At 40.3% G+C, this 57,671-nt stretch carries 55 protein-coding genes and 1 riboswitch (1 of these 56 cut by a window edge); of the genes, 42 read left to right on the top strand and 13 right to left on the bottom strand.

The features are described 5' to 3' along the window. The 13 genes from HMPREF2637_RS08465 to copZ all read left to right on the top strand — a co-directional run. On the top strand, positions 1–1,149 hold the 3' end of the coding sequence (locus tag HMPREF2637_RS08465) for a cation-translocating P-type ATPase (RefSeq protein WP_064524253.1). It extends 1,200 nt beyond the left edge of the window; 1,149 of the gene's 2,349 nt are visible here — the last part of the coding sequence; its start codon lies off the left edge, out of view; it ends in the stop codon at positions 1,147–1,149. 93 nt (positions 1,150–1,242) lie between these two features. Then, the gene (locus HMPREF2637_RS08460; protein ID WP_064524251.1) at positions 1,243–1,593 is read left to right on the top strand and encodes a PBECR3 domain-containing polyvalent protein; all 351 of its coding nucleotides are present in this window, start codon (positions 1,243–1,245) and stop codon (positions 1,591–1,593) included. A 578-nt stretch (positions 1,594–2,171) separates the two neighbouring features. Then, positions 2,172–2,450, top strand: a complete 279-nt coding sequence (locus HMPREF2637_RS08455) for a chorismate mutase (protein WP_064525621.1) — start codon at positions 2,172–2,174, stop codon at positions 2,448–2,450. A 79-nt stretch (positions 2,451–2,529) separates the two neighbouring features. After that, positions 2,530–3,885, top strand: coding sequence for an anthranilate synthase component I (gene trpE / locus HMPREF2637_RS08450; RefSeq protein WP_002884468.1), 1,356 nt, complete (start codon positions 2,530–2,532; stop codon positions 3,883–3,885). Further along, positions 3,882–4,448 carry an aminodeoxychorismate/anthranilate synthase component II gene (locus tag HMPREF2637_RS08445; protein ID WP_064524249.1) on the top strand — a complete coding sequence of 189 codons (567 nt, stop codon included), beginning with the start codon at positions 3,882–3,884 and terminating at the stop codon, positions 4,446–4,448. Before trpE ends, HMPREF2637_RS08445 begins: the two co-directional genes overlap by 4 nt. Before the next feature lie 90 nt (positions 4,449–4,538). Beyond that, positions 4,539–5,543, top strand: a complete 1,005-nt coding sequence (trpD, locus tag HMPREF2637_RS08440) for an anthranilate phosphoribosyltransferase (RefSeq protein WP_064524247.1) — start codon at positions 4,539–4,541, stop codon at positions 5,541–5,543. Then, the gene (gene trpC / locus HMPREF2637_RS08435; RefSeq protein ID WP_064524245.1) at positions 5,540–6,307 is read left to right on the top strand and encodes an indole-3-glycerol phosphate synthase TrpC; all 768 of its coding nucleotides are present in this window, start codon (positions 5,540–5,542) and stop codon (positions 6,305–6,307) included. Before trpD ends, trpC begins: the two co-directional genes overlap by 4 nt. Next, positions 6,294–6,875 (top strand): phosphoribosylanthranilate isomerase, encoded by a 582-nt coding sequence (locus tag HMPREF2637_RS08430; RefSeq protein WP_064524243.1) that lies wholly within the window; start codon positions 6,294–6,296, stop codon positions 6,873–6,875. Before trpC ends, HMPREF2637_RS08430 begins: the two co-directional genes overlap by 14 nt. Then, a complete protein-coding gene (gene trpB, locus HMPREF2637_RS08425; RefSeq protein ID WP_064524242.1) occupies positions 6,872–8,080 on the top strand; it encodes a tryptophan synthase subunit beta in 1,209 nt (402 codons plus the stop codon). The genes HMPREF2637_RS08430 and trpB overlap by 4 nt, the downstream gene beginning before the upstream one ends. Before the next feature lie 3 nt (positions 8,081–8,083). Beyond that, entirely contained in the window at positions 8,084–8,866 is a 783-nt protein-coding gene (trpA, locus tag HMPREF2637_RS08420) for a tryptophan synthase subunit alpha (RefSeq protein WP_064524240.1), read from the top strand. A gap of 728 nt (positions 8,867–9,594) precedes the next feature. Continuing rightward, entirely contained in the window at positions 9,595–10,026 is a 432-nt protein-coding gene (locus tag HMPREF2637_RS08415) for a CopY/TcrY family copper transport repressor (RefSeq protein ID WP_064524238.1), read from the top strand. Positions 10,027–10,029: 3 nt separating this feature from the next. Next, the gene (locus tag HMPREF2637_RS08410) at positions 10,030–12,258 is read left to right on the top strand and encodes a heavy metal translocating P-type ATPase (protein WP_070839939.1); all 2,229 of its coding nucleotides are present in this window, start codon (positions 10,030–10,032) and stop codon (positions 12,256–12,258) included. Positions 12,259–12,331: 73 nt separating this feature from the next. Beyond that, a complete protein-coding gene (gene copZ, locus HMPREF2637_RS08405; RefSeq protein WP_002891592.1) occupies positions 12,332–12,535 on the top strand; it encodes a copper chaperone CopZ in 204 nt (67 codons plus the stop codon). Positions 12,536–12,856: 321 nt separating this feature from the next. Here the strand turns inward: copZ and HMPREF2637_RS08400 are convergent, their stop codons facing one another. Then, complete coding sequence (locus HMPREF2637_RS08400) at positions 12,857–13,426, bottom strand: TetR/AcrR family transcriptional regulator (RefSeq protein WP_037598378.1); 570 nt, start codon at positions 13,424–13,426, stop codon at positions 12,857–12,859. Between the two features lie 228 nt (positions 13,427–13,654). On the opposite strand from HMPREF2637_RS08400, the gene HMPREF2637_RS08395 reads away from it, so the two are divergent. The 7 genes from HMPREF2637_RS08395 (at position 13,655) to HMPREF2637_RS08365 (ending at position 20,287) form a co-directional block, all read left to right on the top strand. Further along, positions 13,655–14,389 carry an ABC transporter ATP-binding protein gene (locus tag HMPREF2637_RS08395; protein WP_045771964.1) on the top strand — a complete coding sequence of 245 codons (735 nt, stop codon included), beginning with the start codon at positions 13,655–13,657 and terminating at the stop codon, positions 14,387–14,389. Between the two features lie 6 nt (positions 14,390–14,395). Beyond that, complete coding sequence (locus HMPREF2637_RS08390) at positions 14,396–15,739, top strand: hypothetical protein (protein WP_064524232.1); 1,344 nt, start codon at positions 14,396–14,398, stop codon at positions 15,737–15,739. Positions 15,740–15,943: 204 nt separating this feature from the next. Beyond that, positions 15,944–16,990 carry a D-alanine--D-alanine ligase gene (locus tag HMPREF2637_RS08385; protein WP_064524230.1) on the top strand — a complete coding sequence of 349 codons (1,047 nt, stop codon included), beginning with the start codon at positions 15,944–15,946 and terminating at the stop codon, positions 16,988–16,990. A 322-nt stretch (positions 16,991–17,312) separates the two neighbouring features. Further along, positions 17,313–17,993, top strand: a complete 681-nt coding sequence (locus HMPREF2637_RS08380) for an amino acid ABC transporter permease (RefSeq protein ID WP_064524228.1) — start codon at positions 17,313–17,315, stop codon at positions 17,991–17,993. After that, positions 17,953–18,630, top strand: coding sequence for an amino acid ABC transporter permease (locus HMPREF2637_RS08375; RefSeq protein WP_002891585.1), 678 nt, complete (start codon positions 17,953–17,955; stop codon positions 18,628–18,630). The genes HMPREF2637_RS08380 and HMPREF2637_RS08375 overlap by 41 nt, the downstream gene beginning before the upstream one ends. Before the next feature lies 1 nt (position 18,631). Next, positions 18,632–19,390: an amino acid ABC transporter ATP-binding protein gene (locus tag HMPREF2637_RS08370; RefSeq protein WP_037599210.1), complete on the top strand. Its 759-nt coding sequence runs from the start codon at positions 18,632–18,634 to the stop codon at positions 19,388–19,390. A gap of 42 nt (positions 19,391–19,432) precedes the next feature. Continuing rightward, positions 19,433–20,287 carry a cysteine ABC transporter substrate-binding protein gene (locus HMPREF2637_RS08365; protein ID WP_002891583.1) on the top strand — a complete coding sequence of 285 codons (855 nt, stop codon included), beginning with the start codon at positions 19,433–19,435 and terminating at the stop codon, positions 20,285–20,287. A gap of 99 nt (positions 20,288–20,386) precedes the next feature. On the opposite strand, the gene HMPREF2637_RS08360 is transcribed toward HMPREF2637_RS08365, so the two are convergent. The 3 genes from HMPREF2637_RS08360 to HMPREF2637_RS08350 are packed head-to-tail and all read right to left on the bottom strand — an operon-like array spanning position 20,387 to position 22,449. Then, positions 20,387–21,088 carry a hypothetical protein gene (locus HMPREF2637_RS08360; RefSeq protein WP_002891582.1) on the bottom strand — a complete coding sequence of 234 codons (702 nt, stop codon included), beginning with the start codon at positions 21,086–21,088 and terminating at the stop codon, positions 20,387–20,389. Further along, the gene (locus tag HMPREF2637_RS08355) at positions 21,057–21,785 is read right to left on the bottom strand and encodes a hypothetical protein (protein ID WP_070839936.1); all 729 of its coding nucleotides are present in this window, start codon (positions 21,783–21,785) and stop codon (positions 21,057–21,059) included. Before HMPREF2637_RS08355 ends, HMPREF2637_RS08360 begins: the two co-directional genes overlap by 32 nt. Then, positions 21,754–22,449, bottom strand: coding sequence for a hypothetical protein (locus HMPREF2637_RS08350; RefSeq protein WP_083320409.1), 696 nt, complete (start codon positions 22,447–22,449; stop codon positions 21,754–21,756). The genes HMPREF2637_RS08355 and HMPREF2637_RS08350 overlap by 32 nt, the downstream gene beginning before the upstream one ends. A 142-nt stretch (positions 22,450–22,591) precedes the next feature. Between HMPREF2637_RS08350 and murF the strand changes: the two genes are divergently transcribed. From murF to HMPREF2637_RS08335, 3 genes are all read left to right on the top strand, one after another. Next, positions 22,592–23,965, top strand: coding sequence for a UDP-N-acetylmuramoyl-tripeptide--D-alanyl-D-alanine ligase (gene murF / locus HMPREF2637_RS08345; RefSeq protein ID WP_070839933.1), 1,374 nt, complete (start codon positions 22,592–22,594; stop codon positions 23,963–23,965). A gap of 89 nt (positions 23,966–24,054) precedes the next feature. Then, a complete protein-coding gene (locus HMPREF2637_RS08340; RefSeq protein ID WP_070839930.1) occupies positions 24,055–24,720 on the top strand; it encodes a YwaF family protein in 666 nt (221 codons plus the stop codon). Positions 24,721–25,070: 350 nt separating this feature from the next. Then, positions 25,071–26,615, top strand: a complete 1,545-nt coding sequence (locus tag HMPREF2637_RS08335) for a peptide chain release factor 3 (RefSeq protein WP_002884210.1) — start codon at positions 25,071–25,073, stop codon at positions 26,613–26,615. 245 nt (positions 26,616–26,860) lie between these two features. Here the strand turns inward: HMPREF2637_RS08335 and HMPREF2637_RS08330 are convergent, their stop codons facing one another. From HMPREF2637_RS08330 to thiT, 3 genes are all read right to left on the bottom strand, one after another. After that, positions 26,861–28,039, bottom strand: a complete 1,179-nt coding sequence (locus HMPREF2637_RS08330) for a ryptide export MFS transporter (protein WP_002891576.1) — start codon at positions 28,037–28,039, stop codon at positions 26,861–26,863. Positions 28,040–28,155: 116 nt separating this feature from the next. Beyond that, positions 28,156–29,019: a helix-turn-helix domain-containing protein gene (locus HMPREF2637_RS08325; RefSeq protein ID WP_002891575.1), complete on the bottom strand. Its 864-nt coding sequence runs from the start codon at positions 29,017–29,019 to the stop codon at positions 28,156–28,158. 167 nt (positions 29,020–29,186) lie between these two features. Continuing rightward, positions 29,187–29,762 (bottom strand): energy-coupled thiamine transporter ThiT, encoded by a 576-nt coding sequence (thiT, locus tag HMPREF2637_RS08320; RefSeq protein ID WP_037599205.1) that lies wholly within the window; start codon positions 29,760–29,762, stop codon positions 29,187–29,189. An 80-nt stretch (positions 29,763–29,842) separates the two neighbouring features. Then, positions 29,843–29,961: riboswitch (TPP riboswitch) on the bottom strand. A 103-nt stretch (positions 29,962–30,064) separates the two neighbouring features. Between thiT and HMPREF2637_RS08315 the strand changes: the two genes are divergently transcribed. From HMPREF2637_RS08315 to HMPREF2637_RS08300, 4 genes are all read left to right on the top strand, one after another. Beyond that, the gene (locus HMPREF2637_RS08315) at positions 30,065–30,445 is read left to right on the top strand and encodes a PH domain-containing protein (RefSeq protein WP_021152428.1); all 381 of its coding nucleotides are present in this window, start codon (positions 30,065–30,067) and stop codon (positions 30,443–30,445) included. Positions 30,446–30,457: 12 nt separating this feature from the next. Continuing rightward, complete coding sequence (locus tag HMPREF2637_RS08310) at positions 30,458–31,363, top strand: magnesium transporter CorA family protein (protein ID WP_037602792.1); 906 nt, start codon at positions 30,458–30,460, stop codon at positions 31,361–31,363. Between the two features lie 194 nt (positions 31,364–31,557). Further along, the gene (locus HMPREF2637_RS08305; RefSeq protein WP_037602793.1) at positions 31,558–33,147 is read left to right on the top strand and encodes a degradosome RNA helicase CshA; all 1,590 of its coding nucleotides are present in this window, start codon (positions 31,558–31,560) and stop codon (positions 33,145–33,147) included. 124 nt (positions 33,148–33,271) lie between these two features. Continuing rightward, entirely contained in the window at positions 33,272–34,849 is a 1,578-nt protein-coding gene (locus HMPREF2637_RS08300) for a hypothetical protein (protein ID WP_141760032.1), read from the top strand. Between the two features lie 12 nt (positions 34,850–34,861). On the opposite strand, the gene HMPREF2637_RS08295 is transcribed toward HMPREF2637_RS08300, so the two are convergent. From HMPREF2637_RS08295 to HMPREF2637_RS08285, 3 genes are read right to left on the bottom strand one after another with little or no spacing between them, the layout of a single operon-like run. Continuing rightward, positions 34,862–35,131, bottom strand: a complete 270-nt coding sequence (locus HMPREF2637_RS08295) for a GIY-YIG nuclease family protein (protein ID WP_037602798.1) — start codon at positions 35,129–35,131, stop codon at positions 34,862–34,864. 3 nt (positions 35,132–35,134) lie between these two features. Continuing rightward, complete coding sequence (locus HMPREF2637_RS08290) at positions 35,135–35,899, bottom strand: tRNA1(Val) (adenine(37)-N6)-methyltransferase (protein ID WP_037602802.1); 765 nt, start codon at positions 35,897–35,899, stop codon at positions 35,135–35,137. 49 nt (positions 35,900–35,948) lie between these two features. Further along, positions 35,949–36,884, bottom strand: a complete 936-nt coding sequence (locus HMPREF2637_RS08285) for a polysaccharide deacetylase family protein (protein ID WP_064525616.1) — start codon at positions 36,882–36,884, stop codon at positions 35,949–35,951. Positions 36,885–37,013: 129 nt separating this feature from the next. Between HMPREF2637_RS08285 and HMPREF2637_RS08280 the strand changes: the two genes are divergently transcribed. The 14 genes from HMPREF2637_RS08280 (at position 37,014) to HMPREF2637_RS08215 (ending at position 53,476) form a co-directional block, all read left to right on the top strand. Further along, the gene (locus tag HMPREF2637_RS08280; protein WP_002891566.1) at positions 37,014–37,769 is read left to right on the top strand and encodes a lysophospholipid acyltransferase family protein; all 756 of its coding nucleotides are present in this window, start codon (positions 37,014–37,016) and stop codon (positions 37,767–37,769) included. Between the two features lie 106 nt (positions 37,770–37,875). Next, positions 37,876–38,571, top strand: a complete 696-nt coding sequence (locus HMPREF2637_RS08275; protein ID WP_064524213.1) for a helix-hairpin-helix domain-containing protein — start codon at positions 37,876–37,878, stop codon at positions 38,569–38,571. Further along, positions 38,561–40,801: a DNA internalization-related competence protein ComEC/Rec2 gene (locus HMPREF2637_RS08270; RefSeq protein ID WP_070839924.1), complete on the top strand. Its 2,241-nt coding sequence runs from the start codon at positions 38,561–38,563 to the stop codon at positions 40,799–40,801. Before HMPREF2637_RS08275 ends, HMPREF2637_RS08270 begins: the two co-directional genes overlap by 11 nt. Before the next feature lie 85 nt (positions 40,802–40,886). Further along, the gene (locus tag HMPREF2637_RS08265; RefSeq protein WP_060971749.1) at positions 40,887–42,149 is read left to right on the top strand and encodes a UDP-N-acetylglucosamine 1-carboxyvinyltransferase; all 1,263 of its coding nucleotides are present in this window, start codon (positions 40,887–40,889) and stop codon (positions 42,147–42,149) included. Between the two features lie 65 nt (positions 42,150–42,214). Next, a complete protein-coding gene (locus HMPREF2637_RS08260) occupies positions 42,215–42,760 on the top strand; it encodes a GNAT family N-acetyltransferase (protein ID WP_070437764.1) in 546 nt (181 codons plus the stop codon). Then, positions 42,753–44,033 (top strand): CBS-HotDog domain-containing transcription factor SpxR, encoded by a 1,281-nt coding sequence (gene spxR, locus HMPREF2637_RS08255; protein ID WP_064524207.1) that lies wholly within the window; start codon positions 42,753–42,755, stop codon positions 44,031–44,033. The genes HMPREF2637_RS08260 and spxR overlap by 8 nt, the downstream gene beginning before the upstream one ends. Positions 44,034–44,072: 39 nt before the next feature. Continuing rightward, positions 44,073–44,933, top strand: coding sequence for a methionyl aminopeptidase (locus HMPREF2637_RS08250; RefSeq protein ID WP_004183173.1), 861 nt, complete (start codon positions 44,073–44,075; stop codon positions 44,931–44,933). Position 44,934: 1 nt separating this feature from the next. Beyond that, positions 44,935–45,894 carry a YihY/virulence factor BrkB family protein gene (locus HMPREF2637_RS08245; RefSeq protein ID WP_037604685.1) on the top strand — a complete coding sequence of 320 codons (960 nt, stop codon included), beginning with the start codon at positions 44,935–44,937 and terminating at the stop codon, positions 45,892–45,894. Between the two features lie 90 nt (positions 45,895–45,984). Further along, complete coding sequence (locus HMPREF2637_RS08240) at positions 45,985–46,494, top strand: QueT transporter family protein (protein ID WP_002891556.1); 510 nt, start codon at positions 45,985–45,987, stop codon at positions 46,492–46,494. Between the two features lie 50 nt (positions 46,495–46,544). Then, the gene (gene ligA, locus HMPREF2637_RS08235) at positions 46,545–48,503 is read left to right on the top strand and encodes an NAD-dependent DNA ligase LigA (protein ID WP_064524204.1); all 1,959 of its coding nucleotides are present in this window, start codon (positions 46,545–46,547) and stop codon (positions 48,501–48,503) included. A gap of 9 nt (positions 48,504–48,512) precedes the next feature. Continuing rightward, positions 48,513–49,526 (top strand): diacylglycerol kinase, encoded by a 1,014-nt coding sequence (locus HMPREF2637_RS08230; RefSeq protein ID WP_037602836.1) that lies wholly within the window; start codon positions 48,513–48,515, stop codon positions 49,524–49,526. 401 nt (positions 49,527–49,927) lie between these two features. Further along, the gene (locus HMPREF2637_RS08225) at positions 49,928–50,671 is read left to right on the top strand and encodes a hypothetical protein (RefSeq protein ID WP_253183505.1); all 744 of its coding nucleotides are present in this window, start codon (positions 49,928–49,930) and stop codon (positions 50,669–50,671) included. An 80-nt stretch (positions 50,672–50,751) separates the two neighbouring features. Then, positions 50,752–51,741, top strand: coding sequence for a helix-turn-helix transcriptional regulator (locus HMPREF2637_RS08220; protein ID WP_064524202.1), 990 nt, complete (start codon positions 50,752–50,754; stop codon positions 51,739–51,741). A 106-nt stretch (positions 51,742–51,847) separates the two neighbouring features. Further along, positions 51,848–53,476, top strand: a complete 1,629-nt coding sequence (locus tag HMPREF2637_RS08215) for a hypothetical protein (RefSeq protein ID WP_064524200.1) — start codon at positions 51,848–51,850, stop codon at positions 53,474–53,476. Between the two features lie 38 nt (positions 53,477–53,514). Here HMPREF2637_RS08215 and HMPREF2637_RS08210 read toward each other — a convergent pair whose 3' ends face one another. Together HMPREF2637_RS08210 and HMPREF2637_RS08205 are read right to left on the bottom strand one after the other, a co-directional pair. Beyond that, positions 53,515–53,994: a QueT transporter family protein gene (locus tag HMPREF2637_RS08210; RefSeq protein WP_037601574.1), complete on the bottom strand. Its 480-nt coding sequence runs from the start codon at positions 53,992–53,994 to the stop codon at positions 53,515–53,517. A gap of 73 nt (positions 53,995–54,067) precedes the next feature. Then, complete coding sequence (locus HMPREF2637_RS08205) at positions 54,068–54,895, bottom strand: exodeoxyribonuclease III (protein WP_037601577.1); 828 nt, start codon at positions 54,893–54,895, stop codon at positions 54,068–54,070. A 735-nt stretch (positions 54,896–55,630) separates the two neighbouring features. Here HMPREF2637_RS08205 and HMPREF2637_RS08195 point away from each other — a divergent pair. Then, a complete protein-coding gene (locus tag HMPREF2637_RS08195) occupies positions 55,631–56,383 on the top strand; it encodes a DUF4767 domain-containing protein (RefSeq protein WP_064524198.1) in 753 nt (250 codons plus the stop codon). 82 nt (positions 56,384–56,465) lie between these two features. On the opposite strand, the gene tehB is transcribed toward HMPREF2637_RS08195, so the two are convergent. Further along, positions 56,466–57,344 carry an SAM-dependent methyltransferase TehB gene (gene tehB / locus HMPREF2637_RS08190; protein ID WP_037598358.1) on the bottom strand — a complete coding sequence of 293 codons (879 nt, stop codon included), beginning with the start codon at positions 57,342–57,344 and terminating at the stop codon, positions 56,466–56,468. Positions 57,345–57,671: the final 327 nt, after the last annotated feature.

The following is a 57,671-nucleotide window of genomic DNA, read 5'->3' as shown; positions in this document are numbered from 1 at the left end:
GATCAGGCTCAGGCACGAGGGTCTCGTGTTTTGATTTTGGCTTGGAGTCAGTCAGGTGTTGATACAGAGACCATGACTTTGCCGAATGACGTCGAGGCTTTGACTTTACTTGAAATTGCCGATCCTATTCGTGAGGATGCTGCAGAAACTCTGGAATACCTGCGTTCAGAAGATGTGACGCTTAAGATTATTTCTGGTGACAATCCAGTGACGGTTTCTCATATTGCTCATCAAGCTGGTTTTGCCGACTATCAAAGCTATATTGACTGTTCTAAGGTCAGCGATGAGGAGTTGGAGGCTTTGGCTGAGGATACTGCGATTTTTGGCCGTGTATCTCCGCACCAGAAAAAGTTGTTAATCCAAACCCTTAATGCCAATGGGCATACGACAGCTATGACTGGTGATGGTGTCAATGATATCTTGGCACTGCGTGAAGCGGATTGTTCGATTGTTATGGCAGAGGGAGATCCTGCAACACGTCAGATTGCCAACTTGGTGCTTATGGATTCTGAGTTTAAGGACATTCCTGAAATTCTATTTGAGGGACGCCGTGTGGTTAATAATATTGCCCACATTGCACCGATTTTCCTCATTAAAACTGTTTATTCCTTCCTTTTGGGGCTTATCTGTATTGCCAGTATTGTTTTTGGTAAGGCAGAGTACCTCTTGGTCTTCCCTTTTATTCAAGTTCAGATGACTTTGGCAGGTCAATTTATCGAAGGTTTTCCACCATTTATTCTAACCTTCGAACGTAATATTCGTCCTGTTGAGAAACATTTCCTCAGACGTTCGCTCCAGTTGTCTATTCCTAATGCCTTGATGCTGGTTATCAGTGTTCTTATTTTCCATCTGTCTCAGGTCTATCTTGGCATGAGCAATACGGATATGCTGACGCTGTCTTACTATATGATGGGATCAACGGGTGTCCTTGCCGTTATTCGTGCTTGTATTCCGTTGAATAAGGGGCGTGTGGCCTTGATTATCTACTCAGTCTTTGGCTTCTTGATTAGCTCTTACTATCTTCGAGATGTGATTGAGATTTCGACACTTAATAGCTATACCTTACCAATCTATCTGGTCGCAATGGCTATCTGTACACCACTTTTCTTCTGGATTAGCTATAAACAAGGTGCTTTCCAAAAAGCATAAAGCAAAACTCGAGCTTGGTAACAGGCTTGAGTTTTTTGATACCTAAACAGTAGGAAAAGCCTTGATGTGTATGAGGTATGGTACAATAGAAGCATGAAAATAGTAGGTCACTTGACGCCAAAAATCATTAAAACTTTTGATTTGGACTACAAGCCTGGTGAAGAAATCACGCTGTCTGCACAACGTAAGAAGCATATGGAAAAACATCGCCAGGAATTCAGTGATTTTGATGCTACCTATGAACGGATTCCAGAGATTATTGCTCATCCGGACTATATTGGGCACCATCCTAATGGTCAGTCCTTGGAGTACATCAAACGTATTGATGGTAATGTTTTGGTAGCGGTCAGATTATGTGATAAACTTAATGTCCGTACCATGTTTGTGATTAAAGATTCTAAGCTGAAAAACTATCTAAATGCTGGTAGAGCTAAGAAAATGTGATATAATATAGTTAAGAAGTAACAACGAGGGCGGAAGAGGCAGCCGCCGCACCTTCGGGTCTGAAAGAGATGCAGGACTGTCACCCTGCCGTTGTTTATCAACCCAAGAAGTCCCTTTCGGGGGCTTTTTTATTTTGTGTAGCTTAGGGACAAGACTATCTCACTTTCTGGATTAGGTATAAACGAATCCTATAGGAGAAGAATTGTCAAAATTAACAGAAAATTCTTGACATCCCTCTAAAAAGGAGTACAATAGTTAGTAAATCAGAAAGTAACTGGTCTTAGATTTTCAGGGAGCCTGCGGTGATTGTGAGTAGGTAATCGAGATGAGCGAACATTGGGCTGATTGGATGATAATGAGAAGGTAATACATATTCTTCTCGGTTGGCACCCCTTACCGTGCAACTCCTTGTTAGAGGAGATAGAGATGATGGTCGTTTTTTTGGAGACCATTAACTGAGGTGGTACCGTGTTAAACTAGATTTAATGCCCTCACAGAGTTTTTCTCTGTGAGGTTTTTTGTTTACTTTTATCTTTAAAGAAGTGTTATTTCATTATTCAATGAAAGGTTGGGTATTTATGGATGCATTAAGCGATATTCGAATGGATATTGATAATATTGACAGACAGTTGCTTCGGCTACTGGCCCAACGTCAAATACTTGTGGAAAAGGCAGGACGTCTTAAACCCAAGGGAGACAAGGTTGCTGTCCAGGCTAGAGATCGTGTTGCCCAAGTGATAGCAAACCGTCGTAAGGAGGCACTAGAGCTTGGCTTATCTCCAGATGTGACTGAAAGTGTTTGGAGAAGCATGATTAAAGCATTTATTGCTTTGGAAGAGAAAGTGAACAAAGAATAATAATGGTGCCGATATATCCTATAAAGGAGTCCTGTATCAGTCTTATTACTCTCGATAAACCAGTTTGAAAGGAAATATTATGAGAAAAATTTTACCAGCCGATACCTTAACACCAATCTTGGCTTATATGCGTGTTCAGGGGGAACACAAGGTTATCCTTGAATCTATTCCTCGTGAGAAGGAAAATGCACGTTTTTCTATTGTTGCCTACAATCCGGTCTTTGAAGTAACCTTCAAGGATGGTGTTCTTTATGAAAATGGTAAGGCGATTGATCAAGATCCTTTCGAATACTTGGACCAAGTAACAGTCAAGGGCATCAAGTCTGACCTACCTTTCGCAGGTGGTGCTATCGGGTTTGCAGGCTATGATATGATTGGTCTGTATGAAAATATCGGTGAGATTCCTGAAGACACGATTGGGACACCTGATATGCATTTCTTCATCTACGAGTCTTATTTGATTTTTGACCACAAGAAGGAAAAGGTCTATGTGGTTGAGGACAATATCTACTCTGGTCGTGACAACGATGCGGTGCGTCAAGCTCTTGGTCAGGTGGTAACCAACCTCCAGACTCAGGCGCCAAACGAGTTTACGCCTCAAGCCTTGCAAGCCTTGCAATTTTCAAATCATATCGAAAAAGAAGTCTTCATGGACATGGTGGCTAAGGCCAAGAAACTCATTCGTGAGGGAGATATGTTCCAATGTGTGCTTAGCCAACGCTTTTCAGCGGACTTTGAGGGAGATCCTTTAGATTACTACCGTAACTTGCGTGTGACCAACCCATCAAACTATCTTTATTTCTACGATTTTGGAGATTATCAGGTGATTGGTGCTAGCCCAGAGAGTTTGGTTTCAGTGAAAAATGGAGAGGTGGTAACCAATCCGATTGCTGGAACTCGCCCTCGTGGTACCAATGAGGCGGAAGACGCTGCTTTGGCAGATGAACTCTCACATGATGTCAAAGAAACTGCGGAACACCGTATGTTGGTTGACTTGGGACGTAATGATATTGGTAAGATTGCTAAAAATGGTACGGTCAAGGTGACCAAGTATATGGAGGTTGAGTATTTCCGCTATGTGATGCACCTTACCAGTGTGGTTAAGGGGCAACTCTTGCCGGAATTGACAGCACTTGATGCGCTTAAATCAACCCTACCAGCTGGAACCGTATCAGGAGCACCTAAGATTCGTGCCATGCGCCGTATCTATGAGCTTGAGCAGGAAAAACGTGGTATTTATGCGGGAGCTATTGGTTATCTGTCTGCGACAGGAGATATGGACTTTGCCATTGCCATCCGTACAATGATTCTCAAAAATCAAAAAGCTTATGTTCAAGCAGGTGCAGGTGTTGTTTACGATAGTGTTCCTGAAAATGAATTTTACGAAACGATTAACAAGGCGAAAGCTATGACAAGAATAGGAGATGCCCAATGATTTTATTAGTTGATAACTATGATTCTTTTACCTATAATTTGGCACAATACCTAGGGACATTTACAGAGGTAAAGGTCTTGCGTAACGATGATGAGACTCTCTATGAAGAGGCAGAAAAAGCTGACGGGCTAGTCTTTTCACCGGGTCCAGGTTGGCCAGCTGATGCGGGTAAAATGGAAGCCTTGATTAAGGATTTCGCTGGTAAAAAACCGATGATGGGAATTTGCTTGGGGCACCAGGCTATTGCGGAAACTTTTGGTGGTAAACTTGGTTTGGCTAAGAATGTCATGCATGGCAAACAAAGCAATATTACTTTTGAAACGCCATCGCCAATTTTCAAGGATATTGACAATGATGTCCCAATCATGCGTTACCATTCCATCGTTGTTGACCAAATGCCAGAGGGCTTTGATGTGACAGCTATCACAACTGATGATCAAGAAATCATGGCCATTCAACATAAGGAGCTACCAATTTATGGTTTGCAATATCACCCAGAAAGCATCGGAAGTCCAGATGGGCTCAAGATGGTTGAAAATTTCGTGAAAATTATTGCAGACTAGTTAGACAGTCTTTTGGCTAAATTGGTCTACGCTCAAAACATCTCCTCGTGCATCAGAAAACTTTGAACCGTTTTTAAAAGGAAAACAGATATGAAAGAAATATTCCTACAAATCTCAAACCGACAAGACTTGTCTCAAGACCAAGTCCAAGCAGTCTTTGACCGCATTCTCAAAAATGAAGTCTCAGAAAGCCAAATCGCTGCCTTCCTTATGGGGCTAAAAACTAAGGGAGAAACAGCAGATGAAATCACAGGTATCGTGCGTGCCCTCAAATCACATGCGACGGTCTTGCCTGAGACCTTCACAGATGCTATGTGTAACTGTGGAACTGGTGGGGACCAGTCTTATAGCTTTAACATTTCAACAACGGTTTGCTTTGTCTTAGCAGCAGGTGGTATTCGTATGGCCAAGGCTGGTAACCGTTCGATTTCCTCTAAATCTGGTTCGGCAGATGTCCTTGAAGCCCTTGGAATCAACGTTTCGGCGTCACCAGAAACCCTATCTAAAGCACTTGATGAGGTTGGTTTGGCCTTTATCTTTGCCCAAACCATGCACCCAGCCATGCGTTTTATCGGTCCAGCTCGCCAAGCTCTTGGGATTCCAACGATTATGAACTTGGTCGGACCACTGGCTAATCCGCTTGACCTTGAGACACAACTTATGGGCCTCTACCGTGTGGAATTGCAAGAGATTGTTGCTAATGCTATCCAACAGTTGGGACGTAAACGTGCGGTTATTATCACAGGTCCTGACAATATGGACGAAGCTGCTCTCTATGGCACTAACACCTACACCCTTTTGGAAGATGGTCACATCAGCCAACACACTTTCACTTATGAAGATTTGGGTATGGAAAAGGTTGAGTTGTCTGATATCACAGGTGGTGATGCTAAGGAAAATGCAGAGATTCTCCTTAGTGTCTTGAAAAATGAAGCCAGTCCTTATCTTGAAACAACAGTGCTTAATGCAGGTCTTGGCTTCTTTGCCAATGGTAAGGTTGAGACCATTAAAGAAGGCGTTGAGCTTGCTCGCCAATTGATTGCGGACGGATCAGCCCTAGAGAAACTTCACCAACTCCAAGAGGTACAAGTATGAGTAAAGCCTTTCTCCCAACAATCTTAGAACAAAAAGAAAAAGAAGTGGCCCAGTTGGTCATGGAAGACTTGCAACCCTTGCGCCAGACCTATCGTCTTTATGAGTTTCTCAAGTCAAATCAAAACAAGCTACAAATTATTTCTGAAGTGAAAAAAGCTAGTCCAAGTATGGGTGATATTAACCTGGATGTGGATATTGTGGCTCAGGCCAAGACCTATGAGGAAAATGGGGCAGCCATGATTTCTGTTTTGACGGACGAGGTTTTCTTCAAGGGTGATATTTCCTATTTGAAAGAAATTTCGTCAGAGGTGGCTATTCCAACCTTGGCTAAGGACTTCATTATTGATGAGAAACAGATTGTGCGTAGCCGTAATGCGGGAGCGACAGTCATTCTCTTGATTGTAGCGGCCTTGCCAGAAGCTCGCCTCAAGGAGCTCTACGATTTTGCGACAAGCCTTGGCTTGGAAGTCTTGGTTGAAACGCATAATCTGCCAGAATTGGAAGTGGCTCATCGTATTGGTGCTGAGATTATCGGTGTTAACAACCGTAATTTGGTTACTTTTGAGACAGATATCAACACCAGTCTAGAGTTATCAACACATTTCAAGGACAAGCCTGTTTATATTTCTGAGTCGGCTATTTTTACAGGTCAGGATGCTGCCTTAGTTGCCCCATATTTTAATGGGATTCTAGTAGGAACTGCCCTTATGACAGCTGAAAATGTGGCTGAAAAGGTCAAGGAGTTGCAAATTGACAAAGGTTAAAATTTGTGGACTATCGACACCAGAAGCAGTAGCAACTGCAGTTGAAGCAGGGGCTGACTACATTGGTTTTGTGTTCGCCAAGAGCAAGCGTCAAGTGAGTCTTGAACAAGCTCACGAGCTGGCTAAAGGGGTGACAGGCCAGACAAAAATCGTCGGTGTCTTTGTTTCACCCAGTCTTGAAGAACTGGAAGAAGCAATCGGTAAGGTTCCCTTAGATATCGTTCAGATTCATGGAACTTTTGATGAAGACCTTATTCCAAAGATTTCAGTACCAGTTATTCGAGCTATTCAGATTTCGGATAGCGATTCTCAAGTCAAGAGCCAGGCGGATTATCTTCTCTTTGATGCTCCCATTGCTGGTAGTGGCCAGACCTTTGACTGGCAGCTTTTGGCTGACAAGCAGATTGAGCAGGACTATTTCATCGCTGGTGGCTTGACTGTGGACAATGTGGCAGAGGCCAAGGAAACTTTCCAGCCCTATGCCTTAGATGTGTCCTCAGGTGTCGAAACAGATGGTCACAAAGATTTAGATAAGATTAAAGCATTTATAGAAAGAGTGAAAGCATGACATATCAACAACCTGATGCAAAAGGATTTTACGGAAAATTCGGTGGTCAGTTCGTTCCAGAAACGCTGATGACAGCCGTTATTGAATTGGACAAGGCCTATCGTGAAGCCAAGGAAGATCCAAGTTTCCAAGCGGAATTGGATGATCTCCTCAAAAACTATGTGGGCCGTGAGACACCTCTTTACCACGCCAAACGTTTGACTGACCATATCGGTGGAGCGCAAATTTATCTTAAACGTGAGGACCTTAACCACACAGGTGCCCACAAGATTAACAATGCCCTTGGTCAAGTTTTGCTTGCCAAACGTATGGGCAAGAAGAAAATCATCGCCGAAACGGGTGCCGGTCAACACGGTGTTGCAACAGCGACAGCCGCAGCCCTTTTCGACATGGATTGTACAATCTATATGGGTGAAGAAGATGTTAAACGTCAAGCGCTTAACGTTTTCCGTATGGAATTGCTTGGTGCCAAGGTATTTAGCGTAACAGATGGTTCGCGCGTGCTTAAGGATGCTGTAAATGCAGCCCTTCGTGCTTGGGTTGCAGGTATCGAGGATACGCACTACATCATGGGATCTGCCCTTGGTCCTGCACCATTCCCAGAAATTGTTCGTGACTTCCAATCTGTCATCGGTCGTGAAGCTAAACACCAATATGCAGAGATTTCAGGTGGTAAATTACCTGATGCTGTAATGGCTTGTATCGGTGGTGGTTCAAATGCTATCGGTATGTTCTACCCATTTGTTAATGATAAATCAGTAGCCATGTATGGTGCTGAGGCTTCTGGTTTGGGTCTTGATACTGAAAAACACGCCGCAACCTTTGCCAAAGGCCGTCCAGGTATCCTTCACGGAGCGCTTATGGATGTCCTCCAAGATGCTCATGGACAAATCATGGAAGCCTTCTCTATCTCAGCTGGTCTGGACTACCCAGGGGTTGGTCCTGAGCACTGTTATTTCAACGAAATTGGACGTGCGACTTACGACTCTATTACAGATGAAGAAGCTCTTGAAGGCTTCAAACTTCTGTCACGTTTAGAAGGTATTATCCCTGCTCTTGAGTCTAGTCATGCCATTGCGCTTGCGCAAAAAGTGGCAGCTAAGATGTCGCCAGACCAAAGCCTCATCGTCTGCCTCTCAGGTCGTGGGGACAAGGACGTTATGCAGGTTAAAGAACGTTTCGAAGCTGAAGCAGAAGGGAAATAAACCATGACAAAAACACTAACAAAACACCTACAAGCTATCAAAGACAGTAAACGCGGCATTTTCGTACCTTATATCATGGCTGGTGACCACGCTAAAGGTTTAGACGGACTCTTTGAGACCATTGCTTTCTTGGAAAATAGTGGTGTCTCAGCTATTGAGGTGGGTATTCCATGGTCAGACCCTGTGGCCGATGGTCCCGTTATTGAATTAGCAGGACAACGTAGTTTGGCTAAAGATGTGACTTTGACAGCTATTATCAAGAAGCTTCAAGAACAAAAAACACAGGTGCCTTTGGTTATCATGACCTACATCAACCCAGTTTATCAATATGGTATCGAAGCCTTTGTTAAGGACTTGGCAGATACATCTGTCAAGGGGCTCATTATTCCTGATTTGCCAGACGAACACGCTGACTTTATCACCCCATATTTGAAAGACAGTGACATTGCTCTCGTGCCTTTGGTAAGCTTGACTACAGGTATTGACCGTCAGAAACAGTTGATTGATGGTGCAGAAGGCTTTATCTACGCCGTTGCCATCAATGGCGTTACTGGTAAGACTGGTAATTACCGTGATGACCTTGATAAACACTTGGCTAACTTGACTGCTCATGCTGACATTCCGGTTCTCACAGGTTTCGGTGTGTCAACAGAGGAAGACATCAAACGTTTTAACGCTGTGTCAGACGGTGTTATCGTAGGATCAAAAATCGTCCGTGACCTCCACGACGGTAAGGAAAAAGAAGTCGCTGAATTTGTTACATTCGGTTCACATTTTGAAAAATAGAAGATGCTACTCTCCAGAAATGGGGAGTATTTTTTATCAAAATCATTCTTTGGGACATTTGATTTTCTTAGTTATCAAGTTTATAATATGGGTGGATTGTAGCGAATTAAATTTATCTCTTGTTTTTATTTTCATCCCACTTATAGAAAGGAGGTAGACAAATGAAAGTATCATTGAGGGTAATACTAGGGGTCTGTTTCTTAATAGGAGCATTACTATTTTTCTATCGTGGAGAGAATCACTATGCACTGATTTTCCTTCTGGTTGGTGCCTTGTATCTTTATAAGGGCTTAAGCTGAGGGTTAAATCTCGTATCGAATGAATAAGCCTGTTTAGTGACATCTATGTCACTATTTTTTTCTTTTCGGAAAATATAGAATGATTTTATAACTAAAAAGAAAGGAAGAGAAGGCATCACAGAACATGATTAATCATATTTTTTCATTCTTTCTATCACACAAGAAAGCTCTAGCAATACTCTTTATGATTATTTGTTTGGCTTTTATTTACCCTGGCATGTTTAAATTTTTGTATGTTGAAGGCAGGGATTTTGGACGTAGCCTCGTCAACTCAATCTTATCTTAGTGAAGTTTAGCGCCTCTTAGGAGGTGTTTGTTTTTAAAAAATAAATCTACAAATGTAGACAAAAACTCTTGACAGACTTTCGCGATAGTGTTAAAATAAATCTACAAACGTAAACGAATAACAACATTCAGAAAGGAGCTATCATGCTGACAATTTCATCTGCGGAATGGGAAGTCATGCGAGTGCTCTGGGCCAAGGGGCAGGCGACTTCTTCAGAGATTATAGCGATTCTATCTAAGAAGCTAGACTGGTCGGCTTCGACAGTAAAGACCTTGATTGGACGTTTGGCGGACAAGGGTTATCTAACCAGTCAGCGTCAAGGACGAGGGTTTATCTATCAAGCTAGCTTGGGGGAAGATGAGGCGAATTTTCAGGCTTTAGAAGCTGTTTTTGACAAGATTTGTTTGACCAAACATAGCGATTTGTTGGGGCAACTCATGGAAAAGACGCCGATGACCCAAGCCGATGTGGATAAGTTACAGGCCTTGCTTTCAGCAAAAGAACCTGTGGATCAGGTGGTTTGTGACTGTGTGCCTGGCCAATGTGCTTGTGGGCATCATATGGAGGTGATATAGGAAATGGCAAAAGAAACCTTTGTGGTTAATGGGATGACCTGTGCATCCTGTGTAGCCAACGTAGAAAATGCTGTTAATAAGTTGGATGGTGTGGACAAGGCTGTGGTTAATCTGACCACGGAAAAAATGTCTGTGGATTATGCTGGGGATAAAGTTAGTCCAGAAGCTATTGAAAAGGCCGTGGCTGATGCCGGTTATGAAGCCGAAGTCTACAATCCAGATACAGCTAAAAGTCAGGAAGAACGTGAAGAAGACAAGATTCACAAGGTGCGTGAGCGCCTCATTTGGTCATCGGTCTTCACCATTCCTCTCTTTTATCTAGCTATGGGGCCAATGGTCGGTCTACCTGTGCCAAACTTCTTGTCTCCTCACCATGCAGCCTTGACTTATGCCTTGGTGCTGCTAGTCTTGACAGTTCCAGTCATGTGGTTGGGCCGTTCCTTCTATAGTAATGGTTTTCGTACTTTGGCCAAGGGTCATCCTAACATGGATGCCTTGGTAGCCTTAGCAACATCGGCAGCTTTTCTTTATAGTCTCTATGGTACTTACCATATTTCATTGGGGCATGCCCATCACGCCCACCAACTTTATTTTGAGTCAGTGGCTGTTATCTTGACCTTGATTACTCTAGGTAAGTACTTTGAAACCCTGTCTAAAGGTCGGACTTCAGAAGCTATCAAGAAACTCATGCACTTGTCAGCCAAGGAAGCAACTGTCCTTCGTGATGGTAAAGAAGTCAAGCTTCCTGTGGGTAAGGTTGTTCTTGGTGACCACATTGTGGTCAAACCTGGGGAAAAGATAGCTGTGGATGGCCAGGTGATTTCTGGTAGCTCTGCTATAGATGAGAGTATGCTTACAGGTGAGTCGCTTCCCATTGAAAAATCAGCTGGTAAACCAGTATTTGCAGGTTCTATTAATGGTCAAGGTAGTCTGATTTATGAGGCGGAAAAGATTGGTAAGGACACCTTGCTTTCCCAAATCATCAAATTGGTTGAGGATGCCCAACAAACTAAGGCACCGATTGCCAAGATTGCCGATCAGGTGTCAGCGGTCTTTGTTCCCGTTGTCATGGCTATCGCCCTTGTTTCAGGCCTCTTCTGGTACTTTGTCATGGGACAAACCTTTACCTTCGCTATGACTGTAGCAGTCAGCGTCTTGGTTATTGCTTGTCCATGTGCATTGGGACTTGCGACACCGACGGCCATCATGGTTGGTACAGGGCTTGGTGCTGAACACGGTATTCTCTACAAGCGTGGGGATGTGCTCGAGTTAGCTCACAAGGCTGATGTCCTCGTTTTTGACAAGACAGGAACCATTACTCAGGGGAAACCTCAGCTCGTTTCTAGCTATACTTATGGAGACAGCGGAGCAGCCTTGCAACTTTTGGCATCCTTGGAAGCCAAGTCTGAACACCCTTTGGGTCAAGCCATCCTTGTGGCAGCAGAAAATGCTAACTTGGACTTGTTGGAGATGGACAATTTCTCAAGTTTGACTGGACGAGGACTAACTGCCAGCTATGCAGGAAAAACTTATCTAGCTGGGAATCAAACCCTAATGACAGAGGAAAAAGTCGACTTGACTTCAGCACAAGCTGATTTCCAAAGCTTGACAGCCGATGGTCAGACTCCTATTTTTCTGGCTGAAGATAGTAAGTTAATCGGACTCTTTGGTGTAGCTGATCAGGTTAAAGCAGATAGTGCTGATATGGTGGCAGCCCTTCATCAAATGGGCAAGGAAGTCATCATGTTGACTGGTGATAATGACCAAACAGCTCAAGCCATCGCTCAAAAGGTTGGTATCAAGCGTGTTATCAGTCAAGTGCTTCCGCAAGAGAAATCTAGGGTGATTAGCGACCTTCAGGCAGAAGGAAAATCAGTCATCATGGTTGGTGATGGTATCAATGATGCCCCAGCCCTTGCGACTGCCGATATCGGTATTGCCATGGGTTCAGGGACAGATATTGCTATGGAAAGTGCCGATATGGTCCTTATGAAACCCAACCTCATGGATGTCGTTAAGGCTCTGAAAATTAGTCAGGCGACGATCACAACGATAAAAGAGAACCTCTTTTGGGCCTTTATCTACAATATCTTGTCTATCCCAGTAGCTATGGGTGTCCTCCACCTCTTTGGAGGTCCCCTTCTTGACCCAATGATAGCAGGACTTGCCATGAGCTTTAGCTCTGTTTCGGTCGTCCTTAATGCTCTGCGCCTCAAACGTCGCAAAGTCTAAGTGTCGATTGCTTGTGACCTCTGCGACTTAAGCTGTGTACTAAAAAATAATTAAAGAAAAGGAAGAAAGAAAAATGACAAAAACATATAACATCACAGGAATGAAATGCCAAGGCTGTGTCAACACCGTTACTGAAAAACTCTCTGCTGTCAAAGGCGTAGACAAGGTTCAAGTTGACCTCGAAAACAAACAAGTCACTATCGAAGGGAAACCTTGGAAATGGTCTCTCAAACGTGCCCTCAAAGGTACTAAGTTCGAGCTTGGTGACGAAATTTAAGACAGGAATGAAACAGCTATTAGGCTGTTTTTTTTGATTTTACAAAATTAACAGAATTTATTTTCATATAAAGATTTTTATTAAGTTAATACTTGTAAATATAGACTTTGTGTCTAGATAGATCTCTTAAAAATAGGTGTAAGTATTAGTCATGAAAGTGTTATTAGTAAATAGGGGTAAAATGATAAAACAAGATAACTCTGGGAAGCAAAAGAATATGAAAAAACAAACATCAAAATCGATGTTTGTTTTCACTCTATCCTGTTTTCACAGAGAGTTTTACATTAACTATTAATTAATAAAAAGAAAAATAATTTGTAATTATGAGTCATGTTTTATTGGACTTATGTGATTATTTAGAGGAGTATTTATTAATTCAATAAACTGTTTTGAAAAGACTTCTGGAGGGGAGGGAAAAGGTTCAGTAATCCAAGTTTCTATAATACTTAATACACAATTCACAATATAATTTGATAAAGCGTCGTTATGTAGAAACGAGTGACTTAAGTTAATAGGTGCATTTAGTAGCCAGCTGGAATATCTTTCTCGTAAATAATTTCGCCAATTAGGAATAGCAGATGTAGAGTAGATACAGCGGAGCCAATCTCTATATTTATATAATTCTGGAATAATAATTTTTGAAAAGAAAACTTCGATTGAAAGATTGTGTTCTTCGAACAGTAAAAAATGTTCATTTATAGTAGTATCTATGGATTTCATGATGAAATCTACTATTTCCTCATAGCTTTTGAAATGTTTTTGATATATTGCTTGTCTCGAAATCTTTGCCTCGTTAGCAATTTCAGTTATACTGAAACTTGAGCGTTCTGGATATCGTTCTGCTAGTTTGAAGAACGAGTTAATAATCTTCTCTTGAGTTCCTTTTACCATATTAAATCCTAAAAATTTACAAACTGTCAAAAAATTTATGTTTAAGTAATATTCTAAATAGAAAAAATATAATTTACAAGTCTAAAATGTTGATAATGTGTCAATTTTTTTGATACGAAGTTCAAGATTAACGATGAGTATTATCATGTATAATAGATAGGAGAGTAAATTAATCAAAATTCTTTCCCATTTTTTAAAAATAGTAAGTAGTGATATAGAAAGGAAAATATGAATACAGTTGCAGTAGAAGTAAAACACTTATCTAAGAAATTTCAAATTGATAAAAATAAAGACATTTCGGTTCTTAGAGACATTTCTTTCGAAGCGAACTATGGTGAGTTTGTTTCTATACTAGGAGTAAGTGGGTCTGGTAAGTCAACCTTGTTAAATTGTATATCGAGTTTATCAGCACCAACAGAGGGGGTTGTAAAGGTTAATAATTGTAATCCTTATCAATTAAAGAATAGTAGATTATCAAAATTTAGAAGAGAAGATATTAGTTTTATTTTTCAGTCTTATAACCTACTTCCAGCTCTTCCAGTTCTGGAGAATGTAGCTTTGCCTCTTAGATTGTCCCATAAAAAAGTATGTAGAGACGATATTCAGACATTGTTAGATAAGATGAATTTTAGAGCTGATTTGATGTCTTCAGTTTCTTCGTTATCTGGTGGAGAAAAACAGAAAGTAGCTATTGCAAGAGCGATTCTTTCAAAAACTCGTATCATATTTGCTGATGAACCAACAGGTGCATTGGATAGTACGTCAAGGAAGATTATTTTTGAGATGTTAGCTGATTTAGCCCAAGAGGGAAGATGTGTCATTATGGTGACCCATGATATTGAGTTAGCAAGTCAAACAGATAGGGCTCTAATCTTGAAAGATGGTAAAATCTATCAGGAATTGTTCAACCCCACAGCTGAAGCTCTTTATAAGGCATTAGAGATAGAAAATAGTGGGGGTTAACTTAAAATGTTCAAATTAATTTATTATCAATTTAAGTATTCAAAAAAACAGTGGCTTGGAATGTTCCCCCTATTTTTCGCTTCGAGTTTATTAGTTGGGATGTGTCTGTCTGTAGCATTTAGTACCATAAAGTATCAGCAAGTATTTCGAGATGTTGGGAGTCCGACCTTATTATTTGTAGGGCCAGTTCTTTTTGGAGGATTTACTTTATTATTTTTGGTTTCTGGTCTGATCCGACTATTTTTGAATTTAGCAAAAGAGGATTATCGCCAATGGTCAATAAATGGAGGAAGTCGAGTTCAGTTGTCGTTATTGATTAGCGGACAACTTACTATTTTTGCATTTTTAGTAAGTATAGTAGGAAGTTTTTTCTCAATTTTTTGTGCAAGATTTTATTACAGTTATGCGCAATATCTGGGTGGAGAAAAATTATTACCAACTATACCGATTGATTTCAGTATGTCAGCGTTCCTCTTGACCATACTTATAATTTGCCTACTTGCTTTCATAGGTAGCTTTCTTTACTTATATAAAATTCTAGGGAATGCAGTTTTGCTTGGTGATAGATTTGACTCTAAAAACCACTTTGTTGTTAAGATAATAAAGGTATTAGGCTTTGCTATTAGTTTAGGATTCTGGTTAAAATTGCTTATTCCATTCTTCACAGTATCTGTAAACAAGCCTAATGAAAACTTATTATTCAGATTGGATGACTCAATCTTACTTATCTTAGTTATGCATTTGTTTTTGTTGGCCTTCATTTCACCACATATTCAAATTTTTCTAACTAAAATTTTATTAGCTTGGCGTTCGTCTTATGGTTTTGTAATGGCAAAATGGATTATTCTGAAGGATAAAGAGTATTTAAAGTCATTAACAGTATCTATTTCGATAATAGCAATCTTAATATCAGAATTAATGATTTATTCTGACATTGCCTACTCAAATCTAGCAAAGAAAACAGCATCAGTTGAAATAAATGCTGTTCTACTATTTTTTGTAGTGGGACCATTAGTAGTTGTGATAGCCAATCTTATTTCTATTACCGTTCTTTCTTCAGTCAAAGAAAAAGAAGAGAATCTGCAATGGGAGAGAATTGGAATATCACATAAGCAGACTGTAACTATTAGATCTGTACAAGCAATAACATATGCAGTTATCATGCTTATTAGCACAGTCTTCTTCAATATTATTTTCTTCGTATTAATGCATAAAGAAGCTCTATTATTAGGGATCAAACAGATGAATTATGGAACTATTATTTATTATCCAATTATTATTTCTATAGTTATGTATTTGTTTGTTTTTATTACCAAAAGTTGGTTTGATGTTAAAAATAAAGCAAATTGATATATTATAGGGCTTTTGTAGTTCTTCTTTTTATGTATTTTATTTACTAGTATAAACAGGGTAAAATGGATGGGTAAAAGTACATTTACTCTGTTTTTTTCTGCCCATAATCTTTTTGAAAATCCCTCTCTTTTGTGATATGATTAAGGTAATTATGTTCTCAAAATTGAGACTAGAAAATCAAGAAAAGAAAACGGTATACCTATGTCTAAACAAACCCTTATCCTTCTCTACGGTGGACGTTCAGCAGAACGTGAAGTGTCTGTGCTCTCAGCTGAGAGTGTTATGCGTGCGGTGGATTACAGCGCATTTGAGGTTAAAACCTACTTTATCACTCAGTCTGGTGATTTTATCAAAACACAAGAATTTACAGAAACACCAGGTGATGACGAGAAGCTCATGACTAATGACACAGTAGTGGCTAGTCAGGCAATCAAACCAAGCGATATTTATGAGGAAGGCGCTGTGGTATTCCCTGTACTTCATGGTCCTATGGGTGAGGATGGTTCTATCCAAGGTTTCCTCGAAACCCTCAAGTTGCCATACGTTGGTACTAATGTATTGTCATCAAGTGTGGCTATGGACAAGATTATGACCAAGCATATTCTTGAAGTTGCAGGTGTCCCTCAGGTTGCCTACACAGTTTTCATCGAGGGTGAAGATTTGGAAGCGGCAGTAGCTGAGACGCTTGAAAAATTGACCTTCCCAGTGTTTGTCAAACCTGCTAACATGGGGTCATCTGTTGGGATTTCTAAAGCTGAAAATGAAACAGAGCTTCGTGCAGCGATTGATTTGGCTCTCAAATATGATAGCCGTATCTTGATTGAGCAAGGTGTGGTTGCCCGTGAAATCGAGGTTGGTATCCTTGGCAATACAAATGTCAAAACGACTGATCCAGGTGAAGTAGTCAAAGATGTGGCTTTCTATGACTATCAAGCCAAGTACATTGACAATAAGATTACCATGGACATCCCAGCTCACGTGCCTGCAGAAGTCATGACGCAAATGCGTGCCTATGCGGCTAAGGCCTTCCGTGCCCTAGGTGGTTGCGGTCTTGCCCGCTGTGATTTCTTCCTGACCGAGGATGGAGCCATCTACCTTAATGAGCTCAACACTATGCCAGGTTTCACCCAATGGTCAATGTACCCACTTCTTTGGGAAAATATGGGACTTTCTTATTCAGACCTTATCAAGGAATTGGTAGCCTTGGGACAAGAAATGTTCGACAAACGTGAAAGCCATTTGATTTAAGCACTATGATTTAGATGACAGACATCTTAGTCTCGGAGAAATCTCTGAGACTGAGGTGTTTTTTTCTTTACAGAAATCTAGATTTTATTTATATCGTTTCTTTATCACGCTGATAAAAAATACATATTATCCAAATAATCTAACAGGTGGTAGAATAAGTCTAACGTTTCAAATGAAATAGAGCAATTCATTCGTGTTTGATGAAGATTTGCGTATCGCAATGATTATCAGAGGCGAGTGAAATCAAAGGGCTAGAAGTAGATGGCAGTGAATGCTCACGGAATTTTACACGCCTTTTGTATCTTAAATGAGGAGGTAAGTTTTGGACTGGTCCATTGTTCAACAGTATTTGCCCTTTTATCAGAAGGCATTCTTTTTAACCTTACATATTGCCGTTCTGGGGATTCTTGGTTCCTTCCTTTTGGGCTTGGTGGTGAGTGTTATTCGTCATTACCGAGTGCCTGTTTTGAGTCAGCTCTCGACGACTTATATTGAGCTATCTCGTAATACGCCGCTCTTGATTCAGCTCTTCTTTCTCTACTTTGGCTTGCCTCGTATAGGTTTGGTTCTATCCTCAGAGGCTTGTGCTGTGGTAGGTTTGATTTTCTTGGGTGGTTCCTATATGGCGGAGTCCTTCCGAAGTGGTCTAGAGGCCGTTAGTCAGACCCAGCATGAAGTGGGCTTGTCTATTGGTTTGACGCCGTTCCAAGTCTTTCGCTATGTGGTCCTTCCTCAGGCAGTGGCTGTGGCGTTGCCGTCATTTAGTGCTAACGTCATCTTCCTTATCAAGGAAACGTCAGTATTCTCAGCTGTAGCCTTGGCGGATTTGATGTATGTGGCCAAGGATTTGATTGGTCTTTACTACGAAACCGATGTGGCTCTAGGTATGTTGGTGGTGGCTTATCTCTTGATGTTGCTGCCGATTTCTCTAGTCTTTAGTTGGATTGAAAGGAGGTTACGCTATGCAGGATTCGGGCTTTCAGGTTCTTCTTCAGGGGAATAATTTCCTACGTATCTTACAAGGTTTAGGCGTAACTATTGGAATTTCCATCGTTTCGGTGCTTCTGTCCCTTTTACTAGGAACCCTTTTTGGAATTGTCATGACTTCGAAATCTAAGATTGTACGTTTTTTGTCACGTATTTATCTGGAATTTATTCGTATCATGCCCCAGTTAGTCTTGCTCTTTATTGTTTATTTTGGTCTGGCTAGGAATTTTAACATCAATATCTCAGGCGAGCTATCGGCTATTATCGTCTTTACCCTTTGGGGAACGGCTGAGATGGGTGATTTGGTGCGTGGGTCAATCACGTCGCTACCTAGACACCAGTTTGAGAGCGGAAGGGCCCTTGGCTTGACCAATGGCCAACTCTATACCTATGTGATTATTCCGCAAGTCTTGCGTCGCTTGTTGCCTCAGGCTATTAACCTGGTGACACGTATGATTAAAACTACGTCCTTGGTGGTTTTGATTGGCGTAGTAGAGGTGACCAAGGTTGGTCAGCAGATTATCGACAGTAACCGCCTGACTATTCCAACAGCTTCTTTCTGGATTTATGGCACGATTTTGATTCTTTATTTTGCCATTTGTTACCCAGTATCTAAGCTGTCTACTTATCTTGAAAATCGTTGGAGGAATTAAGATGACAGAAAGCATTTTACAAATCAAGGATTTGAAAAAGTCCTTTGGGGACAATCAGATTCTCAAAGGCATCTCCTTGGATGTTAAACAAGGTGAAGTCGTTGTTATCCTGGGTTCCTCAGGTTGTGGGAAATCGACCTTGCTACGTTGTATCAATGGCTTAGAGACCATCCAAGGAGGCGATATTCTCCTGGATGGCAAGTCTATCACTGGTAGCAAGAAGGATTTTCACCTGATTCGTCAGAAAATCGGAATGGTCTTTCAAAGTTATGACCTCTTCCCGCATTTGGACATCCTGCAAAATCTGATTTTGGGGCCAGTCAAAGCTCAAGGACGTAACAAGGAAGAAGTCATAGCCGAGGCTGAGAAACTTTTGGATCGTGTGGGACTTCTTGACAAGAAACATAGCTTCGCACGACAACTGTCTGGTGGTCAAAAGCAGCGTGTAGCCATTGTCCGTTCTCTTCTCATGCATCCTGAAGTTATCCTCTTTGATGAAGTGACGGCGTCGCTTGACCCTGAGATGGTTCGTGAGGTCCTGGAACTAATCAATGACCTCGCTCAAGAAGGGCGCACCATGTTGATTGTAACCCATGAGCTTCAGTTTGCGCGTGCCATCGCTGACCGTATTATCTTTATGGATAAGGGTGTCATCGCTGAGGAAGGTACTGCTGAAGAATTTTTCAATCATCCAAAGACACAGCGAGCTCAAGAGTTCCTCAATGTGTTTGACTTCAGCCAGTTTGGTGCCTATTTGTAACCCATTGTTTTTAGTAAAAATATAATATTTTAGGAGATATTTATGAAATTAACAAAGAAAATTTTTGCCCTATTAGCCCTCGTCTTTGCCTTGGTGGCAGTGACTGCTTGCTCAAGTAACAGTAGCTCTGGTAAATCAACAGCCAAAGCACGTACCATCGAAGAAATTAAGAAGAGTGGTGAACTCCGTATCGCCGTCTTTGCGGACAAGAAACCTTTCGGTTATGTAGATAACAAGGGTGCTTACCAAGGTTACGATATTGAACTTGGTAACCGTTTGGCCAAAGATTTGGGTGTTAAACCTAAATACGTTTCAGTAGATGCGGCCAACCGTGCAGAATTCTTGATTTCAAACAAGGTAGATATTACCCTTGCTAACTTTACAGTAACTGATGAACGTAAGAAACAAGTGGACTTCGCTCTTCCTTATATGAAAGTCTCAATCGGTGTGGTGTCACCTAAAGACAAGGTCATTAAGGACGTTAAAGAGCTTGAAGGTAAGACTTTGATTGTTACTAAGGGAACAACTGCTGAAACTTACTTTGAAAAGAACTACCCAAATATCAAATTGCAAAAGTATGACCAATATAGCGACGCTTACCAAGCCCTCCTTGATGGTCGTGGCGATGCCTTCTCAACAGATAATACAGAAGTTCTTGCTTGGGCTCTAGAAAATAAAGGTTACGAAGTTGGAATCACATCGCTTGGTAACCCAGATACGATTGCCCCAGCCGTTCAAAAAGGTAACAAAGAACTCCTTGACTTTATCAATAAAGACATTAAGAAACTTGGCGAAGAGAATTTCTTCCACAAAGATTATGAAAAAACACTTCACCCAACTTACGGTGATGCAGCTAAAGCTGATGACCTCGTGGTTGAAGGTGGCGAAGTGAAATAAGACTAATTCCTCTCTAAGGGGAAGTCTTGCTTAACAAGAATAAAACAACCACTCCTGCTTATATCTAGTCTAGCTAGAAGCAGGAGTGGTTGTTTTGTTTTAGGGTGATTTTTTTCTCACCTTTTTGCTTTTTATGTTTCTCCACCCAATGACAATAGTTGACAAGAAAGCGGCTCCCACCATTCCCCAAAAAAGAAAAGCGTCAATATAATCAAAAAAAGTTTTGCGTTCACCATAGACCGAGGTAGAGCCATCTTTCCAAGTAATGGTTTTGTCCCTATCATCAATCCTTTTGTAGGACTCATCATTATAAGTCAAATAATGATCCTTCCGTACAGACATATTCAAATAGTTATAGCCGTTCTTTGTGGGAAGGTCTGAGACCAGACTTTCCTTGGCGTAAACTTCAATGTAGATGGTTCCATCTTTAAGACCTTTAATTTTCTGAGTTCGAGCATTTTTGATAAGAAGTTTTCCATCTTGTACAATCTCCCAATCGTACTTACGACTTCTTCCTCCTTCGTTATAGGAAATAGCAAGCTTGTGGTTTTCAGACTGCCATAGCCCGTAGATACTATTTTCACTGATACCATCATAAAAGAATCTAATATAGATGTTGACTATAGGTACCATGATTAGAAAACAAATACTCAAAATCTTGACTAAACGGTCTTTGAATTTACCCCAACGTGCTCGCCATCCAGTTTTATACTTTTGTGTTCTTCGATATTCATTTTGTGAATGGTCACTTATATTAATTTTCTGTCGGTCAGCGTATTTTCTCTTTAGTAGATGCCTCATTTAGCCTATTTTTCCTTTTTAGATTTCTTTTTATTCTCCAATCGACAAAAATGGCATACAAAATCATAGAACCAATAAATCCAAATATGATATAAGGTTCCAGACGATCAAACAAGGTTATTCGTTGACCATAAAGGGATTTTGAACCATCTTTCCAGGTAATGCTCTTGTCTTCATCATCAATCCGTTTGTAGGATTCGCCATCATAGGTCAGGTAATTGTCTTTACGGACATACATATTTAAATAGTTGTAGCCGTTCTTTGTGGGAAGGTCTGAAAACAGACTTTCCTTGGCATAAACTTCAATGTAGAGGGTCCCATCCTCTAAGCGTTTAATATCATCAACGCGTGCATCTTTAATGAGGATATTTCCATCTTGAACAATATCCCAATCACGCTTACTTCCCTTTGAACCATCTTCATATGATATGGCAAGCTGATGATTTTCAGATTGCCACAGACCGTAGATACCATCTTTAGAAACCCCATCATCAAAGAAAATACCATAAATAATGAGTATAGGTAAGAGGATTAGGAAACCTATCCCAAAAATGTTGGCTAAACGGTCTGTAAATTTATCCCAGCGTGCTCGCCATCCCGTTTTACGTTTTTGTTCTTTTCGATATGCTTTTTGTGACTGATACTTTCGATTGCGTTTCTTTCGGTCAGCGTATTTTCTGTTTGTTTGGTGTCTCATTGAGTTTTTCTCTCCTCTTTTGCCGAGCCTCTAAAATAACAAGAAAGAAGCCCAGTCCCAGAATTCCACGATAGATAGTTTGAACAATTGTAGATAGGTTGGCTTTCCGTTCACCATAAGGGCTAGTAGAACCATCTTTCCAAGTAATAGTCTTGTTTCCAGAATTGATACGCTTGTAGGACTCGCCATCATAAGTTAGGAGATTCCCTTTTCGTACATACATTTCCAAGTAATTGTAACCGCCTTTTTGAGGAAGTTTTGAGAGGATATTTTCTGGAGCATAGACCTCAATATGGAGTGTTCCGTCATTCATTTTTTTGATAGTACGAGTATCTGCAACATTGATTATCGTTTTGCCATCCTGGACGACTTGCCAATTCGTATCACCATGTCTACGGATGTGTTCATAGGAAATGGCTAGCGTGTGGTTTTCGGATTGCCAAAGTCCGTAGATATTGCTTTCATTGACCGTATAGTGCTTGTAATAATAAAAACCACCATACAGCAGTGCTAGCAGCACTAAGATAATCAATTCAGATGTTGGCTCTAGTGGGATTATCTTTCTCCAATCAAAGCGCCATCCTTTGGGTTCTTCAATACTTTGGCAGTCGCTATTTATATTTTCCTCTCCTTTAGAGAGGTTGATTAATTTTTTCTTTGTCATGCCTAATCCTTTCATCAACCATTGTAACAAATTCATCTCCCAAGCAAAAGCTAGCCTGATTTGTGATATAATTGGGAGTGATTGCGGGCAAGAAAATCTTATTTCTTGCCAGACTTGTAAAAATAAAACAGAGGATTTTAAGATGAAACTGACACTCCATGAAATTGCCAAGGTTGTTGGCGCTAAAAATGATGTCACAGCCTATGAAGATGTTGCCATTAACCAGATTGAGTTTGATAGCCGTAAGATTATAGCGGGCGACCTCTTTTTGCCGCTCAAAGGTGCGCGTGATGGACATGATTTTATCCAAACAGCCTTTGAAAATGGTGCTCTAGCGACATTCACAGAAAAAGAATTATCAGCTGATCAAGCCTATATCCTAGTTGATGATGCTCTTGAAGCCTTCCAAAAACTGGCTGCCTACTATCTTGAAAAGACTGGTGTTGACGTTGTTGCGGTGACTGGTTCTAACGGTAAGACAACGACCAAGGACATGATTCATGATATCTTGGCCACAACCTATCGTACTTACAAGACCCAAGGTAATTACAACAATGAGATTGGTCTTCCTTATACTGCCCTACACATGCCTGACGATACGGAGAAAATCGTCCTTGAGATGGGGCAAGACCACATGGGAGACATTCACCTCTTGTCAACCTTGGCGAAACCAAAAACAGCTGTTGTTACCTTAATCGGAGAGGCTCATTTGGAATTCTTTGGTAGCCGTGACAAGATTGCTCAAGGTAAAATGCAAATGCAAGACGGTATGCCTGATGGTAGCCTCTTGCTTGTACCTAGTGATCCTATCGTCGATCCATTCTTGCCAAGCAATCTTGAAGTGGTACGCTTTGGGGATGGTGCGGAGCTTACGGTCTCTGAGTTGACAGAGTTCAAAGACCACCTCACCTTCTCAACAAACTTCCTAGACGGACAAGTTACTTTGCCAGTCACTGGAAAATACAATGCCACAAATGCCATGGTTGCTGCCTATGTCGCTAAACACTTGGGTGTAACTGAGGAAAATATCCTCTCAGCTCTTGCTAACTTGCAGCTGACAAAGAACCGTACCGAATGGAAAAAAGCAGCCAATGGTGCTGATATTCTTTCCGACGTCTACAATGCTAATCCAACAGCTATGAAGCTCATTTTGGAGACCTTCTCAGCCATTCCTAAGAATGAAGGAGGCAAGAAAATTGCTGTCCTAGCTGATATGAAAGAACTCGGTGAACAGTCTGTGCAACTTCACACGCAGATGATACTAAGTCTGACACCAGATGCTATTGATACGGTGATTTTCTACGGTGAGGATATTGCAGAATTGTCGCAACTTGCTAGCCAAATGTTCCCTCTTGGTCATGTTTATTATTTCAAGAAGACAGCTGATGAAGACCAATTTGACGCTATGGTTAAGCAAATCAAAGAAAGCCTAGGCGAGTACGATCAAATCTTGCTCAAGGGCTCTAACTCTATGAACCTAGCCAAGGTCGTGGAAGAATTACAAGCTAAGAATTAAGTTCTCTAACCTGCTCTCTAAAGCAGGTTTTTGCTTTACCCTGAAATTTGATATAATAGCAGGCATAGTAATTTCAGCAGGAGAAGAGAATGAAGAATTTTTTGACAACCACCCAAACTCATCCACCTCAGATACCTTTGCCCTATTATTTACTTATGCTCTTGGCAATGGTGTTTTTGAGTTACTTGAGTTGGCGTTGGTATAAGAATAAGATATGGCGTTGGACCTTTCTCACTATCCAAGCCATTCAACTCTTTGCCCTCTATACTTGGTACCTCTGGCAGGGCTTTCCTCTTTATATTAGTCTGCCCCTTTACCATTGTCGCATGGCCATGTTTGCTGTTCTCCTCCTGAAAAATAGTAGAATAAAGAGCTATTTCGCTATTATGGGAGTTGTCGGGACTTACTGTGCATTGATTTATCCAGTATTTGATCCCTATGAGTTTCCTCATATCACAGGCTTTTCTTTCCTAATTGGCCACTATGCCCTACTGGTCAATAGCCTGAATGTAATTTTTAATAGTTATAAAACTCATCCAATCAGTAAGCGGCTGATTGTCGTGGCCACCTTATTACTGAATCTAGCTTTGGTAATAGTTAATCAGACTATTGGTGGAAACTATGGCATGCTTAAACACACACCATTTATTATGGGAGCTCCCTTATTTGTCAAATACCTTGCTGTTTCAGGGTCTCTGATTATTCTCATGATAATCATGAAAAAAGGTCTGGAGCATTTTGAAGAGAAATATTAAATAAATGAAGAAACACGCTATCAGAAAGTTGATAGCGTGCTTTGTCAATTTATTTGTTTTATTCTAGTTTTATTCTAACACAAAACGCTTTCAGAATTGCTTTCACACTGTAATTTGGATATAATAAAAGTGCTGTGCCTGCGAGAATTATCGCAAGCCTCGACAACAAATGTAGCTTTCAAAAGACAGAAATTTTCTGAAAGAAGTGCTACAACTATCTTACTTTTCAATCTGGTAAAACTCAGTAGCTATGGAGCATAGACATTTTGCAATTTTTAAGGAAGCTACTGACGTCCGATACCGCTAAGGAAAAGTATCAAAAAGATTATTTTTAAAGAAGAAAGAAAATTATGAGTATCCAAGACGAAATCAAAAAACGCCGTACTTTTGCCATCATCTCTCACCCCGATGCTGGTAAAACAACAATTACTGAACAATTGCTTTACTTTGGGGGTGAAATCCGTGAAGCTGGTACCGTAAAAGGTAAGAAAACCGGAAATTTTGCCAAATCAGACTGGATGGATATTGAGAAACAACGTGGTATCTCAGTAACTTCATCTGTGATGCAGTTTGACTATGCTGGCAAACGTGTCAATATCCTTGATACCCCAGGGCACGAGGACTTCTCAGAAGATACCTACCGTACCCTTATGGCGGTTGATGCTGCCGTCATGGTTGTTGACTCAGCTAAAGGTATCGAGGCCCAAACCAAAAAACTTTTCGAAGTTGTTAAACACCGTGGGATTCCTGTCTTCACCTTCATGAACAAATTGGACCGTGATGGACGTGAACCACTTGACCTCCTGGAAGAGTTGGAAGAAGTGCTTGGTATTGCCAGCTACCCAATGAACTGGCCTATCGGTATGGGTAAAGCCTTCGAAGGACTTTACGACCTCTATAACGAACGCTTGGAGCTTTACAAAGGTGACGAGCGCTTTGCCAAGATTGAAGATGGTGATACTCTTTTTGCCAACAACCCATTCTATGAGCAAGCTAAAGAAGATATTGAACTCTTGACAGAAGCGGGTAATGAATTCTCTGAGGAAGCTATTTTAGCTGGTGAATTGACACCGGTCTTCTTCGGTTCTGCCCTTACTAACTTTGGGGTTCAAACCTTCCTCGATACCTTCCTCAAATTTGCACCAGAACCACATGGTCACAAGACAGTGGATGGCGATGAGATTGATCCTCTCAACAAGGATTTCTCTGGTTTTGTTTTCAAAATCCAAGCTAACATGGACCCACGTCACCGTGACCGTATTGCCTTTGTTCGTATCGTGTCTGGTGAATTCGAGCGTGGTATGAGTGTTAATCTAACACGTACTGGTAAAGGAGCTAAGCTCTCTAACGTCACTCAGTTTATGGCTGAATCCCGTGAAAATGTCGAAAATGCCGTTGCTGGAGATATTATCGGGGTTTACGATACAGGAACTTACCAGGTTGGTGATACCCTTACTGTAGGTAAAAACAAATTTGAATTTGAGCCCCTACCAACCTTTACGCCCGAGTTGTTCATGAAAGTTTCTGCTAAAAACGTCATGAAGCAGAAGTCCTTCCATAAAGGAATTGAACAATTGGTGCAAGAAGGAGCCATCCAGCTCTACACCAATTACCAAACAGGTGAATATATGCTTGGTGCCGTTGGTCAACTTCAGTTTGAAGTTTTCAAACACCGTATGGAAAATGAATACAATGCCGAAGTCGTTATGACACCAATGGGTAAAAAGACTGTGCGTTGGATTCAACCTGAGGACCTCGATGAACGCATGTCATCAAGCCGAAATATCTTGGCCAAAGACCGCTTTGATCAACCAGTCTTCCTCTTTGAAAATGACTTTGCCCTCCGTTGGTTTGCGGATAAATATCCAGATGTAACATTGGAAGAGAAGATGTAATACGGCGCAAAAGATGACGATTATAAATCGTTCATCTTTTGACGCTAGCCACTATCTTGTGGCTAGCTAGCCGTCTCACTAACTACGTCAGACGAATAATATCGATTCGTCTGACTTCGTGTCGTAATATCTTAATAATGATATCTACGCTACGTCTCTAAAACAACACAAAATATAGGACTATCTAATCAGATAGTCCTATATTTTTTATAAACCTAATAGTTATCAAGTATAGCTATGATAAATTACTTTAGATAATCACGATTATGATAAATCAAGCCAGCTTCCAAAAGTATGCAAATTGTTGATAGCCAGAAACTTGTTGTAATTCCAAAACTTTCAGTAATAGAACTCATCAGAAAGACGAAAACTGAGAAAGCAAGGGTTGAAATGACTTCAAATACAGAATAAACATGTACTAACTGATTTTCATCCACAGTTTCTTGAAGAAAGACACTTTCAGGGACTTCTTTTAACTGAGAAAAGAAGCCGATTAAACTTGAGAAAATTAAAAATGTTTGTGTGTTTGAGAAAAAGAGGATACTGGCTGTGATGGTCGCCATTGCTAAGAGTGGAAAGAGAATACTTTTCCACTTATGAACTAAAAACTTTTCGGATAGTTTGTAGACAATTATTCCACCTAAAATGATACCAAGGGAATAGGCTGTATTTGAGTAGCCCCAGTAACTTTCAGTTTGTTTTAACACCTCGGTTACAAAAACAAGGATTACAGATGACACCCAGATTGTATTGGAGAAGTCCTCTAATAAATTTGCTTGGACAAATAACTTTAATTTAGGATTTTTTGCAACTAACTTCCATCCTTTTACTAGAGTATCCAGATTAGTCTCCGCCTCTAACTGCTCTATTTTAGCCTGTGGGAGAAAGAGCATCACAGAAGTAGAAAGAAGATAAAGAAATAGGACTATCAACATTGTAGAAAATAGGCCAACCGAAGCGTAAAGGAGTCCTCCTAGTCCCCAACCAATCAATTGCACTCCCTCACCACTCATTGATAAGGCAGCATTTGCCTTTCCCAAATTTGTGGCATATCTAGGAATCATGGCAAAAGATACGGGCGACGCAAAGCCATCTAAGATAGAAATAGCGACAACAAAGATATACATTCCTAAGGCTGGAACAAATTGAGCCTTAAAGAGCATTACAAGGAGTATTGCTAATAGAAAAGTCTTTCCACATTGAGTGAATGAAAGCACACTATTTAGGGCTAGTTTTTTAGTCACCAATGGCACTAAAAGGCTTGCCACGAAAGCTGACAATCCGATTAGAATGGGAACCATTGAGGTCGCAATAACGGATTTTGTAATGACGTAGATGTTTGCGATGAGAGATACCCTGAGGAAAATGTCAGCTAAATTAGCAAATAATTGAGAGAGAAGTAATTTCAGAAAGGATTTAGACATATCGTTTCTCCATACCGGTTACCAAATCTGGAAATGAAATTGGATTCACATATTTATTAAACAAAATAATTTTACAAGAATAATAATCTTATTTAATAAATTCCCATATATGCTTTCTAACTATTTTCCTCTATCAATTTTTTCAAATGTGTTTCATAAGTCTTTGCAATATGCTCGCTCCCTGCCAATTTCATGGCCCCAATATATTTTTTCATTTCGATAATGGACTGATTATTTCCTTCTTTTTTATATTGATAATAATTTTGTGCATATTGAAAAACCAATCGTTCATAAATTTCAGTCTCGATAAAAAAGCATTGGTTTAATTGTTTTTCAAAATACCGTGCATCAATGAGTTCTTCTCTTTCTATGCATGTAATATAAACATTTAATAACATGGTTGATATCATGCGTCGATTATTAGGAATCTCTTTGTAAAAATCAGACCTTCTAGACATCTCCTTTGCCAAAACCATAAGAGTCTCATGGTTCAACACATCTAAGGTATTTGCAAAAATCAATAATTCATAATACCCCCAGTACTCGACACTAAATAGATAATCGGTTAAATCGGTTAGGTCTTGCTGTGTATAATAGCTTTCTCCCGATAAATCCTGCAAGCGAATTTTTAATAAAATAGTATTAATGTGATGAAACTTCTCTCGTTTAGGTTCTGATTCTAATTGAGAATTAAGTAACTTCTTTAATCCATCGATATCATGAGTTGATACAAAAAGTCGAATTTTTGACAATAGCTCATTCAGATCATCACGATGAAAATCATGGACAGCATACATGAATTCGTCAATGGGCATATTAATCTCGTCTAATATTAACATAAACTTTGTAATGGTTAAGTCTGTCTGTCCTTTTTCAAAACGAGACAGTTGAGATGTCGAGATACCAGCTTTTGCGACATCTTTTAACCGTATCCCTCTTGATTTACGAAATTTTTTAAAAATTGCTCCAAATTTTTTCATGGAAGCCTCCAGTTTGCATATATGGGAATATCTATTTTTTTGTATCTTAACATAAAATACAGGAAAACAAAAGTGAGGTTATTACTGTGAATAGGCAATGATTGCTGTTTTTTATAAACACACAAAAAACCATAGGACTGTCAATTAAGACTGTCCTATGGTTTCTTTTATTTTTCTGTATTGAGTAATCTGCCTAGGAATCGTTGCAGGGCGAAGAAAACAATAAGGCTTGCCAATGTTTCTCCTAGGAAAGATGAGCTATTGACAATGAGTGAATAGAGATAAGGGCTTTGTCCCTTAGGGGCATAGCTTCCCCAAAAGATGACACCGGCTATAAAGTGAATGAGGTAACGAGCAAAGCTACCAAGCAGAATCCCCCAAGTGATAAGCATCAGAGACTTGACTTTATTGTCTTGTTTAATGGCTTTATCAAGGGCTGGTTTGACCACACCACTAATACCAATCAGACTAAAGGCGACAAAGTACTCCAGAAAACCTTGTGTCAAGGTCAGCCAACCACCGGCGGCTTGCCCTGTAACAACTTGAAGTAGCCCCCAGATAAGACCTCCCATAGCACCAGCTTTTAAGCCCCAGCGAAAACTGAGGAGAAAGATGGGCACCATCTTAAAGGAAAGGGAAATCCAAGGGCCTAGGGACATGGGTTGAGTAACCAAGTCGAGAATGTAAGCAATGGTTGCAAAAAGGGCAACCTCAATCATTGGTCGAATACTTGTTTTCGACATAAAAAAACCTCCTATACCAATCGTCTTGATTGGCTATTTTTGCCACATCAAAACGTTGTCATAGAAGTTCTTCTATTTCAATCTATTTTGAGACACATCCCTACGCAGGTCCTAACCTGATCAGGTGGTAAGAGTTTAGGCAAGTCTTGAAAAAAATTCAAGCTAGCCATTCTCAGCAATTGCTCCTCTTGTGACTCCTTAATTGTACTACCAGAAACCCATTTCTGCAAGTATCTGAAATCCTAAAATTGTGGTATAGTTAAAGCAAGGATTATCTTTACAATAAAAAAGGAGAAATAACTATGGGACTTTTTTCAGGACTGCTTGGCAATGCATCTAAAAAAGATAATGATAAGGTTGAGCGCCAATTGGAGGGCATCTTAATTCCAGGTGAACAGGTGGAGTTAGCCTATGTCCTTGTTCGTGACTTGATTGTCTTTACAGAGAAGCGCTTGATTTTAGTCGATAAACAAGGTGTCACAGGGAAGAAAACCTCTTACAAGTCTATCCCTTATCACTCGATTTCTCGTTTTACTGTAGAAAGTTCGGGGCACTTTGACCTAGATGCTGAACTTAAGATTTGGATTTCATCAGCACTTGAGCCTGCAGAAGTGCTTCAATTTAAGAGCGATAATAATGTTTTTGAAATCCAACAAGCTTTGGCAGCAGCAGTGCTAGAGTAATGAGGAAGAAAAATGTTTATTGAAAAAGAACTGGGTTATAAGCGTCACTGGATTAATATTGACTCAGATATTATTTCTGAGCAATCCTACCTTTATACCAAGTATGATATTGACCAAGAAACCATAGAGTATGCCTTGGATAAAAATGAACGAGCCCACATGGATTACAACCGTGAGACTGGGACAATCACCTTTATCTATAATGTTCTGGCGCTTGAAAAGGACAAGGAACACTATGAAACCATTCCTCTGACCTTTATTGTTCAAGATACACGTTTGGTGACCATTAGTAACGAGGATAACGCTTATGTGATAAGCAAGATGCAAGATTATGTGGATAACCATGAGGATTTGTCTATCTACAAATTGCTCTTTGCAGGCCTTGAGATGATTTCAAATGCCTATTATCCCGTTATTGAACGCTTGGATCAGCAAAAAGATGAGGTTAGTCGACGCCTAAGGCAGACAACGACGAGTAAGAATCTTTACGACCTTTCAGATTTGGAAACAGGCATGGTCTATTTGGTAGCTGCCGCTACACAAAATCGTCTTCTTTTGGAACACATCAAGGGGCACGCCATTTATCGTCGTCTCAATGAGGTCGAAAAAGAACAGTTTGATGATGCTATGATTGAAGCTAGACAGTTAGTAGCCATGACGGACCTCATTTCTAAGGTCTTACAGCAACTATCAGGTTCTTATAATAATATCCTAAACAACAATCTGAACAACAACTTGAGCAATCTGACCATTATTGAGGTACTCTTGGGAGTGCTTGCCGTTATTACCGGTTTCTTTGGGATGAATGTTCCTCTACCGTTTATGACTGTCAGTCCAGCCTGGATTTTCATCATTATCGGTAGTGCGATTCTTTGTTTGGTCTTGGCCCGCTACTTGCGTTGGTTGGTCCATAAATAATAATTAGTGAGTGAAACCGTCTTCTCAAATTGGAGGCGGTTTTAAAACGTTATTCACTGTCTTTTTATTCTTAAATATGATAGACTAGATAAGTTGTTAAAATAAACGACTATTAAATACAGGTAGTTAACATACTACACAACCAAGTCTCATAAGGTGGCTTCGCACCGCCTTCAAATAGAAAGAAGAATACTTTGAAATTTACAGATTTAAACCTATCAGAAGACATCCAATCAGCTGTTGTAGCTGCCGGTTTTGAAAAGCCATCACCTATCCAAGAGTTGACGATTCCACTCGCTCTTGAAGGTAAGGATGTTATCGGTCAGGCCCAAACTGGTACTGGTAAAACAGCTGCCTTTGGTTTGCCTACCCTAGATAAAATTCGTACAGAAGAAAATACAATCCAAGCCCTTGTGATTGCCCCAACACGTGAGTTGGCAGTGCAATCTCAAGAAGAGCTTTTCCGTTTTGGCCGTGATAAGGGCGTTAAGGTTCGCTCAGTCTACGGTGGCTCTAGCATTGAGAAACAAATCAAGGCCCTCCGTTCAGGTGCCCACATTGTAGTAGGGACACCAGGTCGTCTCCTTGACCTTATCAAACGTAAGGCTCTTAAACTCAATAATATCGAGACTTTGATTTTGGATGAAGCTGATGAAATGCTTAACATGGGCTTCCTTGAAGACATTGAAGCTATCATTAGCCGAGTACCAGAAGAACGTCAAACCCTTCTCTTCTCAGCAACTATGCCTGATGCTATCAAACGTATTGGCGTTCAGTTCATGAAAGATCCTGAGCATGTGAAAATCAAGGCTAAAGAATTGACCAATGTTAACGTTGACCAATACTTTATCCGAGTGAAGGAACAAGAGAAGTTCGATACCATGACTCGTCTTATGGATGTTGACCAACCTGAATTGTCAATCGTCTTTGGACGTACCAAACGTCGTGTGGACGAGTTGACACGTGGTTTGAAACTTCGTGGTTTCCGTGCAGAAGGTATCCACGGTGACCTTGACCAAAACAAACGTCTTCGTGTTATCCGTGACTTCAAGAACGACCAAATCGATATTTTAGTTGCGACAGACGTTGCGGCGCGTGGTCTTGACATTTCCGGTGTTACTCATGTCTACAACTATGATATTCCACAAGATCCAGAAAGCTACGTTCACCGTATTGGACGTACAGGACGTGCAGGCCAATCAGGTCAATCGATTACTTTCGTTGCTCCAAACGAAATGGGTTACTTGGGAATCATCGAAAACTTGACTAAGAAACGCATGAAAGGTCTTAAGCCACCAACAGCTCAAGAAGCTTTCCAGGCTAAGAAGAAAGTTGCCCTTAAGAAAATCGAACGTGACTTTGCGGATGAAGCTATCCGTTCTAACTTTGACAAGTTCAAGGGCGATGCGGTTAAATTGGCTCAAGAATTCACACCTGAAGAATTGGCGCTTTACATCTTGAGCTTGACCGTTCAAGATCCAGAGACAATGCCAGAAGTGGAAATTGCGCGTGAAAAACCATTGCCATTCAAACCATCAGGTGGTGGCTTTGGTGGTAAAGGCGGTAAAGGTGGCCGTGGCAACCGCGGTCGCGATAACAACCGTCGTGGTGGATACCGTGGTGACCGTAACCGCGATGACCGAGACGGCGGCGGACGTCGTGACTTCAAACGCAAGTCTAAGAAGAATAGCCGTGACTTCGAAAACCATGGCAACAAACGCCCACACCGTACCTCAAGCGAAAAGAAAAACGGCTTTGTTATCCGTAACAAGGGTGATAAATAAACAATGAAAATGCTCTATGAAAATAGAGTGTTTTTTGTTATACTTGCATGTAATGAAATTCTGAGAGAATATTCATTTTAAATTAGGAAAAATTATAAATATGAGGTATAGGATGTATTTTCGGATGATTGAAAAATTTTTTAGGTGGATTAGGTATCCACAATATATAATGTTTTTACTTGAGGGATGTTTCTTACTTTTATCTTTTTCTATAGATAATAATTTATTTTATACTAAAGTTAGTACACTTAGATACTTTTTTCTTACATTTTTTATTAGCGCATTAAAATTATCTCAACTAGCATTATTTATTACAATCTTTGGTTTTAGAATTGGTGTGGATTATGGCGGGTTAAAACATCAATTTAATTCAGATAAATTAGTAAATATAGCTAACAAAGTATTAATCATCACTCTTTTGATAACATATTTCGAAGTGCTTGCTTTCATATTAGAGAATATGATTAACAATAAGAGCCTAACATTGAATTATTCAATATTAGGAAATATTTTTGATAAGAGTCAATTTCTCTCAATGTTGCCTATGATTTTCATATTCTTCTTTGCTTTGGAGATGCCTTTATTTATGTTTAAAGTCTCACCATTTGTATTATATACTTTTATAGCTCTTCCATTGTTATTATTATCCTCAATAGGAGTTCAGAAGGGAATTATCACATGGGCATTTCTTGCCTTTCTACTTATTACTATTGGTATCAATTTTTATGATAAGGTTTTAGTGAATTATAAGGGAATTGAAATTGACGATTATAGAATTTTAGAAAAAAAGATTAAATATTTATTTACTGTTGCATGCATCTATTTTGGCCTTTTATCATCTGAATTGATAATAGGATTTAAATGTTATAATTTATTCGTTAGAAGTACTCCTATCCCTGAAATAGTAAATATTCTGATGAATGGTTCAATCAAAATAATAATTCTCTTATATTTATACGCTATTATTATAGAATACGAAGATAAGATTTATTATTGGATAATAGCTAGGATTTATTCTCGAGAATTAAAACCAATTTATGGTAATTATAAAAGAGTTGTTAGAGAGAGAAAAGGATTCAAAATTCTGAGTGGAGATTATTTCTTAGTCGAAGAGCGAGAGACATCTCTAATGACTGTGATATTGGATGATAATGTTAAGGAAGAAGTAGAATTAGATAATGTTCTAAAGCATTCATTTGATGTAATACAAATTGAAAATGACTATTATGTTACAAAAGAGAATAAACTATTAGAAGAAATTTCAACTTTGTCGTTAAGTGGAGGTTATCAGAAATTAGGAAGACCCTTTAGGAGTGTATTTCCATTATTGGTAGTTTTAGGATTATTGTTCAGTGTATCACTTTATTTTGAGAAATATCATTCTAGTATTGATGGATATTATGTTAGAGTGATAATCAGAAAGAATTTGAGTTACAAATATAGTATTAACGAGAACGAAAAAATAAAAGTAGAGGATGATTCCTTTTATTATCGAGGTGAAGTTAAAAATATTAATAGGGAAACACTTGCAATTAATAGAGGTAAATATTTTGGAAAATATTATCGTGGAATTTTGGAAATAGATAATTTTGAAAAATTAAGTAAAGATGACGAAAACTACTCCCAATATTATGTTAGGAGAGGTTCATCTATTTATAATGCAATTAAAGATAATAGTAAACATGCAAAAAATATAAATTAATAAAACACACGGTTATTTTTCCGTGTGTTCTTTGATATAGGCTAGTTTTTTCTCTCGGCTTTTTTTCTTAAAGAGTGCTTCTGCGCTCATGGCTTCAGGCTTGCTAGCGAAGGCTTCTGAGTAGAGGAGTTTAACTGGTAGGCGAGCTCTGGTATACTTAGCACCCCTGCCTGAGTTATGGGTTTTGAGGCGGCGTTCGACGTCTGTGGTGTAGCCTGTATAGAGGGTGCCATCAGCACACTCAACCACATACATGTAGGCCTTGCTATCCTTTTCTGTCATCGTTTAGGACTCACCTTTAGCCTTTTTTCCAAAGTAAATCTCAAAGATTTCGTCGGTATAGTCACCATTTTCCTTGTGCACAAAGAGAGGTGGAAGGATTTTCAAGCCATCTGTCGAGCCGTCTTTAATGGCTTCAATTAGGAGCATGTTAGCCTCACGTCCCATCTTAGGGTAGATAAACTGGATGCGTTTAGGTGCTAGATTGTACTGGCGCATGGTGTCAATGATATCCAAAAAGCGGTCAGGGCGATGTACCATAGCAATGCGTCCATTAGATTTGAGGGCATGACGAGCGACTTGGAAAATTTCTTCTAAATTGGTCGTAATTTCGTGGCGTGCCAAGAGGTAGTGCTCTGACAGATTTTTCTTAGACGTTTCTGTCGCCTTAAAGTAGGGAGGGTTACAGAGGATAAGGTCCACCTGAGATCGTGGGGCATGGTCAAGCAAATTTTTTAGGTCGTCATTGACAACAGTCACTTGATTCTCTAGTTGATTAAGAGTTACGGAACGCTTGGCCATATCAGCCAGGCGTTCTTGCAACTCAACCAAGGTAATCGGTGCCTCAGTGCGTGTGCTGGCAAAGAGGCCAACGGCACCATTTCCCGAACAGAGGTCGACAATTAATCCCTTCTTTGGAATTTTTGGAAACCGAGAGAGGAGGACGCTATCAATAGAGTAGCTGAAGACCTCCTTATTTTGAATGATTTTCACATCTGTGGAGAAGAGCTGGTCAATGCGTTCTCCGTCTTTTAAAATTGGATTTGTCATAGTTTTTATTGTAACAAAAAACAGCTCCCAAAGGAACTGTTGCGAGTGATTACTCTAGGACACCGAAGGTATATCCTTGATTTTTGAAATATTCGATAATTTGTGGAAGGGTCTGAACAGTCAGCTCCTTACCAGCAGTGTCGTGCATAAGCACAACCTTAACATGACTCTCAGGGAAATATTTTTGTGAACCGTCCAAGTAGGCCATCATGGTTTCAGATGTCGTTGGGCGAACAGAGGCGGGTTCTGCATCACCACAAAGCATGTTCCAGTCAATCCACTCGATACCTTCCTTGGCGAGGGCTTGGTCAGTACTTTCTAGACCTTGCCATGACATATGACCACCAGGATAACGGAAAATTCTTGTCTTGAAGTCCTTACCTAAGATAGCTTGGAAATTAGCCATGGTTTGGTTAACCTCAGAAACAATCTGACTTTGATTAGGAACACGTCCTGGATAAAGGAGATTAAAGTTGTGGCTGAGGCTATGGTTGGCAATAGCATGTCCTTCTGTAATTTGTCGTTTGAGGATGTCCGCATTTTCTTGTGTAATGGTGTAACCAATGTGGAAGAATGTGGCGTGAACACCGTATTCTTTCAAAATACTCATGACTTGTGGGGTCAGTGTTGGATCAATCCCATCGTCAAACGTTAAAAAGACGACCTTGTCGTCGATATCCTGAGACTTGCCTCGAATAGTGTTATTCACAGCAGTAACATCGTAAGCATAGTCAGAAGCTGCAATGCTGTGGTTACTACCTTTCTTGAGTTGTGTTTCATCATCTTCTTTAGCTTTTTCTGAAGATGAGCTTGTGCTATTAGCGACTTGTTCAGTCTTTTCAGCCTTGGCTACTTGTTCAGATTTCGTGTTATGGCGTTGGAATAGGACAAAGCCTAGGATAGCCAGAACAGCCAAGTTTGCAATAATGAGGCAAAGATTAAGTGCCTTTCGATTTTTCCCTATAATCTCAATACTTTTTTTCATAGTTACATTATAGCTCAAACTATTAGAAAGTGCCACACCATTTTCAATAGTTTACAAAGAAATTCGATGAAAAAAGCGCTCCTTTTTTTGGTATAATAGTAAAAAACTTGTAGAAAAAGAGGTGAAAACGTGTTTTACGCTTATTTACGTGGGCTTGTTGTCTTCCTTCTATGGATTATCAATGGGAATGCCCATTACCACAATCGCGATAAATTATTGAACAAGGACGAAAACTATATCTTGGTTGCTCCGCACCGAACTTGGTGGGACCCTGTTTATATGGCTTTTTCAGCTCGTCCTAAGCAGTTTATTTTCATGGCTAAGAAAGAACTCTTCAAGAGTCGTATCTTTGGTTGGTGGATCCGTATGTGCGGAGCCTTCCCAATTGACCGTGAAAATCCTGGTCAAGAAGCTATCAAGTACCCTGTTAACATGCTTAAGAAGAGTAAGCGTAGTTTGATTATGTTCCCAAGTGGTAGCCGCCATTCATCTGATGTTAAGGGTGGGGTTGCAGTTATCGCTAAGATGGCTAAGGTTAAGATTATGCCGGTTGTCTATCAAGGACCTCGTGAACTCAAGGGGCTCTTGACAGGTGAACGTGTGGATATGAACTATGGTAATCCCATTGATATTTCAGATTTGAAGCGTTTGAATGACGAAAATATCCAAGAGGTTGCTCGTCGTATCCAATCTGAATTTGATCGCCTTGATGAGGAAGCTTTGAGCTATCAAACAGGCAAGAAACCCAATCCTTTGACTTATATTTACCGAGTACCTCTCGGTATTGTGGCTATCATTGCGGTACTTTTGACCATGGTTTTCTCATATGTAGCTAGCTTTGTTTGGAATCCTGAAAAACATCGTGCCAAAGAAACTCAGAAATAAGCTAAAAACTCTATCAGACATAGATCTGATGGAGTTTTTTACTTTTTGATATTTTTTAAAATTTTTTACGAATAAGAAAGAAAATATATCAATTAAGGAGATTAGCGTGAAGGAAAAGATTCTAGCCTATGTCAAAGATAATCGTCTGTTTGTGAGTGTCATCGCTGTACTGATGGTGATTTTTTGCTTCTTTCTATGGATGACTTGTGGTGCCGGAAACAGCATGGAGGCGGAGACGTCTTATACAGATGTGACAACATTGTCAACCTCCTCATCCAAAGAAGGGTCAAAATCACTTACTGAAGTGTCTTCTCAGTCAAAGACGGAAGAAAGTGAAAAGGATAAGTCAAAAGTAACAGTGGATGTTAAAGGAGCCGTAGTCAAGCCAGGGGTTTATACGCTAAAAGCGGGCACTAGAGTGACTGACGCCATCAAAGCCGCTGGGGGAATGACCGAGGATGCGGATGCTAAGAGTGTTAATTTAGCCGCAAGCTTGTCAGACGAAGAGGTTATCTATGTGGCAACTAAGGATGAAAACCTTTCTGTCCTTGGTCAATCAGGAACTAGTCAGGATTCTGACAAAGGAGGGCAAACTAATGCTAAGGATGGGAAAATTAACTTAAATACAGCGACTGCAGAGGAATTGCAAACCATTTCTGGAATTGGAGCTAAGCGAGCAGAGGATATTATCGCCTATCGCGAAAGTCATGGTGGCTTTCAGTCCGTAGATGACCTGAAAAATGTTTCAGGAATTGGTGATAAAACGTTAGATAAAATCAGAGAGTCCATCTATGTGGCTTAAAAAAGCGCCAATCAGTCTTTTTTCCTTGTCTCTTTTAATAGCTGCCCTTTATTTTACGATTTTTGTCACTAATGTTTATGCTATTGGAACTTTTGTCTTTCTTATGGTCTGTTTTTTGAAGCATCATTGGAAGAATAAGACAGCCCTAAAGTTGGTGGGACTTGTAGGTAGTTTCTTTTTGGTCTACTTTTTATTCTTGCATCATAGAGCTAGCATACAAGATAAACAAGCCCCTGCTGAAATCAATCAGGTGACTCTGGTTGCTGATACGCTATCGGTTAATGGTGAGCAATTATCCGCTATCGGTAAGGCCAAGGGACAAAACTATCAGGTCTTTTACCGACTCAAATCTGAGAAGGAGCAGCATTTTTTCAAGACTACTAGTCAAACGCTAGTATTAAAAGGGAAAATTACGTTAACCCAAGCAACTGGTCAACGTAATTTTCAAGGGTTTAATTATCAGTCTTATCTAGCCAGTCAAGGCATTTATCGAATTGCTCAGATTGAGCGCTTGGACCATGTGGTACCTAAAAAATCTCTATCTCCCCTAGCTTTTTTTCATCAACTGAGGAGGAGGGCTTTGGTTCATATTCAGACGCACTTTCCTAATCCGATGAGACACTACATGACAGGCCTACTCTTTGGGTATTTGGATAAGGAGTTCGATGAGCAGAGTCAGCTTTACACGAGTTTAGGGATTATTCATCTATTCGCACTTTCGGGAATGCAGGTGGGCTTTTTTCTGGGATGGTTTCGCTACGGACTCCTACGCTTGGGCCTTCCTAAAGATTATCTATTTATTATCTTGCTGCCTTTTTCCTTATGCTATGCCTTAATGACAGGATGGACGGCTTCAGTCCTACGTTCCCTGATTCAAAGTTTGTTAGCGGAGTTTGGTATTAAAAAACTGGATAATATGGGAATAACCTTGCTTCTATTGTTTCTCTTTTTACCTCATTTTCTTTTAACAGTGGGAGGTGTTTTAAGTTGCTCCTATGCCTTCTTGTTATGTTTGTTTGATTTTGAGGAGATGTCATCACTTAAAAAGTCAATCTGTACAAGCTTAGTGTTAAGTCTTGGGATTTTGCCCTTTCTAACTTACTATTATGGGACCTTTCAACCGGTGAGTTTAATTCTGACGGCGATATTTTCGATAGTATTTGATAGCTTTCTCTTGCCTGTCTTGACGGTCTTCTTTGCCCTTTCGGGGTTGGTAATCTTTTCTCAAATCAACCCACTTTTTGAATGGATGGAGACCTTTTTGACTTGGATACAATCCTGGATAGGCCAGCCTTTAATTTTAGGGAAACCTAGTTTGTTACAGTTTAGCTTGATGATAGCTGTATTGGTTATGCTCTTTGATTTTTGGAAAAAGCCTCAGTTTAGGATTTGCCTTTTGATGATTTTTGGTCTTTTGATGGTCTGGGTCAAACATCCTTTAACCAATGAGGTGACTATGGTTGACGTTGGTCAGGGAGATAGTATTTTTCTGAGGAGTATGAAAGGCGATACCATCCTAATTGATGTGGGTGGCAAGGTGACTTTCGGTTCAAAGGAAAAATGGCAAGAGGCTAGTCAGACGAGCAATGCGGAGAAAACCTTGATTCCCTATCTACAGGCTAGGGGAGTGTCCCACATTGATCATCTGGTCCTGACTCATACGGATACAGACCATATTGGTGATTTGGAAGAAGTGGCCAAGCGGTTTAAGATTAAGGAAATCTGTGTCAGTCAGGGGGCTTTGACTAAGCCTAGTTTTGTGAAACGACTTAGGACTTTAAAATGCCCAGTTCGCACTCTAAAGGCTGGAGACAACTTACCCATGATGGGAAGTAAGCTACAGGTTCTTTATCCAAATAAAGTTGGTGATGGTGGTAACAATGATTCGATAGTTCTTTACGGAAAACTATTAGGAAGCATTTTTTTGTTTACGGGTGATTTGGAAAAAGAAGGTGAGGAGGAACTGATGGCCAGTTATCCCAATTTAAAGGCAAGTATCCTCAAGGCTGGACACCACGGTTCAAAGGGTTCTTCGTCTGAAGCGTTTTTGGATCAGTTGCATCCCTCCCTTGCCCTTGTTTCAGCTGGTGAGAACAATCGTTATAAACATCCGAATGATGAAACATTAGAACGTTTTAAGCAACGTCATATTAAGGTTTTACGAACAGATAAAGACGGGGCCATCCGTTTTAAGGGCTGGTTTAAATGGTCAAGTGAAACTGTCCGATAATTGTAAGAGTTCTTAATTTGTCATGCACCTCAATCTATGGTAGAATGTAAAAGCTAATATTCCAGTATAAGAAAGATTGAACAGTATGCGTAAAATTATCATCAACGGTGGTAAGAAACTTCAGGGAGAAGTTACAGTATCAGGGGCTAAAAATTCAGTTGTTGCATTGATTCCGGCCATCATTTTATCTGATGGAGTGGTTACTCTTGACGGGGTACCAGCAATCAGCGACGTCGATAACTTAATTGAAATTATAGAAGTAATGGGTGGTTCTGTTAAGCGTGATGGCGAAACACTCGAAATTGATCCACGAGGCGTTAAGGATATGCCAATGCCATTTGGTAAGATTAACAGTCTTCGTGCTTCTTACTATTTCTACGGTAGCTTGCTTGGACGTTACGGTCAAGCAACAGTAGGCTTGCCTGGTGGTTGTGATTTGGGACCACGTCCTATTGACCTTCACCTTAAGGCTTTTGAAGCGATGGGTGCTAGCATTTCCTATGAAGACGAATCTATGCGTATTGCGACTGATGCTGGTCAACGCATTAAGGGTGCTCATATCTACATGGATACGGTCAGTGTTGGAGCGACGATTAATACCATGTTGGCAGCGGCTAAAGCTGACGGTCGTACGGTCATTGAGAATGCGGCGCGTGAACCTGAGATTATTGATGTAGCAACTCTTCTTAACAATATGGGCGCACGTGTTCGTGGTGCTGGTACAGAAGTCATCACGATTGAAGGTGTAGAGAGCTTACATGGCACTCGTCATCAGGTTATTCCAGACCGTATTGAAGCGGGTTCCTACATTGCTATGGCCGCGGCTATCGGTAAGGGAATTAAGGTTAAAAATGTTCTTTATGAACACCTTGAAAGTTTTATCGCTAAACTTGAAGCAATGGGTGTTCGTATGACAGTTGAAGAAGATGCCATCTTTGTTGAAGAGCAAGGTGATTTAAAACCTGTTGATATTAAGACATCACCTTATCCAGGTTTTGCGACGGACTTACAACAACCGATGACACCATTGTTGTTGAAAGCAAGTGGTCGAGGAAAAATTATTGATACGATTTATGAGAAGCGTGTGAACCACGTTCCTGAATTGGCTCGTATGGGTGCTGATATTCAGGTACTCGGTGGACAAATTGTTTACAATGGTCCAACGCAACTCTCAGGTGCGCCAGTAAAAGCCAGTGATTTGCGTGCAGGTGCTGCACTTGTTACGGCAGGTCTTATGGCAGAAGGTCAAACTGAAATTACCAATATTGAGTTTATCCTTCGTGGGTATTCAAATATCATTGAGAAACTTTCTGACCTTGGTGCAGATATTCGTTTGATTGAAGATTAAGTCTAAGGTTCAACCCCTAGTGGTTGAGCCTTTTTCCATTTCTAAAACTGTGTTATAATACTATCATGGATATTTGGACTAGTCTGGGTGCTTTTGCCTTCTTTGAGTCGGAGCGCCTTTCTTTTAGACCACTCATCTTTTTGGATCGTTTTGATTTACACGAAATTGTATCAAATCCTAAGAATCTACAATTTTTCTTTCCTGCCACTCAAACACAGCATGAAACGGATTGCCTTTTGGTTCATTACTTCATGAAGGAGCCTCTAGGTGTATGGGCTATTGTAGATAAAGAGTTAGAAAAGATGATTGGCATCGTTCGTTTTGAAAAGATAGATGTCCAGAAACGGACTGCAGAGCTTGGCTATTTTTTGAATGCCTCATACTGGGGTAGAGGCTTAATGACAGAGGCAGTTACTTGTCTGTCAAATTTGGCTTTGACAGCTGTGGGAATGGATCGTATTATTCTTATTGCCCACTTGGAAAATAAGGCATCGATTCGTGTAGCAGAGAAGTCTGGCTTTAAACTTGTGTCCCGCTTTAAGGGAGCAGACCGATACACCCGTACCATGCGTGATTATCTCCGCTTTGAGAAGGAGGAGAACTGTGAGTAAACATCAAGAAATTCTAGATTATCTAGAGGCCTTACCTATCGGTAAGCGTGTTAGTGTGCGTAGTATTTCGAATCACTTACAGGTTTCTGATGGAACTGCCTATCGAGCAATTAAAGAAGCTGAAAATCGAGGGTTGGTTGAGACACGTCCTCGGAGTGGGACAGTTCGAATTGAAAAGAAAGTCCAGGTTCGCCTTGATAAGCTGACCTTTGCGGAGATTGCGGAGATTACAGAGTCTGAGGTTATCTCTGGTCACGAAGGTCTGGAACGTGTCTTCAGTAAGTTCTATATCGGAGCCATGACTATTGAGAATATCACCCGTTATCTAACCAAAGGAGATCTTCTTATTGTTGGGGACCGTGAGGATATTCAATTGCTTGCCCTAGAACACAATAATGCTATTTTAGTGACGGGGGGCTTTCAGGTTTCCGATAGGGTCAAAGAGCTTTCACGTTTGAAGCAATTTCCAGTCATGGTAACAACTTACGATACTTTTACCGTGGCAACCATGATTAACCAGGCACTTTCGAATGTCCGTATCAAAACAGACATCAAGACTGTAGCTCAAGTCTATACTAGACGAGAAGACTACAACTACATGACTCCAGAAATGACAGTCAGGGATTTTCAGAATTTGGTGAAACGGACGAACTTGGTGCGTTTTCCTATTCTGTCTGAAGCTGACAAGGTGATTGGGATTGTGACCATGCGAGATGTGTCTAATCAGCAACCGACGACCATGCTCAAGGCAATCATGACCAAGCCGACGGTGACACGACTTGAGAACAGTCTAGCAACCGTTGCCCAAAAGATGATTTTTGAGGACTTTGATATCATTCCTGTTGTGGATGAAGAAAAACACTATCTAGGTGTTATCACCCGTCGTCAGGTTTTGGAAGAACTTCAGGACAATAATCGTGGCAACTTGCACACCTTTAGTGATCAAATGATAGCTAACCTAAACCAGGACAAGCATGCTTTCAGCTTTGAGGTCGAGCCCACTATGATTGACAATTCTGGGAACCTCACTCAGGGTGTTCTTGCAGAGATGGTTAAAGAGGTTGTCTATCGTATCATGGAAAAGCAGGAACAAAATGGTCTTGTGATTGAAGAGATGATGTTTTACTTTCTTCAGGCAGCTCAGATCGATGACAAGGTGACGATTACACCAAGTATTATCGCTGAAACCAGACGTAGAGCCCATCTGGACCTTATGGTTACTCACGGAAATCATACCGTTTGCAAATCAGTCGTTGTGGTTAAGAAAACTTAGTAACTAAAAATAAAAGATATAAAGAAAACGGAGAAAACAATGATTACATTAAAATCAGCACGTGAAATTGAAGCAATGGATAGGGCAGGGGATTTTCTTGCTAGCATTCACATTGGTCTACGTGACCTCTTGAAACCAGGAGTAGACATGTGGGAAGTGGAAGAGTATGTGCGTCGTCGTTGTAAAGAAGAGAATGTCCTTCCCCTTCAGATTGGGGTTGAGGGAAGCATTATGGATTACCCTTATGCGACATGCTGTGGTCTTAATGACGAAGTGGCACATGCCTTTCCACGTCACTATATTTTGAAAGATGGTGACCTCTTGAAGGTTGATATGGTCTTGTCAGAACCTATCGATAAGTCAGTCCTTGATGTGTCAAAATTGGATTTTGACAATGTTGCTCAGGTTAAAAAATACACGGAATCATATTCTGGCGGTTTGGCTGACTCATGTTGGGCTTATGCGATTGGAACGCCATCTGACGAAGTCAAAAAACTTATGGAAGTAACACGTGAGGCTATGTACCTTGGCATTGAACAAGCGGTAGTCGGTAACCGTATCGGTGATATCGGTGCAGCTATCCAAGAATACGCTGAAAGTCGTGGTTACGGTGTTGTTCGTGATTTGGTTGGACACGGAGTTGGGCCAACAATGCACGAAGAACCAATGGTGCCAAACTATGGGGTGGCTGGACGAGGTCTCCGTCTCAAAGAAGGAATGGTTTTGACTATCGAGCCGATGATTAACACTGGTACTTGGGAAATCGATACTGACCTTGAAACGGGTTGGGCTCACAAAACTCTTGACGGTGGACTTTCTTGTCAATATGAGCACCAATTTGTTATCACTAAGGATGGTCCAGTAATTTTGACTTCTCAAGGCGAAGAAAGAACTTACTAATATGAAACGACAAGGCTTAATGGCCCGTCTATTGGATAAACTCCAATGGCGCCCATTGCAGGTTTATCTTAGGCATTATCGTAGTGCAGAGATAGACATTTCAACTATCGCAGTGGCTTACTATCTCATTTTGACGGTTTTTCCGCTCATTGTCATTGCGGCCAATGTCTTTCCCTATCTGAATATTGATACGACCGATCTCTTGAAGTTTATGAATGAGCACCTTCCTAAGCAGTTTTATGCACCTGCAGCAAACGTTGTTCAGGATATCTTCTCGACACCTTCTGGACAGTTGCTAGGAGTTGCCTCTTTGACGGGATTCTGGACTATGATTAAGTCCTTGTCTTCCCTTCAAAAGGCGATTAACAAGGTATATGGTGCTTCAGAACACCGTGATGTCTTTATTAGTCACATTATCGGTGGTTTCATGAGTCTGGTAATCTTATTCCTGCTCACCTTTGCACTAATGCTGTCTACGATTATTCAGTCGGTCCTTCGAGTTATCAATCAGACCTATCCTATTGGTTCCAAGATGACTCAGCTTATTTTAAATAGTATCCAACCTCTAAGTATTGCAGTTGTCTTCCTGGGAATGATGGTGCTTTATTTCGTGCTTCCAAATGTGAAGATTCGAAAAATACGCTATGTTATGCCAGGGACTATCTTTACGACTTTAGTGATTGGCTATTTAAGCAACTTGTTTGGAACCTACGTGATTCGTACCTTGAGTCGATTGGTTGACATTAAGTTATTTGGATCCATTATGATTTTCGTCTTCATGCTTTGGTTCATCTTTTTGGCCAGAATTTTGATTTTGGGTGCCGTCTTTAATGCGACCTATCAAGAGCTTAGACAAGGTGAACTAAAAAGTAGAAGAGGAGATGTGATTACTATTATTCAGAGTTTTTCTGGAGATGGTAGTGACAGCAAAAAACACAAAAAAGATGAGGATGATTCCTAGATGATAAAGAGAGCTTGGTGAGATCCAGGCTCTTTTGATGGGAATATTATCCTTTGTAGATAATAAAAAGATAATGATTATGGAGGAAAAATGAAAAAACAAACTGTTCGTGATTTAACACATATTGCTATTGTGGCAGCTCTTTATGTAGTCTTGACTGTTGTGCCACCTTTTAACTTAATTTCGTATGGTCCCTACCAGTTCCGAATTGCAGAAATGTTCAATCTGTTAGGATTTTATAATCGCAAGTATATCATTGCCGTGACTTTGGGCTGTGTGATTGCTAATTTCTTTAGCTTTAACATGATTGATGTGGTTGTCGGAAGTCTCTCGACACTGGTCTTTGTCGGTTCAGGTGTTTATTTCTTTGACCGTTTTAAAAACCAAGACATTTTGGGTGGCCTTTTTGACAAGGCTCATGTTTTCTTTGCCTTTTACTTCTCATTCTTCATGGTGACGATTGCGGCTGAGTTGACCCTAGTTACTCAAGCACCATTTTGGGCAACTTGGTTCACTGTTGCTATGGGAGAATTGGCTTCTCTCTTAGTTGGTGCAATTCTTATTAAGAAATTGGCCAAAGTCATTGATTTTGTTTCCTAAATTAACGTCTGTAAAGGCGTTTTTTTCTGCTTTTATGTTAAAATGTTCCTATGGAAAAACGAATGAAAGAGCTGGTTGCTAAACTTAACCAGTATGCAAAAGAGTATTATACGGAAGATAATCCATCGGTGTCAGATGCAGACTATGATAAGCTCTATCGAGAGCTAGTAGCTTTGGAGGCTGAGCACCCTGAATATGTTCAAGCAGATAGTCCTACGCATCGTGTGGGAGGGCTGGTTCTTGATGGTTTTGAAAAATATCAACATGAGTATCCGCTTTATAGTTTGCAGGATGCTTTTTCACGAGAAGAGCTAGATGCCTTTGATAAGAGGGTTAAGGACGAATTTCCTAATGCCGATTATATGGCTGAACTCAAAATCGATGGGCTTTCTATCTCGTTGACCTATGTGGATGGTATTCTTCAGGTAGGTGCGACACGTGGTGATGGTTCTGTAGGTGAGAATATCACTGAAAATGTCAAGCGTATCTCAGATATTCCTCTGAAGTTGGACCAACCTCTTAATATTACGGTGCGTGGGGAGTGTTACCTGCCACGGGCTGAGTTTGAACGCATCAACATCCAACGCCAGGAAAATGGTGAGGCCGAATTTGCCAATCCACGTAATGCTGCAGCAGGAACTCTTCGTCAATTAGATACCAAAGTGGTTGCAGAGCGTCGTTTGGCGACTTTCCTTTATCAGGAAGCTAGTCCAACGGAGCGTCTAACACAAAATGATGTCTTAAATGAAGTGGCAGAACTCGGTTTCTCTGTTAATCCACGACGCATTGTCACATCATCGATGGATGAGATTTGGGACTTTATTCAAGCTGTTGGAGAAGATCGTGATCACTTGGCCTATGACATTGATGGTGTTGTCATCAAAGTCAATAGTTTGGCTATGCAAGAAGAACTCGGTTTTACAGTTAAGGCGCCACGTTGGGCCATTGCTTATAAATTCCCGGCTGAGGAAAAGGAAGCAGAGCTTCTCTCAGTGGACTGGCAGGTAGGTCGTACGGGTGTAGTAACGCCGACTGCTAATTTGACTCCAGTGCAATTAGCGGGGACAACGGTTAGTCGGGCCACCCTTCATAATGTAGATTACATTGCCGAAAAAGACATTCGTATTGGTGATACCGTAATTGTCTACAAAGCTGGTGATATTATCCCTGCTGTACTTCGTGTAGTAGAGAGTAAGCGTACGACACAGGAGCCGATGGAAGTACCGACTCAATGTCCATCTTGTGGCAGTGGTCTTTTACATTTTGAAGATGAAGTTGCCCTACGTTGTATCAATCCTTCTTGCCCTGCTCAGATCAAGGAAGGCCTGATTCATTTTGCCTCTCGAGATGCCATGAACATCGCAGGTATAGGACCTTCAGTGGTTGAAAAGCTCTTTAAAGCTGAATTGGTTAAAGATGTGGCTGATATCTATGGCTTGAACAGTCAGGATTTCCTTCAATTGGAAAGTTTCAAAGAAAAGTCGGCTGAAAAACTTTACGCAGCCATTCAAGCATCAAAAGAAAATTCTGCAGAGAAATTGCTCTATGGCTTGGGTATTCGTCATGTTGGCGCCAAAGTTAGTAAGCAGTTGCTAGAAGCTTTTGGCAGTATACAAGAGTTAGCCAGTGCAGATGTCGAGGCTATTGCTGCTGTAGATGGTTTAGGAGAGGTTATTGCCAAGTCCATCCAGCGCTATTTTGCTAAGGAGGAGGCTCAAGTTCTTATGAAAGAACTGGAATCCTATGGCGTTAATTTGTCCTATCTTGGACAAAAGGTGGCAGATGATGCTATCTTATCTGGTAAGACAGTTGTTTTGACAGGAAAATTGGAGCATCTTAAACGTAGTGAAGCAAAGGCAAAACTAGAAGCTCTGGGTGCTAAGGTGACAGGTTCTGTCTCTAAGAAAACAGATTTAGTAGTTGCTGGTAGTGATGCCGGAAGTAAGTTGGAAAAAGCACAAAGCCTAGGAATTGAAGTAAAAGATGAGGCTTGGTTGCTGGATTTATAGGAGTTCAATATGAAACAAAAACGTGCCCGCTTAATTTATAATCCAACATCTGGACAAGAAATTATGAAAAAAAATGTTGCCGAGGTCTTGGATATTCTGGAAGGTGCTGGCTTTGAAGCGTCAGCCTTTCAAACAACACCAGATGAGAACTCAGCAAAAAATGAGGCCACTCGTGCGGCCAAAGCAGGCTTTGACTTAGTTATTGCTGCTGGTGGCGATGGTACAATCAATGAGGTTGTTTCTGGGGTTGCCCCGCTTAAAAAACGCCCACAAATGGCGGTTATTCCAACGGGAACGACAAATGACTTTGCACGCGCCTTGAAGATTCCAAGAGGAAATCCTGTTGAAGCAGCCAAGGTTATCGCTAAAAATCAGACCCTTCAGATGGATATTGGCCGTGCCTATGATGACAAATACTTCATCAATATTGCGGCTGCTGGTTCCTTTACGGAACTAACCTATAGTGTACCTAGTCGCTTAAAGACAGTACTTGGTTATTTGGCCTACCTTGTTAAGGGGGCAGAGTTGCTACCACAAGTTAAGAAGGTTCCTGTTCGTATTACGCATGATGAGGGTGTCTTTGAAGGTGGTCTTTCCATGATTTTCGTTGCCTTGACCAATTCAGTTGGTGGCTTTGAAACGATTGCCCCAGATGCTAAACTGGATGATGGTAAATTTACTCTAATCATGGTTAAGACAGCTAACCTCTTTGAATTGGTTGACCTCATTCGTCAAATTCTCCAAGGTGGTAAACACATCTATGACAAGAGAATTTCCTATATCAAAACGAGCTCGCTGTATATTGAGCCTCTAAGTGATGATCGTATGATGATTAACCTTGATGGCGAATACGGTGGTGATGCACCAATTCATCTCCAAAATCTGAAGAATCATATTGAATTTTATGCAAATATTGATGAGATTTCTGATGATGCCATCACTCTTCCAGATACAGACGAATTAGCTCTTGAAGCCATTGCACAAAAATTCAGTACAGAAGCTGAAAAGATTGAGAATGACTAATGTTAAACCTTTAAGCAACCTAAGATAGGTTGCTTTTTTAGTATATTTGTAGAAAATGACGCTTTCATTTGTTACAATAGAAAAAACTGGGAAATTGTTATATAGAATATTTAGAGGAGTAGAGGTTTAATAAAGAGAGTAAACATTATTTAAGTGATGATCATCTAAAGAATGGTGATCAGGCTTTTGAGTCGGCTTTTAGTAATAAAGGGCCAGAGTTTGAATCTGCTTTTCAGGAGGAAAAAGCTGAGAAGCGGCATTTCTTTTTGACTCTTGTTCTACCACTGATACTCTTAAGTGTGAGCTGGGAATCGGTCTTCTTATCTTGGAAGTATAAGCCGATAATTGTGTATCTGGCTGTAATTGTGGCATGTTTTGTCCTTGCTATCATTCTCTTTAGAATGGGACAGAAGCTAGGTAGATTTCTCTTCACCGCAATCGTGGTTGGCTTGATTGGACTATCCTTCTTTGCCACTTTAGGTGGTTCTGTCTATCGAGGGGCTATGAAAAAATACAGGTTGATTCAGCAGGTATCTCAGTCAGATCTTGATGAGGATAAACCTGATAGCGATGATCCCAAAGACTACGAAGATGAGTCTGCGATTTATAACTGGACGGAAGAAGATTTTAAAAATCTGAAACCCAAGGCTGATACCTTACGTTCGATTATTAAAAGTCATGGTAAGGGTAATTATGTCGAGATGGAGTTTAGTGGTCTCAAGGTGAGGTATGACCGTGGAGATGGCAATGAGTATATTAATCTCTCTTTTGTGAAGGACGAAAAGAGACGCTTTGTCTATGATGGTGGAATAGCGACTTATCCCCTTGATGGCGTTACGGTAGTTGATAATTATAGTAGTAATTGGTCGGAAGAACAGCTTAACCGGTTACGCACTAAAGACCAAGATTATCTTGGTCCAGCAACACCTTTGTCTGAGGTAGTGAGGGAACATTCTCAGGCAAAAAGGGCCTGGAGAAGTATCAATGTTCATTCATCAGGAATCATACATAAGTCAGTTGATCTTGATTACACTGATCAGAATAGTCCTATTGAGAAAGCACAATTGTTAAGACTATCTTTTGAGTATAACGAAAAGAAAAAGGACTATTATTTGAGCTATAATTCTGTGGCTCGTCGCTACTAGGGATGACTATCTATGATAATGAATAACTAGACAGCAATTTTTTAGTAATAAGAGGTTTGATTATAAAGGGGGATTTTATAATGACAGCATCAAAAACCAAACGTCTCTTGTATTTTATGTCCGAATTGGAAAAGGGAAATGACATTTCAAAAACGGACTACCTAGCTCGCTTTGGCATAAGTGAGCGTACCCTTAAAGAGGACGTGAGTGAACTCAAGGAAAATTTGACTGAGTTACGTCCAAATATGAAGGTTAAGTATTCTAGAAAATACGGTTCCTATCATGCCCAGTATGAACAGGGCTATGGTAACCTTAAATACAATCAGGCAGTTATCCTATCTAAGATTCTTTTAGAGAGTCGTGCCCTTCGAAAGGATGAAGTAGCAGAAATTATCAACATCTTTGTTGAGAGGGCTGTAGACGACAAGGAGCGCAGACGTATCAAGCGATTGACTGAGCTAGAACTAGATAGTTATCAAGAACTTAAGATTTATCAGGATCAAGATAAGTCACTCTTACCAGCTATTTCAGCCATTTTCGATGCCATTGTGGACCAACGTCCTTTGTCTTTTAGTTACCGTAAGCCAGGAGAAAAAGTGGAGGAATATAAGGTCTTTCCAATTTCAGTCATTTTTGACAACCATTATTTTTACTGTATTTCTTACAAACTGGATGATAACTTTACTTGTGATTATCAGTTCTCTGAAATCCGTTATTTCCGTGTAGATCGTTTCCAGACCATTCACAAATCTGAAAATGATTTGGCTTTCACGCTCAGTCCAGAACAAAAAGACCGTCTTATTACAGATGAGCAGGTGCGTTATCAGGCTTTCTCAATGCTTTCTGGTAACGAGTGGGCTCGAATTACCTTTGAGTATAAAGGACTTTACCGTGATGTCTTGGAATCAGATATTCCAAAACTAAAATTGCTTGAAGAAAGCACTAGTGATGGTGTTGATCAGGTCCGTTATGAGATTGAAACCTTTAGTTTATTAGGTTTTCAGAAGTACATTCAACGCTTTGATGGGGATTTTGTGTTCCTCAAGATTGAAGCATTAGATAACAAATGAAAAAGGCCTTCGGTTATCCGAATGCCTTTTTAAATCTGACAAAAATAGTATAATTGTGTTAAAATAGGAGTACGGAAACGTTATCATTTCCATAAGGAGGGAAAATATGAAAGAAAAGAAAAAAGAAATGCAAAAACAAGTCTTAACTCTTTTAGGAATCTTGATTTTTGCTTTTGTCAATGTGTTTATCTTTGATAATAAGATGGGCGCTGGTTTTTCTGCCTTCTCAACTATCACCCTGATGAGTATTGGACTCTTATCTAAGCGCACCAGTCTGCGAGTTTTGGCCATTATTTCCTATCTCATCAATGTGGTAGCAGCCGTTTTTGGCTTCAACTACGTTGGTTTTCTAACAGCAGTTCAAGCCATTGAACTTATCTTCGTTATCTGGTATCTTTACCCACGTGACACGTTTTTGAGACGAGATACAACTGATAAATACACTTACCGCTATCGTTGGATTCATTTGCTCTTGACGGTTTTAATCTCAATTGGAGGTTATATCGTTTTTACAGTTGTTTCTAGTATTTGGAATGGTTCCTTCCTAGAATACGGTGGGAACACAGCTCTCATTTTCGCCATGCAGTACTTGCTTTTCTTGAGTATCACTAAGTCAAGGCAAGATGAACCGACTAAGGTTGCCCATTTGTTCCAAAAGGAACGCCGTACTAAGGAAATGAAAGCTGCAATAGAGGCTGAACGTCAAGCCAAAGAAAGAGCACTTGCTCAAGCCTTTGAGGTACCTTTGAAGGCACCTAGTCAAACGGCTGCAAAATTTGGTAACAACATGGTTAAATTTGCAGCTGTCTGGCTTTTGGTGATGGATATGTCCATCTTGGCTTATTTCTTCCGTCCAAATGATGTTGGTTTCGGCTTTGGTGCCTTCTTTGTACTCTTGACCATTGTCTTGTCTTTGATTTTCAAATCTGAGGAAGACAAGGAGGACGTTTTCTCTATCATCTATCACAAGATTCGTCCTATCCAACCTATTTTCTTCATTCTGCTCTTGATTGCTCACGCGCATAAGTTTAGCTACGGGGCTGCTTACGCTCTCTTGTTCTCAGCTGCTTATTTCTTCTGGGCAATCAATAAGATTAATATGAAGACCCTCTTGACCTTTACAGTCATCATTTATTTCTTCCCAGTCTTTGGTTACCTATCTAACCCTTATCGTCTAGGTGCTGAAAACCTTAAGATGGTAGGTGAACTGGTGACAGATCGTAATAAGTCTAATACCTTCTATATCGGTCATTATTGGTCACTTTTAGGTTTACAGATTGATGGTGAATATGAAGGAGTCCCTGTTGCTTGGCAGGCTGCTAAGTATGCAAATATTGAGACCTTATATGATGAGGAGGATAACACCTCAGGTATTTTCTATGAAGATAATCATGGTGACTATGTTTATGATTTACACCTAACAAATAACAAAGGTACCATTGAAGTAACAACGGGCTCTGGCAAAGATAAGAAAGAATTCCAATTCATGGACTTTGCCAGAACCTATTATCGATATGAAAAATTGAAAAAAACGGATAACCAAAAGCGTTATAAAGATTTTTACAAGATAGGTACTGTTTCGACTGAGTTGGGAACTTATAATCTTTATCTCGAAATGAATCAAGATTGGGTTGATGACTATCAAAAAGATCCTACTAATGTTGACTACCGTTTACTTATTTTTGGAGACAAACTGACACCAAAAGAAGCTTACGAAAAAGCATATCATTACTAAAAAAGTATCTCTGCAATTTGCAGAGATACTTTTGTCTGTCAGTCTTTGTATCCACGTTTGGACAACTCTCTTACAAGGACGGCTCCCAAGATTGAAGGTACTAATTGTCCTAATAGCAAATTGAAAACGAGAGCAAGATAAGGAAGTTTAAGTAAGGCGCTAAGCCAGATAGGTACCACTAAGGATGGAACGAGTAGGATTGGGAGTACGATAAACCAGCTTGACAACTTGGCTTTGCGGATGAGGTAGATGCTACCAGTTGCCAGAAAGCTGGCACAGAATCCACCGACAACATCAATCAATCCCAGGCCACCAAAAGAGTTAGCAATAGCATTGGCGAGACTGAGTGGGACAACCAAAAATGGGAAGATATAGGTTAATCCATATAAAGCCGTAGCCAGACGCATCTGAACAGCACCAAAGGAAATAGCTTGAGAGACAAAGAGGATAGCGATATATAGGGCCATGATAATAGCTGAGAGAACAAGCTTTTGTGTAGGGTTAAGTTTATTTTTCATTATTTCTCCTTAGTTGGGCAAAGTAAAAGAGTAGTAGTTCTACTCTTTTTAGGGATTTAGGTCTAGAGTTGTTTTATAAGTCAATCTCTAAGACAATAGGTGTGTGATCTTGGCGATCACCAGAGTCAATCATATCTGATTTTGTGACCTTATCGGCAATACGATTTGAAGTCAACCAGTAGTCAATTCTCCAGCCTGTATTATTGATTTTAGATGTTTTGCTACGTTGGGCCCACCATGTATAGGCACCTGTAACATCACCATTGAGGTGACGGTAAGTATCTGTAAATCCTTTAGCGAGGAGATTAGTGAAGCCAGCACGTTCTTCATCTGTAAAACCTGGTGAACGGCGATTACTTGAAGGGTTTGCCAAGTCAATTTCCTTGTGGGCAACGTTATAGTCACCAGTCGCAAGGACTGGTTTCAGAGCGTCCAATTCGGCTAAGTAATCCGCATATTTTTCATCCCAGATTTGACGTTCTAGTAGACGTTTGAGGCCGTCACCGGCATTTGGTGTGTAGACCTGTGTCACAAAGAAATGGTCAAATTCGAGAGTGATGATACGTCCTTCACAGTCCATGGTTGAAGGTGCTCCGATTTCAGGATATGTGATGATTGGTGTCAATTCTTTTTTATACAAGAACATGGTTCCAGCGTAACCTTTACGGGCAGGTTCCACAGATGAACGCCAGGTATTGTCATAGTCAGGGAAGTAGTCTTCTAAGATTTGCAAATGTTTTTTAGTCGGACCTTTAGCAGATAGTTTTGTCTCTTGAATTGCAATGATATCTGCATTTTCAGCGACCAAGGTATGGATAACTGCGCGTGATAGTTGAGCGCGAGCAGAGTCACTAGTAAGAGCGGCATTTAGGGAATCAATATTCCAAGAAATTAATTTCATGTGTACAGTTTCCTTCTTTGAATTGTTCCTATCTATTGTAGCAGAAAATAAGATGTCAGGCGAGTTATGGGATTGATAAGAGAAGCTAGGAGGAGTATACTAATCTTAGATTGAGAGGTACATATTAATGAAAAAGCAATCATACATTTATTACATGTTTTGGGTTCTCTTGTTGATACAAATCATTCTTACAATCATGATTTGGTGGTCACAGGGAATTATTCTTCCACTTGTCATTTTTCCAGGGATGAGTGTCTTCTTTTTATTTTACTTAAGGTATCTCTTAGGCTACAACCTTAAGCAATCTCCCTCAGAACCCTTATTTGTCCTCCGTAGGTATGGCGTTGGAACTAGTTTAAATCCCAAAAATCCCCTAGGCTATAAGATTAGTCTCCTACTAGTTGTGGGTGTTTTAGTTTTACTTTTCTGCCTAACCCTATTAGTTTTTCTTGGAAAATAGAGTCTTAGGTTTTTTTATTTGTAATTACTACTAATTAGTGGTAGTGTTGTTCTCATAAAAAATAAAAGAATCACTGGAGAAAAGATTTATGACGATTGAACTTGGCATTTCAACTTTTGGAGAAACAACCCTCCTATAATCGACTTGTTCGTCGTCATTTTGAAAATAAAGGATAGATAATAGGTTGAAGGTAAGCCTCAAGTTCTCTCTACTATTGTCATCATCCCTGTTCTATGATAGGATGGAAGATAATTGATAAAGAGAAGAGGAAAATTATGCGAAAGCTATCAGAAGCAGAATGGATAAGTCGTTTTGAGCAAGTTCAAGGGCGTAAACCGAAACCTGATGAACTACAATTAGCCTATCAGTCTGGCCTTATTGGAATCTCGAAAAATTATAATTATATCTATATTCTTCTGGGGGCTCTAGTAGCGATCGTCGTTGGTATTGGCTTGACTCTAGTCTCTAGTTCAATGAAGAACGTCAAACAGACTAAGTCGTCTGCCACAGTGGCTAGCTCGATATTCTCATCGACAGATAAGGCTAATGCCAAGTTAAGTACGTCATCAATCGAAAATGCGAAGACGAGTGAATCTAGCAGTGCAAGTATTGATACACCTGACGCTAACCATGCTAAGGAAGCCTTTACTGAAAATCCACGTTGGACCAATGACAAAGCTAGTCGCCTTGCTAGTTTGATGGTTTCTTGGGGCAATCAGATGGATCAGCCAGGATACAAAGAAATTACCAATGAAGCCTCTTCCTTGCCTATCCGTTGGATGTCGGATCATAACCAGACTGTGGATGCTACTTATGCTGCAAATGGTAATAGCAATTCGGAGTATACCATTGTTTCGGTATACGAGAGATGGGAGAATGTTTCTGTTCACCGTTATTTCTTTACCATTAAAAAAGATGGGACTCCCTTTGTTCTTTATTCACCTACTACTAATGGTGGTGTGTATTATGTCAAAGAAACAGAAAACGCAGACCTTAAATCAGGGTATGCAGATATTGTAAACAATTAAAAACTAGGAATCTAGCTGGATTCCTAGTTTTTAATTTGAAGACAAGTCAAACTGTAATCAGCTCTTCTACAGTCATTCGCTCTTATTTAACCTTCTTAGCTAACATGGTTGCAAATTGAAGGGCGATGGGATTGCCATATTCATCCAAACGGTGAAGGTGACCAAGATTTTCGTTATACTTGACTAACTCCCAGTCTCTATAGTAGTTCTTCAACTCACCCTCTTCAAAAGTAAATGGGAAAGGCATGGTACAAGGGTGCTCCTCAGTGTCCATGGCACAAACAATTAGGTTGTAGCCACCGACAACAGTACGCTCTTGCATATTCTTGATAATAGCCGGAATTTGATCGGGATCAAGGAACATAAAGACGACTGTTGAGAGGATGAAATCAAAGGTCTCAGACTCAGGAAGAGCAGCAGCATTGATATCGTAGTAGCCAGCTCTAACATTGTAATTTTCCTCATCTGCAATCATTTGGATGCGTTGTGTAGCTTCGTTATTAACATCAACGGCTGTAACATCATGCCCAAGAGATGCCAAATAAAGAGCGTTACGGCCGTGACCACAGCCTAGGTCGAGGGTGCGACCAGGTTTGATATAGCCAGATTGGACTGCTTCAAGAACCTCGGAGTGAGCCTTAGTGTCATACTTTTTAGCCATGTAGTCCTCAGGTTTACAGTAAAAAGAAAGATAGCATTCCAAATCATCTGATGCAGCAGCGATGCGATGCCAAGCTTGTGGTTCAACAAAAGGAATCTCTGTCTCGGGGGTAAAAAGGTGCTCTGCAGTAACCTGTCCTTGTTCATCTAATTCGTAGAAGCGGAGAGATCCTGATAGAATGGTCAATTTAGCCCAAGTTCCTACCTTAGTATTGTGTTTTTGCGTCACCATTTCTGGAAGTGTTGTAGCTGTCCAGTTTGGTAAACGTTTGTAGCAAAGAAGTTGCTGATTTATAGTCATTTTATGAGTTCCTTTCAAACGGTATGACTCTATTATAGCAAAAGTATGGAAAAAGAAAAAAGGCCTAGCCGGGTGAGCTAGACGCTTTTCTTATGAGAGATCTGATAATCTAGGAATGGGGAAAAGTGTTTGGGGAAGATAGGTATAAATGTTAAGAAGGGTTCCTAGACTATTTAAAAAATATTTGTGAGAACAATAAGTTTTAAATGATAAAACACTTATCTATAACTCATTAGGTCTCTCTTTACATTATCTATTGTACCAAAAATATTGAGAGTTAACTTACAAAAAAATAAAATATGTAAGAAAAAATCATGAACAGTCATT

The organism is Streptococcus sp. HMSC065H07 (assembly GCF_001837325.1).
Classification (GTDB): domain Bacteria; phylum Bacillota; class Bacilli; order Lactobacillales; family Streptococcaceae; genus Streptococcus; species Streptococcus salivarius_H.
Note: the sequence above shows the minus strand (reverse complement) of the source record. Positions and strands in the feature narration are given on the sequence as shown.

Bases quoted from the DNA above. Each gene is read 5' to 3' on its own strand.
- HMPREF2637_RS08325 (WP_002891575.1), bottom strand. From the start codon at position 29,019: ATGAAAAAATTTGGAGCAATTTTTAAAAAATTTCGTAAATCAAGAGGG.
- HMPREF2637_RS08385 (WP_064524230.1), top strand. From the start codon at position 15,944: ATGTCTAAACAAACCCTTATCCTTCTCTACGGTGGACGTTCAGCAGAA.
- HMPREF2637_RS08270 (WP_070839924.1), top strand. From the start codon at position 38,561: ATGTGGCTTAAAAAAGCGCCAATCAGTCTTTTTTCCTTGTCTCTTTTA.
- HMPREF2637_RS08240 (WP_002891556.1), top strand. From the start codon at position 45,985: ATGAAAAAACAAACTGTTCGTGATTTAACACATATTGCTATTGTGGCA.
- HMPREF2637_RS08355 (WP_070839936.1), bottom strand. From the start codon at position 21,785: ATGAGACACCAAACAAACAGAAAATACGCTGACCGAAAGAAACGCAAT.
- HMPREF2637_RS08335 (WP_002884210.1), top strand. From the start codon at position 25,071: ATGAGTATCCAAGACGAAATCAAAAAACGCCGTACTTTTGCCATCATC.
- HMPREF2637_RS08330 (WP_002891576.1), bottom strand. From the start codon at position 28,039: ATGTCTAAATCCTTTCTGAAATTACTTCTCTCTCAATTATTTGCTAAT.
- HMPREF2637_RS08245 (WP_037604685.1), top strand. From the start codon at position 44,935: ATGAAACGACAAGGCTTAATGGCCCGTCTATTGGATAAACTCCAATGG.
- HMPREF2637_RS08445 (WP_064524249.1), top strand. From the start codon at position 3,882: ATGATTTTATTAGTTGATAACTATGATTCTTTTACCTATAATTTGGCA.
- HMPREF2637_RS08410 (WP_070839939.1), top strand. From the start codon at position 10,030: ATGGCAAAAGAAACCTTTGTGGTTAATGGGATGACCTGTGCATCCTGT.
- HMPREF2637_RS08205 (WP_037601577.1), bottom strand. From the start codon at position 54,895: ATGAAATTAATTTCTTGGAATATTGATTCCCTAAATGCCGCTCTTACT.
- HMPREF2637_RS08300 (WP_141760032.1), top strand. From the start codon at position 33,272: ATGATTGAAAAATTTTTTAGGTGGATTAGGTATCCACAATATATAATG.
- copZ (WP_002891592.1), top strand. From the start codon at position 12,332: ATGACAAAAACATATAACATCACAGGAATGAAATGCCAAGGCTGTGTC.
- HMPREF2637_RS08250 (WP_004183173.1), top strand. From the start codon at position 44,073: ATGATTACATTAAAATCAGCACGTGAAATTGAAGCAATGGATAGGGCA.
- HMPREF2637_RS08260 (WP_070437764.1), top strand. From the start codon at position 42,215: ATGGATATTTGGACTAGTCTGGGTGCTTTTGCCTTCTTTGAGTCGGAG.
- thiT (WP_037599205.1), bottom strand. From the start codon at position 29,762: ATGTCGAAAACAAGTATTCGACCAATGATTGAGGTTGCCCTTTTTGCA.
- HMPREF2637_RS08370 (WP_037599210.1), top strand. From the start codon at position 18,632: ATGACAGAAAGCATTTTACAAATCAAGGATTTGAAAAAGTCCTTTGGG.
- HMPREF2637_RS08220 (WP_064524202.1), top strand. From the start codon at position 50,752: ATGACAGCATCAAAAACCAAACGTCTCTTGTATTTTATGTCCGAATTG.
- HMPREF2637_RS08265 (WP_060971749.1), top strand. From the start codon at position 40,887: ATGCGTAAAATTATCATCAACGGTGGTAAGAAACTTCAGGGAGAAGTT.
- HMPREF2637_RS08390 (WP_064524232.1), top strand. From the start codon at position 14,396: ATGTTCAAATTAATTTATTATCAATTTAAGTATTCAAAAAAACAGTGG.
- HMPREF2637_RS08195 (WP_064524198.1), top strand. From the start codon at position 55,631: ATGCGAAAGCTATCAGAAGCAGAATGGATAAGTCGTTTTGAGCAAGTT.
- trpE (WP_002884468.1), top strand. From the start codon at position 2,530: ATGAGAAAAATTTTACCAGCCGATACCTTAACACCAATCTTGGCTTAT.
- trpA (WP_064524240.1), top strand. From the start codon at position 8,084: ATGACAAAAACACTAACAAAACACCTACAAGCTATCAAAGACAGTAAA.
- HMPREF2637_RS08400 (WP_037598378.1), bottom strand. From the start codon at position 13,426: ATGGTAAAAGGAACTCAAGAGAAGATTATTAACTCGTTCTTCAAACTA.
- trpB (WP_064524242.1), top strand. From the start codon at position 6,872: ATGACATATCAACAACCTGATGCAAAAGGATTTTACGGAAAATTCGGT.
- HMPREF2637_RS08210 (WP_037601574.1), bottom strand. From the start codon at position 53,994: ATGAAAAATAAACTTAACCCTACACAAAAGCTTGTTCTCTCAGCTATT.
- HMPREF2637_RS08455 (WP_064525621.1), top strand. From the start codon at position 2,172: ATGGATGCATTAAGCGATATTCGAATGGATATTGATAATATTGACAGA.
- tehB (WP_037598358.1), bottom strand. From the start codon at position 57,344: ATGACTATAAATCAGCAACTTCTTTGCTACAAACGTTTACCAAACTGG.
- HMPREF2637_RS08215 (WP_064524200.1), top strand. From the start codon at position 51,848: ATGAAAGAAAAGAAAAAAGAAATGCAAAAACAAGTCTTAACTCTTTTA.
- HMPREF2637_RS08295 (WP_037602798.1), bottom strand. From the start codon at position 35,131: ATGACAGAAAAGGATAGCAAGGCCTACATGTATGTGGTTGAGTGTGCT.
- HMPREF2637_RS08460 (WP_064524251.1), top strand. From the start codon at position 1,243: ATGAAAATAGTAGGTCACTTGACGCCAAAAATCATTAAAACTTTTGAT.
- HMPREF2637_RS08365 (WP_002891583.1), top strand. From the start codon at position 19,433: ATGAAATTAACAAAGAAAATTTTTGCCCTATTAGCCCTCGTCTTTGCC.
- HMPREF2637_RS08290 (WP_037602802.1), bottom strand. From the start codon at position 35,899: ATGACAAATCCAATTTTAAAAGACGGAGAACGCATTGACCAGCTCTTC.
- HMPREF2637_RS08340 (WP_070839930.1), top strand. From the start codon at position 24,055: ATGAAGAATTTTTTGACAACCACCCAAACTCATCCACCTCAGATACCT.
- HMPREF2637_RS08230 (WP_037602836.1), top strand. From the start codon at position 48,513: ATGAAACAAAAACGTGCCCGCTTAATTTATAATCCAACATCTGGACAA.
- trpC (WP_064524245.1), top strand. From the start codon at position 5,540: ATGAGTAAAGCCTTTCTCCCAACAATCTTAGAACAAAAAGAAAAAGAA.
- trpD (WP_064524247.1), top strand. From the start codon at position 4,539: ATGAAAGAAATATTCCTACAAATCTCAAACCGACAAGACTTGTCTCAA.
- murF (WP_070839933.1), top strand. From the start codon at position 22,592: ATGAAACTGACACTCCATGAAATTGCCAAGGTTGTTGGCGCTAAAAAT.
- HMPREF2637_RS08360 (WP_002891582.1), bottom strand. From the start codon at position 21,088: ATGAGGCATCTACTAAAGAGAAAATACGCTGACCGACAGAAAATTAAT.
- HMPREF2637_RS08315 (WP_021152428.1), top strand. From the start codon at position 30,065: ATGGGACTTTTTTCAGGACTGCTTGGCAATGCATCTAAAAAAGATAAT.
- ligA (WP_064524204.1), top strand. From the start codon at position 46,545: ATGGAAAAACGAATGAAAGAGCTGGTTGCTAAACTTAACCAGTATGCA.
- HMPREF2637_RS08225 (WP_253183505.1), top strand. From the start codon at position 49,928: ATGGGACAGAAGCTAGGTAGATTTCTCTTCACCGCAATCGTGGTTGGC.
- HMPREF2637_RS08350 (WP_083320409.1), bottom strand. From the start codon at position 22,449: ATGACAAAGAAAAAATTAATCAACCTCTCTAAAGGAGAGGAAAATATA.
- HMPREF2637_RS08415 (WP_064524238.1), top strand. From the start codon at position 9,595: ATGCTGACAATTTCATCTGCGGAATGGGAAGTCATGCGAGTGCTCTGG.
- HMPREF2637_RS08310 (WP_037602792.1), top strand. From the start codon at position 30,458: ATGTTTATTGAAAAAGAACTGGGTTATAAGCGTCACTGGATTAATATT.
- HMPREF2637_RS08395 (WP_045771964.1), top strand. From the start codon at position 13,655: ATGAATACAGTTGCAGTAGAAGTAAAACACTTATCTAAGAAATTTCAA.
- HMPREF2637_RS08375 (WP_002891585.1), top strand. From the start codon at position 17,953: ATGCAGGATTCGGGCTTTCAGGTTCTTCTTCAGGGGAATAATTTCCTA.
- HMPREF2637_RS08285 (WP_064525616.1), bottom strand. From the start codon at position 36,884: ATGAAAAAAAGTATTGAGATTATAGGGAAAAATCGAAAGGCACTTAAT.